The following is a 45,415-nucleotide window of genomic DNA, read 5'->3' as shown; positions in this document are numbered from 1 at the left end:
CTGATGGTACTGCACCTGGGAGGGTGTGGGAGAGTAGGTTACCGCCGGCCTATAACTTCATTTTCTTGTGTGTGGTGAGTGTGTGTTGTTGTGGCACATACTCACCACACTTTTTTGTTTTGGTGGGGGTGTGCACCACGGGCGTGGGGGTGTGCGCACCAGATTCCTTTACGTAGGGGGCGTGAGCTGGGGAAACGCCACCGCACAGTCTCGAAGACCCGGAATGTGGTGCACAGCTGCCTCGGCTACCGTTGGAGACACACTATTGGTACTCCGAGAGGGTTTATGGCCAGGGCACCGATGGGTCGGTCGTGAAGTGGACGGCCTTGCTGGAGAGCGGGTCGGTGAAGGCAACGGAAATACATTCCAACAGCATTGGTTTGGTGAAGTCGTCCTCCCCAAAAGGATGTGGGACGGGGTAGATAGAGTCGCCGATGATGGGCACCCCGGCGTCCAACATCTGGATTCTCAGTTGGTGCGTGCGTCCACTGATCGGTTCGAGGAGATAGCGCCCGAGCGGTCCTTCCACTCCGTAGCGTTCTTGTAGCACTGTTTCCTCTTCTGACGGCAAACGGGACGCGCCAAGGAACAGCGTTTCTGAATTGGGTTCCGCGCCGCGGACAATCTTGGAAGCAACTTCGCCGTGTTCTTTGACGATGTGATGCCGCCAAGGTCCGGCAGGTAGCGAAGGATCATAAGGAGCAACCGCGGAATACAGGCGGCGGACTTCTCGGCGGGCGAACATGTCCTGGTACGCCCCGCGGACGTCACGGCGCTTCGTCAGTAGCAAGAGTCCACTCGTCATGCGGTCGAGGCGATGCGCCGGTGCGAGCTCCTCGTTGCCGGTCTCGCGGCGAAGGCGGACGGTGAGGGTCTCCGTGATGTGGGCGGCGCGTGGCATCGTCGCCAAGAACGGCGGTTTGTTGACGACGAGGACGTTATCGTCTTCGAACACCACGGTGTGAGTAAACGGTACGGGAGTTTCGGGGGCGGGGCGTCGATAAAAGAAGACGTCTGTGCCTGGCTGCAAAATATCGTTGGGGGAGAGCGGGGTGCCGTCGCGCAGGACGACTTCGCCGACGGCGAAGCGCTGGAGGACGGCTGCGGCGTCGTCATCGGGGTGGCGGTGGCGCTGCCCCTTGATGACTTCGGTGAGGAAGTCGCCGGCGGTAATGGGGGCGTCGGGGACGCGGACTCGTGACGCGCCGAGGCCATCGCGCGGAGGCAGTGGCGGGGGCGACTTCCTTCGTTTTCTACTCATATCCTTTGCTAGATTAGTCGCTATGGATATTGGAGCGATGTTGCAACCAGTACTGGCGTTCTTCAATGAAGGTATCGGGAAGGTGATCGCGGACGTGCTGCGAGCACTCTATGAGACGTTCTTCCCTGCGAACTCTGAGGGTGCGAAGCCCGTGGAAATTCCCAAATAAGGGCCACGATATCGATGTGGGTTTTGTCTACAATGGGGGTAGAAACTGCCTACCTTCTTGAGAAAGGGCGAAACACATGTCGAATGAAGAAATGGTCGTCGTAGCTGTGGACGGAAGCCCGGCTTCCCACAACGCGGTCCGCTGGGCGGCGAACACCGCCGCGAAGCGCGGCATCGCGCTGCAGCTGGCTGCAAGCTACACCATGCCGCAGTTCCTGTACGCGGAGGGGATGGTTCCGCCGAAGGAGCTGTTCGACGATCTGCAGAAGGAAACCATCCAGAAGGTCGAGGAGGCGCGTGACATCGCGCTTGAGGTCGCCCCAGATATCAAGATTGGGCACGCAATCGCGGAGGGATCCCCGATTGACATGCTGCTTGAGATGTCGCGTACCGCGACCATGATCGTGATGGGGTCGCGTGGCCTTGGCGGGCTTTCCGGGATGGTCCTCGGCTCTGTGTCTGGTGCGGTTGTCTCCCACGCAAGCTGCCCGGTTGTGGTGGTCCGCGAGGACAACAACGTGACGGAAGAGAATAAGTACGGCCCGGTCGTAGTCGGCGTTGATGGCTCTGAGGTTTCCCGCCATGCGACGGAGGTCGCCTTTGAGGAGGCGCACGCTCGCGGTGCGGAGTTGATTGCGGTGCACACGTGGATCGATACTCAGGTGCAGGGGCCGGGCGCTGGGTTCTCTGTCACGGACGAGCACTGGAAGGCTGTGCAGGAGGAGAAGGACGAGATCCTCAAAGGCTACCTGGAGGACTCTGCCGCGAAGTACCCAGATGTGCAGATCCGCAAGGTGATTACGCGTGACCGTCCAGTCCGCGCGCTTACCGAGGCCGCTGAAGGCGCACAGCTCCTGGTCACCGGTTCCCACGGTCGTGGCGGGTTCAAGGGCATGCTGCTCGGCTCGACGTCGCGTGCGCTGCTGCAGTCCGCGCCGTGCCCGATGATGGTTGTTCGTCCGAACGACTAATCTCGCGGAACGCAACCAAGTCCCAGCGGTGCCGTTTCCAGATCGTTACCCGTTGGTGTCCGAATCGTAGTGGCATTATGCCCGAATGGGAGGCACCATGGTCAGTAGACATTAAACGATCGTTATAGAAGGAGACGTGCACATGCTGGGACTTGGCTTTTTCGGCTGGATTATTATCGGTGGACTTGCGGGCTGGATCGCTTCGAAGATTAAGGGCAAGGACGCCGATATGGGCATCGGCCTGAATATTATTGTCGGCATTATCGGTGGCCTGATTGGCGGCTGGTTGCTGGCGAAGTTCGGAGTGGACGTCGACAATGGCGGGCTCTGGTTTAGCTTCTTCACCTGCATCCTTGGTGCGGTGATCCTGCTGACCATCGTCAACTTTGTGAAAGGCAAACAACGCCAATAGCTAGTAGCGCGAAAAGCGCGTGATGTATGTACCGGCCGGAGGGACACACCCCCGGCCGGTATTTTTCTTTTCAGAAACTACGGTACGCGGTATGGTGAACGTACTGGTTTGTCTACTAGAGATTTTGGAGGAGCAGTCGCGTGAGCAGCGGTACAACCAGCAAGGCAAAGAGTGCTTCCAGGAGGCGGAATCGTCCCAGCCCCCGGCAGCGGCTGCTGGACGCCGCCACGAAACTCTTCCAAGAAGAAGGCATCCGCGTCATCGGTATTGACCGTATTTTGAGGGAGGCGGACGTCGCGAAGGCGTCGTTGTACTCTCTGCTTGGGTCGAAAGACAACCTGGTCATCGCGTACATTGAGCGGCTGGACGAGGAATACCGGCAGCGTTGGGCGGAGCGCACCGAGCACGTCTACGACGCGGATGGGAAGGTGCTGGCGTTCTTCGACATGGCGATTGAGGAGGAGCCGGACCGGGAATTCCGTGGCTCGCCGTTCCTGAACGCGGCGAACGAGTATCCGCGCCCGGACACGGAGTCGGAGGAACGCATCGTTGCGGCGTGTAAGAAGCACCGCCAGTGGATGTACGACACGATTACGCACCTGCTCAGCGTGAAGAACGGCTACAACTCGGCCTCGCAGACGAATGAGCTTTTGATCTTCCTCGACGGCGGCCTGGCTGGAGCCCGCTTTGTGCGCGATACCGCACCGTTGGAAACTGCCCGTACGCTAGCGAAAGCTACGCTTGGGACTCCTCCTGCTGACTATTCGATTTAGCCTCCCGCTGCACTTTCGACCGCTCTTTCTCGATGGCCTTTTTGGCTCGCTTCTCGTCGCGCTTGGCTTCGGCTAGGGCGGATTTTTCTGCGCGGATGTCGCGGCGAACCGCTGGGATGGTCGTCGGTCGCACGAGCGCGCCAGCCTTCTTGCGGCGCCAGGCCCGTTTGCGCTCGTGCTTCTCCCGCTTCTTTTCGACGTACGCTTCGCGCGCCTCGCGCACATGGTTGCGGTGAATCTCCTCGGATGGGAAACGCTTTACAAGCAACGCCCAGAGCAGAACGGTCTGTGAGGCGGTCCAGAAGTTGTTGACCACCCAGTACAGCAGTAGCGCGATCGGCACGAGGCCGAGCAGGCCCGCCGTGGTCAGGGACAGCGCAATGAAGGGGATCATCCAGTACAGGAACCGGTAGCTGCCGCGGGTGAACGCGTTTTCCCACTCGAGGGTGGTGCGGTTACGGATCTGGGAGAGCAGCAGGTTGATGCTGGTGAAGCAGATGGCGGCGATGAGCATCGGGATGGCTAGGCTGCGAACGGCGTCGACCGTAGTGCCGAGGGAGGCAAACTGCTCTGGTGTCATGGAGACGTAGGCGGGGAGGGGGACGTCGAAAAGCGTGGTGTTGCGGAAGCTTTCGATCTCGTCTGGGGTGAGCAGGCCGATCCGGTGGGCGTCGCCGACGTCGGGGACGGCGAGCCAGTACAGCAAGCGGTAGAGGCCGAAGAAGAACGGCAGCTGGATCATGGCGGGAACGCAGCCGGCGAGCGGGTTGTAGCCGTGCTCGCTGCGGAGTTTCTTGATGGCTTCGCGTTCCGCCTCGATGTCCTCGAGTGCGGTGGAGCTGCCGTAGCGGTCCGCGATGGCTTTCATGTGCGGGCGCATCATGTAGCTGGTGCGGCCTACCTTGTACGTCTTCCAGGAAAACGGTGCGATGGCGCCGCGCACTGTGATGACCAGCAGGATGATGGATGCGATCCAGGCGCCAGAGACGGGGGCACCGAGGACGTCGGCGAGGAGCCAGTGCCAGAACTGCAGCACGGCGGATACGGGATAGACGAGGATTTCCATCATTCGCTAATGTTAGGCCATGGTTTACCAACAACCCAGACGCAAGGTGCGCGCCTCCCAGGTGTTCGGCGAGGTGCTGCTGACCATCGGGGCGTTGTTGTTGCTGTTCGCGTTTTACGAGTCCTATTGGACGAATATCGCGTCCGGCAAGATGCAGAACGAAGCGCAGGACACGTTGTCGGAGCAGTGGAAGAACCCGCGCCAGCTGCGCACGCCACAGCTCGGCGACGCATTCGCGCGCATGTACATCCCTGCGTTCGGGTCGGACTACCAGTTCGCCATCATCGAGGGCACCGACGAGAACGAGTTGTTGGTGGGCCCGGGCCGCTACCCGGACACGCAGATGCCGGGCGAGCCGGGCAACTTCGCGGTGGCGGGGCACCGCGTGGGCAAGGGCGCGCCGTTCAACGACCTTGGGGCGCTGAACAGCTGCGACGCCATCGTGGTGGAGACGCAGGATTCCTGGGTGACGTACCGCGTGCTGCCGATGGGCCTGGATCCGCAGGAACGCCGGGACGTGGCGGCGGGCTGCGTGCCAGCCGAGATCAACGAGCCGATCGCGACGGGCGAGTACCGCAACGTGGTGGGCAGACACATCACGCTGCCGGGGGACGTGAACGTGATCAACCCGATCCCGGAGCAGCCCTCCATTGAGGTGCGCCCGGACATGCTGGGCATGATCACGCTGACCACGTGCCACCCGCAGTTTTCGAACGCGGAGCGCATGATCATCCACGCCGTGCAGACTGAGGTGCTGGCGAAAACACCGGGCGAGCAAACGCTGCCGCAGGCGATGTCGGAGGTGAGATAGACAATGTATGGAGCACTTTGGCGGATGCTGCCGGGCCCTACGCCGGTGAAGTGGCTGCTCGCGATCGTGATCGCGGTGGCCGTGTTCTTCCTGCTGATGGAAGTGGTGTTTCCGTGGGTATCGGCACAGATGCCCTACAACGACGTTGCAGTGTAACGCCCTAGAGCTGCAGGTTCTTGATGGTCTCCTCGGCGACGAGCTGCGCCTTGATGGACTCGTCCTGGTTGGTGAACACGGTCACGGCCGTGTTGCTCTTGGCCACGGAGTAGGCGGCGCCGATCCTGTTGGGTACGGCCCCGCCGCCGTGGCGTCCGCCGTTCCACCCGGCTGGCTGGTTGGCGGGTTCGGTGTAGTCGATGGGTGTTGCCCAGTCGACAACGGCCATGGCGTCCTCGGGGCTGTCCATGTGCCGCACGATGACGGTGAGCTGCGGCTCGGGCGGGTAGGACCAGAACTGGCAGGCTGGGGGGTCGAAGCGGGCGTCGATACCTACGCCGGTGACGCGCTGGCCGTTGGCGTCGGCGACCCAGTCGGTGTCGAGGTATGGGCAGGGCTGCCACGCGTTGCGGTCGGTGGCGGGCAGGGCGTCGAGAGGCAGGGCGGCTTGTTGCTTCTCGACGCCCCCTTCGCCCGCGGGCGCCGGATCCGGGTCGGGGGCGGCGCACCCGGCGAGGACGCCGAATGCCATGACTGCTGCGAGGGTGGGTAGTGTCAAACGCATGGGTTCCAGATTAGCTGTGTTGTCGCCGGGCCCCGGCGAAACCACTGAGGTGCCGGTAAACCGCTCCTTGGATATCGGTATCACGGTGTTGTCGGTGTCGCTGGTGTTGGTGTCGCTGGCGGCGCTGGCGCGGATGTCGCTGGATGAGGCGCTGCTGCACATCACTCTGGTGACGACGTTTTCCTTCCTCCTGTTCTACGGGATGACAGAGATGCACTACTGGGCAACCCCGGGCCGCGTGCTGTGGCTCGTGGGGCTGACTGGCGTGTGGATGCTGGACACGACGATCTCAGTGGTTGCGATGTACTGGGTGTTCATCCTGTTCTTCGTGTACATGCGGGCGTTCAACGACTGGCGAGGTATTGCCGGGGTTGCTGCTGGGCTTGTGATCACGGTGCTGGTACAGCTGCCGGATCATCTCACGCTGGGCAGCGTGTTGGGGCCGGCGCTGTCGGCGGTGGTGGTCCTGGCGATCAACTATGCCTTCACCACGATTACGAAGGTGAGCGACGAGCGCGCCGAGCTCAACAACGAGTTACTGGAGACACGCGAACAGCTAGCAACTACGGAGCGCGCAGCCGGTGTGGCGCAGGAGCGGGAACGGCTCGCGCACGAGATTCACGACACGGTGGCGCAGAACCTGTCCTCGATCCAGATGCTGCTGCACGCCGCGGAGCGCGACCTGTTGGCAACGGACCTTTCGGAGGAAGAGCTGGCGGCGCCGTTGAAGAGGATGGAGACGGCACGCAGGGCGGCGTCGAGAAACTTGGCGGAGACCCGTGCGATTATTGCGGCGCTGACACCGGCGCCGCTGAGCACGACGTCGCTGGAGGAGGCACTGCGGCGCATCGCGGCGGACTTCGGTACGACGGGCGACATGGACATCGAGGTGGAGGTCGACGGTGAACCGCAGCAGCTGCCGATGCGGATCGAGGCCGGCCTGCTGCGTATTACGCAGGGCGCGGTGTCGAACGCGGTGAAGCACTCCGAGGCGAGCCGCATGCGCATCACGCTGACGTTTGGGGGTGACGAGGTCCGCCTTGATGTGGTGGACAACGGCAAGGGCTTCGACGTAGCGAGCCAGGCCAAAAAGCCCTCAGGGTTAGGCCATTTGGGCCTCGATGCCATGCGTTCTCGGGCCGCGGAATTGGGCGGTGAGCTGGCAATTGAGTCCCAGCCCGGCGGGCCGACAGCGCTTTCTGTGGCGGTACCGAGTAGTATCAAACAAAAGACTGACCAGGTGGAGAGGAAAACTTCATGATTCGTGTGTTGCTGGCTGATGACCATGAGATCGTCCGGCTGGGGCTTCGGGCCGTGCTCGAGGAGGCCGAAGACATTATGGTCGTCGGCGAAGTTGCCACAGCTGAGGGCGCGATCGCGATGGCGCAGGCCGGTGGCATCGACGTGATTTTGATGGACCTCCGCTTCGGCGCGGGCGTCGAGGGCACCCGCGTGACCACGGGCGCGCAGGCAACGGCGCAGATCATCGCCTCGATGACGAACCCGCCGAAGGTGCTCATGGTGACCAACTACGACACCGACGCCGACATCCTCGGCGCGATCGAGGCCGGAGCTGTCGGCTACCTGCTGAAGGACGCCCCGCCGGAGGAGCTCGTCGCCGCGGTGCGCTCCACCGCGCGTGGCGACGCCACAATGTCCCCGGTGGTGCGCGAGCGCCTCGAGACGCGCGACCGCACTCCGCGCTCCTCGCTCACGCCGCGTGAGCTGGAGGTGCTGCAGTTGGTGGCGGCGGGGTCGTCGAATAGGGAGATTGGCACGGAGCTCATGCTTTCTGAGGCGACTGTGAAGTCCCACCTCGTGCACATTTACGACAAGTTGGGTGTGCGTTCCCGTACTTCCGCCGTGGCATCGGCGCGCGAGCAGGGCGTGCTCTAGTAGTAGGGGTGGGCTTCGTGGAATGCTTCCACGATGCCGAGGGGGATCTTGCCGCGGTTGGCAATGGGCAGGCCTTCGGTCTGCGCCCAACGGCGGATCTCGGCGGGGTCAAGGGCCCGATCGGTCGCGTCGCACGCCTCCCTGGCTGCTTCGACGTACGGCTTGAGCTGCGCCAGGAAGCGCTCCGCGTTCTCCGGCTTGAGGTCCAGCACGTAATTCTTCCCCTGTAACCCGAAGCGGATCACGCGAACATCCGCCTCGTGCAGGGGCGTGTGGTCCAGGTCGTCGAAAAACTGGGTGATATTTTGCCGGGCCATGAAGGCTGTCCTTTCTCCGGTACTCCCAAGAGCGATACTTGGGAGTAGTGTTCGCGTTTGGAGGAAGTCTAGCAAATACTTTGGCCGATAATACTAATTAAGTTTCTTCTGCACTTCCGCGGACAGTTTCTGCAGGTCTTCATCAATAGAGTTGTGTGCCAGGCGCTGCTGTACCGGGTTCATGTGCTCGGCGTTTTCCACCGCGGTCTGCAGCTCCGCGAGGCGGACCTTCGCGTCGGTGGCGAAGCCCTTCGGCAGCTCGGCGGTCTTGACCTGGCCCTCGAGGGCGTCGACGCGCGACTTCAGCTGCCCGCCGCGCTCAGAAAAGCGCGAGACCTCCTGGGAGGACAGGCCGACGCTCTGCGCGCGCTGTTGTACCTGCTTCTGCTGGTAGGACGTCCAGCCTTTGTAGAACAGCGGCAACAGCACCGGCAGGAGCAGACGGGTCGCGCCGAGCCACTGCTTGGCTTTCTTCTTCGTAATGCCGGACTCCTCAATGCGCTGCAGATGTGCCTTCGCCAGCCGCTCCTCGTGCTTGCGCTTCTGCTTCAGGCCCTGCTTCTCTGCCTTCAGCAGGCGCTTCTCGGCCTTGTCCAGCAGCTTTGCGGTGCGGAAGTCCTGCTTCGCCTCCTCCTTGGCAAGCTTGCGGGCGTGCGCCTGCGCGGCCTTAATCTCAGCCTTGGCCTTCGTGCGTGCTTTCCGGATGGATTTGAACAGTCCCATGCGAGTTAACTCCTTTACGCTTCAGCGTTCGTTTGGACACCAACCTTACCTGTTTCTCCACTGCGCCTAGTAGAGTATTGCCCATTGTGAGTACGTCGAAGCAGCAGGATGGCACACGCATGCGGCCGTCGGATCTTGTGGGGTGCCGCTTCCGGTTCCGCCGGAGGTGCCAGTTCCCGGACTACCCGTCGCGCGAGGAGGCCGAGGCGCACATGCCGCAGCGCATCGCGGTGCAGGAGGCGGTACTCGCCCAGCTGCCTACCAAGCCAGCGCTTGGCGACGGCCGGCGCCGCCTCTTCACCCGCGCCGACGCCGCGGACGCCACCACCGAGGGCGTCTTCGACTTGATGCGCCGCGGCACCCACCTGATCACACGCGCCACGCTCCATGGGGACATCGCCGGGGTGGCGGTCGAGGTGGACGTCGACATCCTGGTGCGCACCGCCGACGGGTACGTGCCAGTGATCATCTCGAACCACAGAGTCGCGCGCACGCACCCGACCTCGACGCTGCAGGCCGTGCCGGTTGGGCGCCTTGGGCTGGGGGCACCACTGCGGGTAGCGGGCAAGTACCGCCACCACACCGTCGACGGCTACCGGCTAGCCATGGCGCACCTCCTGCTCGGGGAGCGCTCCGCGGGCCGCGGCGGCGTCATTGGGCAGGATAGGTCGCTGGCGTACGGAGTGGACGTCGAAAAGTATGTCGCGCCGCTGCTGCTCGCGCTCGCCGAGCCCACGCCCGAGCACCCAACCCGCTACAAACAGTGCGCCACCTGCAGGTTCTGGCCACTGTGCCTGCCTGAGCTCGAGGCGCGCGACGACATCTCGCTGGTGCTACCCGGCGGCAAGGGTGACCGCTTCCGCGCCCAGGGCATCACGACGGTCCAACAGCTTATCGACGCCCAGCTCGGCGAACCTTCCCGCATCGCCGAAGCCTGGCGCGCCGGGATCCCCCTGCTCAGGAGACCGGGGCCGATCGGTATTCGCCGTGCGGACGTCGAGATCGACATCGACATGGAGTCCTACATGGACCAAGGCGCCTACCTGTGGGGCACCTTTGACGGCGAGCGCTACCGGCCGTTCGTGACGTGGGAGGAAGTCGGCGGCGACGCGGAGGAAGCCAACTTCGGTGCGTTCTGGCGCTGGCTCCTCGACCAGCGCGCCCAAGCCCACGCGGAAGGCAAGACCTTCGCCGCCTACTGCTACGCCGCCGCCGGCGAAAACCACTGGCTGCGCATGTCCGCGCAGCGCTTCGCCAGCATCGACGCCAAGGAAGTCCAGGAGTTCATCGCTTCCGAAGAGTGGGTCGACGTGTTCGCGTCGGTGCGCAGGCACCTGGTGGGCACCGACGGGCTGGGGCTGAAAGTGCTCGGGCCCATCGTGGGCTTTCACTGGGAGGACGACGACATGGACGGCGAAGCCTCCATCGACCGCCGCTTCGCCGCCGTCCGCGGCGACGAGGACGCAAAGCAGACCCTGCTGCAGTACAACGAAGACGACTGCCGGGCCACCCGTGCCGTCCGCGAATTCCTCGCCGCCGACGCCCCCGGCATCCCTTTGCTCTAGCTTTGGGGTTTAGCGCCTGGTGTTTTAACGCCTGGTGTTGCGGGCCACCGCCGCGGTAATCAGCACCAGCACCACAACGAGGCAGGCCAGCACCATCGTGAACCCGGCCCACGGCAGCAGCTCGTACACCCAGCCCGACGCCGCCCCCACCATCGACGACCCCATGTAGTACCAGAACACGTACATGCTGGACGCCTCCGCCCGGTCGCGCTCCGCGATGATGCCCACCCACGCGGAAGCCGTCGAGTGCATCGCGAAGAAGCTCGCCGTAAACACCAGCAGACCGGCCAGCAGCGCCACCAGGTTCGGTATCGCCGCCAGTATCAGGCCCACCACCATGAGCGACGCGCCCCCAATCACCACGTGCCCGCGACCGTACTTGCTCACCAGCGCACCCGCACGCGACGCCGACCACGTCCCCGACAGGTACAGCAAAAACGCCAGCCCCACCAGCGACGGCGGCAGGCCAAAGTAGTCAATCGCGCGGAACCCCAGGTAGTTGTACAGGGAAACGAACACGCCCATCCCGATGAACGCCGTCGCGCACAGCGCGAGAATCCGCGGGTTCCTCGCGTGCCGAACCATCGCGCGGAACTCATTGCCCGGTCGCAGCTTCGCCTTCGGCGTGAAGTTGCGCTGCGCAGGAAGCAGGATCGCCGTTGCAATCGCCAGTGCAAGCGCCGTCACGCTACTGGCCGCGAGCGCCCACCGCCACGACGTGACCGCCAGCAGCCCCGTCGGGATCAACCTGCCCGTCAGCCCGCCGATCGTGTTGCCGGCGATGTACAAGCCCATCGCGCCGGGCAGGTCCTTGGCGTCGAGCTCCTCGGAGAGCCAGGTCATCGCAACGGCCGGGGTGCCTGCAATCGCGATGCCTTGCAGGGCTCGCAGTAGCACCAGCTGTTCCATCGACTGCGCCAGCGGCAACAACAGTCCAATGCCCGTCGCCACCAGCGCCGACACGATCAGCACGCGCCCGCGCCCATACTTCTCCGAAAGTATCGACGCCGGCACCACACACAGCGCCAACCCGCCCGTCGCCGCCGACACCGTCAGCGCCGTCGTGGACGGGGAAGCGTCGAACGCCTCCGCCAGGGTGGGGAGCAGGGCCTGGGTGGCGTAGAGGGCGTTAAAGATTCCGAGCCCGGCGAGCAGCATCGCAATCGTTGCGCGACGATACTCCGGGCTCCCTTTCTTCATGCTGCATATCCTGGCACTTTGTGGCGGGGACCTCAAGGAGCGTTCTACATTGCCGCACCAAATTCCTGGTTTTTCGACGGGCGGATTTGTAAAAGCCCAGGTCATTTTCGGCGCGTGGTGGAATCTGGTGCGCAGGTCGACCGGAGCGAACACTGCGGCCCAAAATCGGCCCAGCTAACCCCGTCCCCTACCCCCTCTTGCGTGACAGGTTAGCCTACCCTAATATCCCTAGTGGGTCCTGGTTCCTTCAACGGACTCGTCGTGAATACAGATAAAACCCGCCGTGTTTCATACCCCTGTATGAAACACGGCGGGTGGCCATGTAAAGCGCTCCTCGCGAGAGCGCCTTTAATCTAACAGAATTACATGGCGTTGTCTATACCGACTTACTTGGAAGCCGCTGCGAAACGCTCGTTGACGTCGTCCCAGTTGACAACGTTCCACCAAGCCTTGACGTAGTCGCCCTTGACGTTCTTGTACTGCAGGTAGAACGCGTGCTCCCACATGTCGAGCATCAGCAGCGGGGTAAAGTCAACGGAGATGTTGCCCTGCTGGTCGGTGAGCTGCTCGATGATGAGGCGGCCTGCGATGTGGTCGTAACCCAGGACTGCCCAGCCGGAGCCGTGCAGGCTGGTTGCAACGCCGGAGAAGTGTGCCTGGAACTTCTCGAAGGAACCGAAGTCGCGGTCGATTGCCTCAGCGATTGCGCCGGTTGGTGCGCCGCCTGCGTTCGGCGCCATGTTCTTCCAGAAGATGGAGTGGTTGGTGTGGCCACCCAGGTTAAATGCCAGGTTCTTGGACAGTGCGCGCAGCTTGTCTGGGTTGGCGTCGCCGTTGCGCTCTGCTTCGAGGGCCTCGAGGGCGGCGTTTGCGCCAGCGACGTAGTTTGCGTGGTGCTTGTCGTGGTGCAGCTCCATAATCTCGGCCGAGATGTGTGGCTCGAGTGCGTCGTATGCGTATGGGAGCTCTGGAAGTTCGTAAACAGCCATTGTCAGTTCCTTTCGTTTGGGGTTGGTGACGTGCCCCATAATAGACAAGAATCACATTCCCGCAATGGCGTACGCTAATTTTTATGGGTTTCTTATTTGCACCGGAGCCGAAGCTGGTTCCTGAAGATCGCACGTTGCCGGGTCGTGATGAGCCTGTGTTGGCGCATCCGCGTCCGCATGCTGTGCTGGGGACGCCGATTACTGGCCCGTGGCGCGAGGGCCAGCGCCGCTTGCTGGTGGGCATTGGGTGTTTTTGGGGTGCTGAGAAGATGTTTTGGCAGATGGAGGGGGTGGAGTCGACGTCGGTTGGTTATGGCGGGGGTGTGACGCCGAACCCGACGTACCGAGAGGTGTGCAGTGGGCAGACGAACCACGTTGAGCTGGTGGAGGTGGTCTACGACCCGGAGCGTGTCTCGTTGAAGGAGTTGGTGCGTGCGGCGCTTGAGGCGCACGACCCGACGCAGGGTTTCCGCCAGGGCAATGACGTGGGTACGCAGTACCGCTCGGCGTTCTATACGGATGGGGAGGATGAGGCGTCGATAATTGAGGGGTGGGTTGCGCACTACGGTGAGCAGCTTATCGACGCCGGCTATGCCCCGATTACGACTGAGGTGCGATGGGGCGTCGATTATTACTTGGCGGAGGATGAGCACCAGCAGTACCTGCATAAGGTGCCGAACGGGTACTGCCCGCACCACTCGACGGGCGTGGAGTGTGGGATCTAGTGTTGCCGAAGATTGTGGCGCATCGTGGCTTTTCGGCGATGTACCCGGAGTCGACGCGCCTGGCGTTTGAGGCGGGCCTGAAGCTGCCGATCCACGGCGTGGAGTGTGACGTGCGGTTAACGCGCGACGGGCGACTGGTGGTGTTCCATGACGGATTGGTGGACCGCACTACGGACGGGATGGGGCGCGTATCCACGATGGATTTTTGCGACCTGCGCGAGCTGAACTGCGGCACCGATGAGTGCCCGCAGCAGGTGATGCTGCTCGAAGAGCTGCTCGAGCTGCTGCAGGACTACCCGGACAAGCACCTCTATATTGAGACGAAGCATCCGACGCGCTACGGCCCCGAGGTGGACGAGGCGACATTTCGGGCGCTGGCGTACGCGGGCATGCTGGATTCGGAGCAGGTCAAGATCATTTCCTTCTCGCACAAGGCGGTGCGGTATTTCACGCGGATGGCGCCGGACCTGCTCACGTATTACCTGTTCAGGGTGCGTGAGGCGAAGTGGAACCCGAAGAGCGTGATGCTGTCGAGCCCGTACGGGATCGGGCCAGGGTTGGCGCATGTGCAGCAGCGCCCGGAGCTGATCGGTAAGTATGGGTGCCCGACGTACGTGTGGACGGTCAACGACCCGAAGGATATGCGGTGGTGTGCCGAACACGGCATCGCTGCGATTGCGACGGACCACCCGCAGCTGGCGCTGCAGACGTACGCAGGGCTGCTGTAGCGCCTGTACGATGTGTGTCTATGGCTAAAAAGAACCGTAGAAAGCAAGAGAATCTCCCAGAGGGAATGAGCCGCCGCCAGGCGAAACTCGCTGCCCGCGCCGCTGAGCGCGAGGCGCTGCAGAAGGACCCGCGCCCGTACGAGGGCCTGGCCGCCGAGGCCGAATTGGTGGCGCTGCAGGAGTTCGTGCCGTCCGCGACCGCGCAGGTGACCGTGAAGGACACCCCGGTGCAGCTGGTGACCGTGCTGCCAGGCGCCGTTGCGGCGATGGTGCGCGAGGGCGGCGAGCGCCTGGTCGCGCTGCAGGTTGCGGCGCACTCCCAAAACCCGGGCCGCGATCTTGCGTACGCCCTGAACTGGGTGCTGAGTGCCAAGGAGGGCGAGCAGCTCCAGTCCACCGCGGCCGACGGCCAGCAGCCGACCCTGAAGGACATCTTCCCGGTTGACGCCGCCTTGGACGTCACCTCCTACGACGACTTCTCCTGGTGGTTCCCGGAGGATGCCCAGGTTCCGCCGCAGATCCAGCAGGCGATGGCGGCCGCGAACGACGCCGTCATCCCGTCCGTCGAGGTCAAGTCGGACGCGCCGGGCGCAGTGTGGTGGGTCAACCCGGGCGGCGGCAAGGCGCACATCCGTTGGGTGCGCACCGAGGATAACGAGAGCCAGATGCTCTCGGCGCTGGCGCGCATCGCGGCGCGCGGTGAGCTTAACCTGGGTGAGGGCACGAAGTTCGCGGGCGCGTTCCGCACCCACGGCGTCGTGGTCCCGGTGTGGGACCTGGACCCGACGGTTGAGCCTGCGTCCTACGCGGATGCACTGGTAGCGCTGAACAAGGCTATCGAGGCCGAGTACGCGAACGATGCCCAGCTCAGCGCCGACGAGCGCAAGCAGCTGGACAATATCAAGTCCCGCCAGGTCACCATCTAAGCAGAGGGCGACCGGGCTGCACGGGGGCTATTCGGGGGCCTACCTGAGGGACGAGAAGAGCTGCTCGGCAGCGACCTCGTCCCACAGGATCACGTTGCCCACGTCCGCGTCCATAAACCCGCCCACCGGGATGGTTTCCGTGTTCAGCCCCATGCTGAACGCCAACCCAATGCGGGCCAGGTTCCACACGTGGTCCTTGCTGCCCACGGTGAACATGGCCGGGGCGGTCCACAGCAGCGGCAGCGCCCGGAACGGGTTGAGCAGCACGCCGGGGGAGAGGATGCGGCTGGTCAGCGCGCCGAGGAATTCGCGCTGGCGCCCGACGCGGTCCAGGTCGCCCTGGGCGGTGGCGCGGGTGCGCACGTACCCAAGGCCGGTCGCACCGTCCATTGTTTGGCAGCCGGGCTCGACAAACAGGTTGGCCAGCGGGTCCTGGATGGACTCTGAGACGCAGATCTCCACGCCGCCGACGGCATCGACGATGTTGGCCAACCCGCCCATGCCGATTTCCGCGTAGCGGTCCACACGCAGGCCAGTGGCCTGCTCAACGGTCTGGATGAGCAGCTGCGGGCCACCGTAGGCAAACGCCGCGTTGATCTTTTCCTGCCCGTAGCCGGGCACGGCCACATAGGAGTCGCGCGGGATGGACACCAGCGTCGCCTTCCCGAATAGTGGCAGGTGCAGCAGCATGATCGTGTCGGTGCGGGTGGTGCCCAGGTCGCCGCCGGTGCCGAGGCGCGCCGCGTCCTCCTCGCTCAGGCCCGTGCGCGAGTCAGACCCGACGAGCAGCCAGTTCGTGCCCGAGGTGTTCGCGATGCGCTCGGCGGGCAGGGCGTCGACGCGGGAGAGTCGGGCGTCGACAAGGAAGGTGAGGGCGAGCAGCACCACGAGGAGAGCCGCGAGCAGACGGCCGCAGCCACCTTTACGACGCCTTCTTCGCCGCTGCGGACGCTGCTGTTGTGGTCGTTGCGTGACCTGCATCGGAATGTGCTCGCGCTCCGGGCGCTGCTGCGGCGCGCGTTGCTGAACCGGTCGTTGCTGCGCTGGGTATTGGCGTGGCCGGTATTCGCGCGGTTCGTAGTCGCGCGGGCTGTACTGCCGTGTTTCCTGCGGCTCGCGACGCTCCGACCGGATGGCTGGCCGCTCCTGCCAGGCAGCGGGCCGTTGCTGTTCCCGCTGCGGGCGACGCTTCCGGATGGGGCGCCCGTAGCGGTCCACGAGTGGTTGGCCGTCCTTGCCAAGCACGAAGTCCTCGAGGTTATCCCGGGGATCGTTGGAATGCGGCGTATTCATGGCAACAGTGTAGACGGCAGGAGGGGGTAGGCGAGAAAAGCGACGGCGTCGATAAGGAAGTGCGCGAGGATGAGTGGCCAGACTTTGCCGGCGCGGTGGTAGTAGTAGGCGAAGATGGCGCCCATCGCGATGTTTCCGAAGCCCGCGGAAACCCCCTGGTAGAGGTGGTAGGAGCCACGTAAGACCGCGGAGGCGGCGATCGTGGCAGGTACCGACCAGCGCATCTGGCGCAGCCGGGTGCACAGGTACATCACCACCACGACCTCTTCGGCGAACCCGTTGGCGAAAGCCCACAGGAGCGAGGTGGGGATCTGGATGGCCTCGGTGGTGGGGATGACCACCTTGGACCAGCCGAAGTGCACCGCCCCGATATAGAGCGCCAGTCCCGGGATGCCGATGAGGGCCGCGAACCCGGCGCCGCGCAGCCAGTCGCGCCACTTCGGCGCAACCCACGCGGTGCCCAGCAGGTACCACGCCAGGCCGCCCCACCCGATGAGCGACAGGGCTGAGACCGCCTGGAGCGCCACGTCGAGCCAGCCGATGGAGCTCGCCTGGGAGTAGAGCGTCGTCGATTGCTCGTTGAGGGGCGCCTGCAGCAGCGAGTCCACCAGGCGCAGCGCGGCGCGCAGCCCGCTGGCGCCGAAGGTGACGGCCAGCACGAGGAGGACTTCAACGCGGTACCGAGTGTGCATGCAGGCTACAGTAGCCCCATGACAACGATTGCGTACCTCGGCCCGGCGGGAACGTTCACGGAGCAGGCCGTCTGGAACTTTGACTTGCCCGATCCGCAGCTTGTGCCTGTGGATTCCCCGGCGGAGGCCCTCAACGAGGTGCGTGCCGGGCGCGCGGACTACGCGGTGGTTGCGGTGGAGAACTCGGTCGACGGCGCGGTCACCGCGACCACGGACGCGCTGGCGGAGGCTCCCGGGGTGCAGATTTACGGTGAGACCGAGCTCGAGATCGCCTTCGCCATCATGACGCGGCCCGGTGCTTCACTTGTCGACGCCACCCGCTTCGCTACCCACCCCGTGGCCTACCAGCAGGTCAAGCGCTGGATGGCCGAGCACGCCCCGAACGCGACCTTCCACCCGGCGACATCGAACGGCGCGGCGGCGCAGCTCGTCGCTGAGGGGAAGGCGGACGTGGCCGCGGCCCCGGAGCGTGCGGCGGAGCTGCTCGGACTCGAGGTGCACGCGCGCGGCGTGGCCGACTTGTCCACGGCGCGGACGCGCTTCGTGCTAGTGGGCCCGTCGGGGAAGCCGACCCCGCGCACGGGCAACGATAGGACGTCGATCGTGTTTCAGACCCCGAACGAGCCTGGCACGCTGGTGGCGGCGTTGCAGGAGTTCGCGTTCCGCGGCGTGCATCTTTCCCGTATTGAGTCGCGCCCAACACGCAAGGAGCCGAACACGTACTCCTTCCACGTGGACATCGTGGGGCATATCGATGACACCGCCGTCGCGGAAGCGTTGCGGGCGGTCTACCTGCGTGCCTCGCAAATTACATACTTGGGGTCGTGGCCGTGCGCGCAGCAGGCAACCTGGCCGAGTAGTAACCCGCGCCTCGCGGAGGCCCAGTCCTGGGTAGACGGACTGCGCTAAGCAGGGGTAACTTCGGCTAACCCCAGCCGAGTTCGTGCAGCTCGTGCTCCTCGAGCCCGAAGTAGTGGCCGACCTCGTGCAGGACGGTCACCTTTACTTCGTGGCGCAGTTCTTCTTCGTCGCTGCACATCGCCTCGAGTGCGTCCTTGTATACGAATACCGCGTCTGGCAGGAACCCGCTGTGATTTGAGTGCTGCTCAGTAAGGGGGATGCCCTCGAACAGGCCCAGCAGCGTTGGTTCGTCCGGGTTGAAGTCACGGGCCAGCACCACCATGTTCGTCATGTGGTGGGCGAACTCCTCGGGGATGGTGTCCAGGGCGTCGTTGATCATCTCCTCGAAGGCGTCCTGGCTGACCGGCTCCATCATGGTCGGGGCTGCTCCTCCCGAAGCGGGCGGCGCTCGGGCCGCTCCGGTGGCGGGTTGCCGTCGATCTTGAGCACTTCGCGCCCGGCGGTCGCGGACCCGGTCAGGGTAGCGAACTGCCCCTCCGGATTCGAAAAGACCAGCGCGCAGTTCACGCTGTGCGAGCCGCCCTCCCAGGCGGACGGCTTCTGCGTGGTCCAGAACGGCTGTAGCGCGATCTGGTAGAGGTTTTCCTCCGCGCCCATGTACTTCTGGGCGGCGTCGGTGCATACGTCGCGAAGGTGGTTGTCCTGCTCTTCGATGCTCGGGGTGTGGTCGGGGAAAACCGGTGCGAGGTCCACCGTGCTGGTGATCTCCATCTGGTGTGGCTCGTTGCAATCCACGCTGCTCAGGCTGGAGGTGCCGTCGATGGCCACGCACTCCCCGGGATTAAAGGTGCGCGCCTGGTCCTGCTCGGACACGCGGCCCGTGGTCAGGATTGGGGTGCCGTCGCGGTCGGTTTCCTGCAGGCCGCACAGCATGGTGCGGTCACCCTCTTCCCACGCGGCCGCGGGCGGCAGGATCGGCGCGATCGAGTAGCGCCCGTTCGGGTCGAAGGCGCCGTTGAGGTAGCGCAGGGTTGCTCCTCCGCACAGCTCCTCGCGCAGCTGCGCCTGGCGGGTCTGGTTCGGCATCGGCGCAGACGGCCCGAACTCGGAGGTGGGATAGGTGGCCAGGTCCTCGCGCGCGGAGATTTCAAAGCGGTGCTCGAGTGCGCAGTCGGTTTGCTCGAAGGCGGTGATGTGGCCCTCGGCATCGGCTTCCCAGGTCAGGCAGGCGCCTTGGTCCGCCGTGGTGAACGGCGCTGGCTTGTTCTTGCTCTGTCGCTTCGGAGTGGACGTCGATACCCCAGATGCATCAGTGCCGCCTTGCGGCGCGGGTGAGGCGTTGTAGGTGTAGGAGCCGAAGCCGACCGCACCCGCGAGCAGCGCGACGAGAAAGCCGCGCAGCGCTGTTGTCCTGCTAGCCATGTGCATTTCCTATCCCTCGAGGTTGCGCAGTACCTGTGTGTGCAGACTATAACGATCCGTCCGGTACACACTGGCACAGTATTCCACACGTGTGCCATGGCTTTGCGCATAGCGCACGATTCGCAGCAGCGCGCGGTTCGCCGGCACCTCGAGTAACGGGGCGACGGTCGCGCCGGCATTCACGGCGGTCACGGTCTGCTCAGCTTTGGTGATGCCGAGGTTGTAACGCTTATCGAGTACCTCGTACACCGACGCCTGCAGGTCGTGTTCCAGCAGGTCGGGGACCAGCTCGCCGTTGTACCAGCCGTCGTCGACGGCGTAGGGTTGGGCGTCGCCAAGCCGGAGGCGACGCAGGTGGATGTGCTCTGTGTGCGGCGGGGTGCCGAAGTACTCGGCGACTTCTTGAGGCGCTGGCGCGCGCTCCGCCAGTAAAATACTTGACGACGCCACTACGCCCTGCGCCTGCATCTCCTCGGAGAAACTGGCCAGCTGCAGCTTGCTCACCAGCGGGCTCGGCGCCACGAACGTGCCTTTGCCCCGGACCCGGCGGAGCTTGCCCTGGGCGACGAGGTCCCCGATCGCGCGTCGCACCGTGATCCGGGAGACCCGGTAGGTCTCCTCGAGGGCGCGTTCGCCGGGCAGCGGGTCGCCGGGGGACAGTTCGTTGCGGCAGTACTCTTCGAGGATGATGCGTAGCTGCGCGTGTTTCGGGAGGGGGCCTTCCTGGATTTCGGTGGGGGGCTGCTCGGGCGTGGACATACCCCCACCATAGCGCACTGGTTATTACCAGAGCGGGGCGGTGGTGCAGGTGGCGTATCGAGGGGCGGAACCGGGTAGAGTTGTGGGCGTGATTGATCTGAAATTTCTGCGCGAGAATGCAAACGACGTCCGAGAGTCCCAAACCGCCCGTGGCGAGGATCCCTCCCTCGTCGATCAGCTGCTAGCGGCCGACGAGCAGCGCCGCGAGGCAATCCAGGCAGCAGATGAGCTGCGTGCGGAACAGAAGGCCTTCGGCAAGAAGATTGGCCAGGCTTCCCCGGAGGAGCGCCCGGCGCTGCTCGAGGGCTCGAACGAACTCAAGGCGAAGGTGAAGGCCGCCGAGGCCAAGCAGGCTGAGGCCGAGCAGGCCGTGCAGGACCTGCAGTACAAGATCCCGAACCCGATCCAGGGCGCACCGGCTGGCGGCGAGGAGGACTTCGTGGTCCTCGAGCACGTCGGCGAGGTCCCAACCTTTGACTTCGAGGTGAAGGACCACCTCGAGCTGGGCGAGAACCTCGGCATTATCGATATGAAGCGCGGCACCAAGGTTGGCGGCGCTCGCTTCTACTACCTGGTTGGCGACGGCGCCTGGATGCAGCTGGGCATGATGATGCTCGCCGCGCAGAAGGCCCGCGAGGCCGGCTTCAAGGTCATGATCCCGCCGGTTCTGGTCCGCCCCGACGTCATGCAGGGCACCGGCTTCCTCGACGAGCACGATGAGGAGATCTACTACCTCGAGCGCGACGACCTCTACCTGGTTGGCACCTCTGAGGTGGCGCTGGCCGGCTACCACACCGACGAGATTATTGACCTCTCGGACGGCCCGCTGCTCTACGCCGGCTGGTCCAGCTGCTTCCGCCGCGAGGCCGGCTCCTACGGCAAGGACACCCGCGGTATCCTGCGCGTCCACCAGTTCGACAAGCTGGAGATGTTCGCGTACTGCAAGCCTGAGGACGCCGAAGAGATGCACCAGAAGCTGCTCGGACTCGAGCGCGAGATGCTCGCCGCAGTCGAGGTGCCGTACCGCATTATCGACGTCGCCGCTGGTGACCTCGGCTCGTCCGCGGCACGCAAGTTTGACACCGAGGCGTGGGTGCCGTCGCAAGATACGTACCGCGAGCTGACGTCGACCTCGAACTGCACCACCTTCCAGGCACGCCGACTGTCCATCCGCTACCGCGACGAGAACGGCAAGACCCAGACCGCCGCCACCCTGAATGGCACGCTCGCGACGACGCGCTGGCTCGTCGCAATCCTTGAGAACAACCAGCAGGCAGATGGCTCCGTGAAGGTGCCTGAGGCGCTGCGCCCGTGGGTTGGGAAGGACGTACTGGTTCCCTAATGCGCACGATTGATGGACTGTTTGAAGTAGCGGACGGCTACACCGCCCCGCAGCCGCACAGCGGTGATATGCAGAACCGCTTCTACCAGCGGATCGTGCGTGCGGCGAAGCGCTACTTCCGGTTCGCCGGGACGAAGGCGACGGTCCACGGCCTCGAGCACGTCCCGCTGGACGGCGGGGCGATGCTGGCCATCAACCACACCGGCTACCTTGACTTCATGCTGGCGGGCATTGGCCCGTACCTGCGCGGGGAGCGCCTGGTGCGGTTCATGGCGAAGAAGGAAGTCTTCGGCATTCCGGTGCTGCGGTGGCTGCTGCGCAACATGGGACACGTCCCTGTGGACCGCTCGGCGGGCGCCGGGGCTATCGACGCCGCCGTTGCCGCCCTGCGCGAAGGGGCGATCGTCGGCATCTTCCCGGAGGGCACGATTTCGCGCTCCTTCGAGATTGCGGACTTTAAGACGGGCGCCGTGCGCATCGCTCGCCAGGCCGGAGTGCCGCTCGTGCCCTGCGTGATCTGGGGCTCCCAGCGCCTGTGGACCAAAGACCAGCCGAAACGGCTCGGACGCTCGGGCATTCCGGTCATCATCCGCTGCGGGGAACCCGTTGCTGTCGACGGCACCGTTGAAGAAGCCACGGGTAGGCTCAAGGCAGCGATGGAAGCCATGCTGGAGACCACCCGCGCCGAATACGAAACGCGCTTCGGACCCTTCGAGCCCGGCGAGCCATGGATGCCGGCCTCGCTCGGAGGGAGCGCACCGACTCTTGAAGAAGCAGCCGAAATTCGCCGAAAAGAACGCGAGGCAAAGAAAGGGAAATAACATGAACGCCCCCAGCCTGATCATCAGTGACATCGATGGCACATTCCTCAACTCCTACGGACGGGTGACACCTCGTCTGCTGGAGGTCGTCGCGCGGGCTGTGCGCGGCGGAACCAAGTTCGGGCTGGCCACCGGGCGCCCCCACCGCTGGCTGCTGCCGGTGCTCGAGCAGCTGCCGTTCGAGCCGGTCTGTGTGGCCGCCAACGGCGCCGTCATCTACGACCCAGAACACGACGAAGTGGTGAAATCCTTCGCGCTGTCCCCGGAGAGTATGCAGGAGACCGTGGAGGTCGTCGAAAAGGTGATGGGGGAAGCCGACGTGACCGTGGGCTACGGGGTGGAACGGCTGAGCCAGAGCGCGCTCGACCCGGAGGAAGAGTGCTTCCTGATCACGCCGGAGTACAACCCGGACGCCTGGGACGCCCGCTTCGGCGTCGTCCACGTCGAGGAGCTGCTGGCAGAACCTGCGGCGAAGCTGCTCGTGCGCTGCCCGGACCTGATGGCGGCAGAGATGTTCGACATGATCGCCCCCGAGATCGACCAGGACATCGCGCACGTGACCTACTCCATGGAGGAGGGGCTGCTCGAGTTCTCGCGCCCCGGCGTGACCAAGGCGGCAGGTGTTTCCTACCTGGCGGCCCAGTACGGGATCGACCCGTCTCAGGTGGTGGCGTTCGGCGACATGCAAAACGATGTTGAGATGCTGGCGTGGGCCGGCATGGGCGTTGCCATGGGCAACGCGACGGACGCGGTGAAGGACGCCGCTGATATTGTGACCGCATCGAATGATGAAGACGGCGTGGCACAAGTACTGGAGCACTGGTTTTAACTCATGACGTTGCTGGCGGCTATTGATCAAGGCACAACATCAACCCGGTTCGTAGTCGCCACTACGGGCGGCAAGGTGATCGCGCAGGCGCAGTTCGAGCACCGGCAGATCCTGCCGCGCGAAGGCTGGGTCGAGCACGACCCACTCGAGATCTGGCGCAACACGCGCCGCGCCATGAGCGACGCCGTGGCCAGCGCAGATATCGACGAAGCCGCCATCGCCACTTTGGGCCTGACCAACCAGCGTGAAACCGCCGTCATCTGGGAGCGCGCAACAGGTAAACCCATCTACAACGCCATCGTGTGGCAGGACACCCGCACCTCCTACGGCGGCGACGCCACCGAGTTCCAGGCCACCACCGGGCTGCTACGCAACTCGTATCCGGCCGGGCCGAAGTGGGCCTGGATCCTCGACCACGTCGACGGCGCCCGCGAGCGCGCCGCCCGCTGCGAGCTGCTCGCCGGCACCATGGATACCTGGCTGATCTGGAACCTCACCGGCGGCCAGCGCGACCCTGACAACGCACTGCACGTCACCGACGTCACGAACGCCAGCCGCACCCTCCTGATGGACCTGGAAACCCTCCAGTGGGACCCTGACCTGTGCGAAGCCATCGGCGTGCCGCCCGAAATCCTGCCGGAGATCCGCCCGTCCGTCGGCGACTTCGGCCAGGTCCGCAACCGGGGTCCGCTGGCCAACGTGCCCATTTGCGGCGTGCTCGGCGACCAGCAGTCGGCGCTCTTCGGCCAAGGCGGCCTCGAAGAGGGTGCTGCGAAGATGACCTACGGCACCGGCCTGTTCATGCTGCTCAACACCGGCACCACGCCCACCTTCAGCGAGACCGGCATGCTCAGCACCGTTGCTTACCAGCGCGCCGGGCAGCCCGCCGTCTACGCCCTGGAGGGCTCCGTCGCGGTGGGTGGATCGCTCATTCAGTGGCTTCGCGACCAGCTCGGGATCCTGCGCACCGCCGCCGAATCCGAGAAACTCGCCAGCGAGGTCCCGGACAGCGGCGGCGTCGTCATCGTGCCTGCGTTCTCCGGGCTGTTCGCGCCGCGCTGGCGCCCGGACGCCCGCGGCGTCATCACCGGCCTGACCCGCTTCGTGGACCGCCGCCACATCGCGCGCGCCGCCCTCGAAGCAACATGCCTGCAGACCCGCGAGGTCGTCGAAGCAATGGGCGCCGAACTCCGTGAGCTGCGCGTCGACGGCGGCATGACCTCCAACGACCTCCTCATGCAGATGCAGGCCGACATCCTGGGCACCCGCGTCGTGCGCCCCGGCAACATCGAAACCACGGTCATGGGGGCAGCGTCGGCAGCGGGGATGGGCGCCGGGCTTCTCGACGCCCCACTCTCCCTCGGCACGCCCACAACCTGGGAAGATACGGCAAACGCGGCGACTCGCGAAGTGCTTGTCGCCGCGTGGGAAGATGCGGTACGCCGTTCCTATAACCTTGCCTAGCCGCTAGCCGTTGCTAGTGCACGCCAATGTTGATGGTGTTGGTGTGCTGGTTGTACGTGATGTCGCCGCCTTGGAAGTCGACGCGGAAGAGGCCGTCGCCAATCGGGTGCTCGGAGTTGACCGGCAGGCCGAGCGGGCCGGCGTCGAGACCTTGCTGCAGCCAGGCGTTCGCGATCTTCGTGAACATCGTGAACGCTTCGCCCTTCGCGTTGCGCACGGCGATGCCGTTCTGGAAGAAGCCGAAGTCGTTGCCGCCCACGCCGCCGACGCCACCGATGACGGCGCCGAGCGTCGGCTCGAACTGCTTCCACACCGCAGCCAGGTCGTTCTGGCCAGCGAACTTCAGCATCGGCTCGATGTACGGGGCGATTTGCTGCAGCGTCAGCCCCGGAGCGATCTCCACACCTGCGAGGTTCTGGATGCCTCCCGGCAGCAGGTCGTTCGCCTTCGCGTACAGGAAGATCAGGCCAGCCAAGGTGCCGACGGCCGCTGCGATCGCCACCGCGTCACCCGAGGCAATCCCCGACAGGGAAATGTTGTCGGAGGAGCCCGAGTTGGTCACCTGGGTCGTGGTGCCGTCAGGGTTCGTGACGGTGTCCGATTCCTTCTTACCGGAGCCCAGTGCGTCGAGCAGATCGCCGACCGTGGTGTCGGTGGCTGGACCCGTGTAATCACCCGGTGGGGTGAACTCGGAAGAGTTCTTCAGCGCGCGGTACTTCGTGTTCGCGATTGTGCGCACCGTGCCCATCTGGTTGTACAGGTTCTGGCCTGGGCACTCGTTGTAGTGGAAGTCCCGGTGCGCGTTGATGTTCGGGAACATCCCGCCCTGGCCGGCGCGGTACTTGCTGCCCTTGAAATCGAAGTCAGCGTAGTGGTAGCTCGAACCCATCGGGTCGAACCCGGAGACAGCAGCCTTCCAGCCGATGATGTCGCCCAGCGCCTGCAGCGACGCACGCGTCGGCACCGCGGTCTGGTAGTTGCCCAGCACGGACACGCCCCAGGTGTTCTGGTTGAAGCCACCCACGTGCGCGCCCTGGACCGCGCGGTCGAGTCCGCCGTACCGGCCCTCGTAGATGTTGCCGTACTTATCGACCATGGCGTTGTAGCCCACATCGCCCCAGCCCAGGGTGTAGGTGTGGTAGTTCCAGATGCCGCGGACGATGCCCGGCGCCTGCGCCTCGGTGTAGTTGTTGGAACCAGCGGTATGGTGGACCGTCGCGGCCGTGACCGGCGCGGTGTACGTCGGGTTGCTGTTCTTGCCCGCACCCCACTGCGCGCGGGTGATGACCTTCGGCATCCCGTAGGTGTAGGAGTCGACGACTGGCTTGATGTTGCCGTTGACGGTGCCGGTGCCGCCGTCGATAAATACGGCCTGGATGTCGGTGGCCGTATTCGGTGCGGTCGAGCCCTTGCGGCCGTTCTCCAGGAGATCGACGTTGCCCGTGGAGACCTGAACACGCTTCGTCGGCTCCACGAAGATCGGCTCGGTGCCAAACGTGTCGGTGCCGGGTGCTGCATCGAGCGGATCCATCTCGAACCACTCCGTCCAGCTGCCGTCGGCACGCTGGGCACGCACGTAGGCGACGATGTCGCGGTCGCCCTTCCACGTCAGGCCAAACAGCGTGAACTCGCGGTCGCGGGTGAACTCCTTGACCACACGACGCTCCTCGGTCTCCTCACCCTGGGTGCGCACCGCTGCGTCATCCACGGTGATATTCGCACCCTTGGCGAAGGACTCGCTGGCGTTATAGACGTCCATCTGCGCCGGTGCCGCCGACTGGACCTGGACAATGTGGTTGCCGCCGAACGCCCCGGCGACAACGAGGGCCACGGACATCACCGCAGCCATCAGAGGGCGCATCCTGGAGGATTGCCCATTCAGGCGCTTCCGCTGTTGCACGTTTTAACTCCTGTGGCTATAGGGATAAAGGTTACTCCAGTGAAGTGTAGTGCAAGTTAAAGTCTCAAGTGAATCTTGAGGCTTGGCGTGTCGTGCGGAGGGGCGTCGAAAAGAAATGTGACAAAATGGCCGTATGACTTACGACCTCATTGTTGTTGGATCCGGATTCTTCGGCCTCACCGTGGCAGAGCAAGCCGCCAGCGAGCTGGGTAAGCGGGTGCTCGTGGTGGAGAAGCGCAACCACATCGGCGGCAACGCCTACTCCGAAAAGGAGCCGGAAACCGGCATTGAGGTGCACAAGTACGGTGCGCACCTGTTCCACACCTCCAACGAGCGCGTGTGGGAGTACGTCAACCGCTTCACCTCCTTTACCGACTACCAGCACCGCGTCTTCGCGATGCACGACGGCACCGCCTACCAGTTCCCAATGGGTCTGGGCCTGATCAACCAGTTCTTTGGCAAGTACTACTCGCCGGACGAGGCCCGCAAGCTGATCGAGGAGCAGCGCGAGGGTCGCGACCCCGCCGAGGCTACGAACCTCGAAGAGCGTGGCATCGCGCTGATCGGCAAGCCGCTGTACGAGGCATTCGTGAAGCACTACACCGCCAAGCAGTGGCAAACCGATCCCACCGAACTACCGCCGGAAATCATCTCCCGCCTGCCAGTTCGCTACACCTTCAATAACCGCTACTTCAACGACAAGTACGAAGGCTTGCCCGTCGACGGCTACGCCGCCTGGCTCGAGAACATGGCCGACCGCGAACTTATCGACGTCCGCCTCGACACCGACTGGTTCGACATCCGCGACGAGTTCACCGGCATCCCAGTGGTCTACACCGGGCCACTCGACCGCTACTTCGACTACGCCGAAGGCCACCTCGGCTGGCGCACCCTCGACTTCGAACAGGAAGTACTGGACACCGGCGACTTCCAGGGCACCTCGGTGATGAACTACAACGACGCCGATGTCCCCTACACCCGCATCCACGAGTTCCGCCACTTCCATCCGGAGCGCACCGAGTACCCAACGGACAAGACGGTGATCGTGAAGGAGTACTCCCGCTTCGCCACCGACGACGACGAGGTGTACTACCCAATCAACACCCCTGAAGACCGCGCCAAGCTGCTGAAATACCGCGAACTCGCCGCCGAGGAATCCCGCAAGAACGGCGTCCTGTTCGGCGGCCGCCTGGGCACCTACCAGTACCTGGATATGCATATGGCCATCGGCGCTGCCCTGTCCCTGTTCGACAACCACCTGCGCCCCCACTTCGAGGACGGCGAGCCGCTGGACCAGAAGCGCGGGCACTAGGGGCGTTAGGTAGCTAATCAGACCGCTCTAGCGATAAACGTCCAGCGTCCTGTACCCATTGACCGTGGACTAGGTAGCTAACGAAAAACGGATCGAGTAAATCAATCGTCGCTTCTCCGTTTGGTCCGGAACCTGGTCCCAACTTCAGCACTGGGTCCAAGCCGTCACGCAACTCCTCAGCCCTATCATGTGAGTTAGACATGGCGGTGGTAGCTTGTTTCTTAGTGTAAGTAGGTTCTACCTGCCATCGGCGGGTCATCTCTACTACCTCAGTTGGAGTGAAAGAAAGATTCCTGTTTTGATTAGAGCCAGTTGCAACTATTAGCAAATGGCGGAGTGATAGTAGAAGTACTTCGTAGAGATCAAACGTCTTATTCTGAAGCTCTGGCTCGGGTGGTTTAGCAATTGAATAGCGCGTGCGCTCTTTACCGCGCGGATTTTTGCCTGCCAGAATTTCTCCGAATGATGAAGGCTTGTAAGACGAGGAGATTCGTTGCAAATTTGCCTTCAGATTTTCGTCAACTTCCCGGAAGGCTGCTTCGGGGGTGATGCTTCGGCCGACGAGGTCTCTTGCGATTTCAAGTGAATAGGCTTGCATGAGGTGTGGTGACCCAAATGCTTCTTGTGCAATGCGCCGAGAAATATCTTCTATTGAAATGTCATATCCGAGTTGCGGGAATCCTTTTAACCCAATTTCCTGCAATTCTTGGACGCCCCATGGCTTGACCTCGATCGATCTGAACCTGCCAACATTGTCGGGTGCTTTAATCATGGGGGCAAATGCTTGGGATGGGATTGCAATCAAGACAACCAGGTTGTCGCGCACGATTGGCTTGAGGACTTTGCCGATACTTGCTGCTAGGTTACTTTCGCAGTGATGAAAGTCATCGATAACAAGCGGGCGTCCAGATAACTTGATCCCGCCGCTGACCAGCTTAGCTAGGTTCTTCTGTCCGGATTCAGTAAGCGAATTGGCTTCGGACGTTGATAACTCTTTTCTGATATATGCAATCCGGCTATGAAGTTTAGCTTCAGCGGAGTTGCTCCTGTTTTTTCGTTGTTGACGCTCCACTCTTGCGTGAGTTCAAGCTCTGTGACTATCTGAGAGTAAAAATCTTCGATGGTATCGATTGTGGTTCCCTCAATGGTGAGAGCAGATTTGCCTGCACCATCGAGTGCACGTTCTACCATCGACGTCTTGCCCATTTTTGTCATGCCGTGAATAACAAATCCGCCATTGTTGCGTTTGAATTCGCTGGACAGCCAGTCCTCGTAGGTTCCGTACATGCGGGGATCGAATGGTGGGTCTCCCATGGAATCGGACTGCCGAGAAGTATAAGTGGCTTCTGGAACTTTGTCGGGATTGAATACGTCAAATGGCGTCAAACACATAGTGACAGGGTACATGACTGCTTCTCACTGGATTCTCAAAGCGTGTCGTTTTAGTGCCACTGAGCTCTGGATTCTTGATTCTATTAAAGGCTAGGTTGGTGGCGAGCGATTGCAGTTGAACACGATTTGCGCATTGGATAGTTTGCTTAACTCACGTCTTCGCTCTTGGATTACGAAAGCCGGAAGTTAGGTAGACGCGGTCGTGGGGAACACTGTTGTTTTTGTATGGATGCGCTTTGAGCATCGTCTCGAAGTCCCTGTGCTCCCTGGCGATTCTCGCCTGTCGTTGGGCTTCTCGATCTAATTCGCGAATTGCACGCAGGAATTCATGTGCGGAGGAGTTCCGCTTGATTCTGACCTTTGGCGAACTTGTCCGAGTGCGTGGGCGGTGGGATCTACCTCGCCGCTTCTTGGATTTACGAGTCGTCTCCTCAATTTCGCGGAGGATCTCGGCGCCTCTAGCTCCCGATTCGAGGCGCTTCCAGGTTTTCGAGTACCAGGATTCAATGGTGTTGAGGCCTTCAAGAATCTGTGGTTTTTCCTCGACTGGACGTTCGGCGTCCTGGATTTGCTTGAGTTTGTCGAGCAATACCGTGCGGTCGTTTTCGTACTTGGTACGAGCTTCGACGGCCTCCTTGTCAACCAGGAGCTGTGCTCGGTCATACGGGGTAAGGGTGGCTGATGAATCTCCATTCGGCTGCTCAGCAGGTTGATCGCCTGATGTCTGCGCTGTCTCCTGCACTTTGTTGGGAGGGGAAGTTGGCTCGGGTTCTGTTTTCCCCACTTGCCTACGAATCTGGTCGAGGCGGTCTCCGGATCGGAGGCTGGAGAGGCTATCCAGAAACTTCTGGCACGAGGTGTCGAACGCTCGTTGTTGTGGGGTTCCTTTTGCCACTGCTTTCGCACTTGCCTCCAGCTGACGGTCGAAGAGTCGCAGAGCCAGCCGAATGCCTTCGATCTGTCTTAAAAGCACGATGTCTTCGGCTGTGGCACGGGGACCTGGGGCGATTGGAAGTATCTGGTCCACTACGCCACCTCCGCCCAGCGGGGAGCGAAGCGTTCCATCTGCTCCAGGACGAGCACGATTGCCTCGTCGCGTTGCTCTCGGGGATAGCCGCTCTTGCGCAGCAGCGTTTTGATTGAGCGACGGAGTTTGGCGCGGACGTCATCGCGTACGGTCCAGTCAGTTTTGGCGTCACGGCGGAGTGTTTCCACGAGGTCGCGGGCGATCTGGGCGATGACATCGTCGCTGAGTACCTCGTCGGCGGAACCGTTGGAGGCAACGACGTCGTAGAACGCGAGCTCGTCGTTGCTTAGTGGTGGATGGAATTGGTCGCCACGTTGGGATTCTGCAACGATTTCCTTTGACAGCTCGATGAGTTCGGCGATGATCTCGGCGGAGGTGAGCTGCTGGTTGGTGTAGCGGTTCATCAGCTCGCGGATGCGCTCGGAGAACTGTTTCGCTCGTACTTCGTTGTTACCGGTTGCGGCGCGTGATTCTTGAAGGAGGTCGCGGCGGAGGGCGTCGATAAGGAGGGCGGTACGCGAACCTCCCTGCTTCTCGAGGTGCAGTGCTTCGATGTTGAGGTCCTGTAGGTTCGGCAGGTCGCGGTCGATCTCTTCATAGATGTCGATGACTTTTGAAGAAGCGCTTGAGTCGACGACGAGTTGGCTGAGCATTGTGAGCACTTCCTCGCTGAGGAGTTCGCCGTTGGCACGCCGGTCTGCAGCATCCATCTTGATGAGTTGGTTGCGAATGTCGGAGTAGAAGCGGACGTCGCTGCGGTATTCGTCGGCGTTGGGGCTGCCTGATGCCAGGGACCATGCTCGGGCGAGTTTGCCGGCTAGTTCGTTGAATTGCTTCGCGAGTGGGTAACGGCCGTTCTCGTCAGCAGTCTTGGGATCGCGGAGCTTTGCAAGCAGTTGGAGGCGTGCTTTGCGTTGCTCACCGGCTGCTTCGAGCGCTCGCCATTCGTCGCCTGCGAGAACATCAAGCTTCTCGACGAACCCACGTACGATCTTCAGCGCCTCCTCAATGCTTTGGCCGATTACTTTTTCGTCTTCTTCGGTTGAGTTCTTTGTGAACTCGGCGATTGCTGCCTGGAGATTGTCGATGAGTGGCGCGTAGGCAACGAGGAGACCGCTTTCTTTTTGGCGGAACTTCCGATTGACCCGGGCGAGTGTTTGCATCAGCAGCGCGCTTTTCAGCGGGCGGTCCAGGTACAGCGTGTGGAGCGGGGGTGCATCGAACCCGGTCAGCATCATGCCTTGGACGATCGCGATTTCGAGTTCGTCGTCGGGGTCTTTCATACGGTCCTTGATAGCGTCCATTCTGCTCTGGTTGCGGAGGTGTTTCTGCAGGTGAGATGGGTCGGATGCTGAGCCGGAGTAGATGACTTTGTTCTTGCCCTCGAGGTCGTTGTCGCTATGCCATCCTGGGCGGAGCTCGATGATTTTTTCGTACAGATTGGCCGCGATATCCCGGGTCTGTACCACGATCATTGCTTTGCCAGGCGCTCCGATGAACTGCCTCATGTTTTCGCGGCGGTCTTCCCAGTGGCGTATGAAATCTTCGGCAAGTGTGGCGAGGCGCTGTTCCGATCCGTAGATGGTGTTCAGCACGGCGACTGAGCGTTGCGCTTTCTCTCGGTCCTCTTCATCAATATCGGCGAGGATGTCTGCAGCTGCTTCGTCGATGTCTTCATCCGTGATGCCTTGGATCCGCTCGAGGGGGATAAGGCGCGGCTCGAAATAGACGGGAACCACGGCCCCGTCGGCGACAGCGCGATTCATGTCGTAGACATCGATTTCAGCACCGAATACTTCGCGCGTGTTTCGGTCCCACTCGTCGATTGGGGTGCCGGTGAATGCGATCATGGTGGCGTTCGGCAGTGCGGTACGCAGGTGGTGCGCGTAACCATCCGCGTTCGTGTCGCCGAAACCGTAGTGGGAGCGGTGTGCTTCATCTGAGATGACCACGATATTGTGTCGCTCGGAAAGCACGGGGTGTTCCAGCTCGCGGTCGTCATTTGTGCCCTGCAAGCCGAACTTCTGCAGGGTGGCGAAGTAGATGCCCCCAGATTGGCGTTGACTGAGCTGTTCACGTAAGTCTTCACGGCTCGTGATGTGGACTGGTGACTCAGGCAGAAGTGCTGAGACAGAGAATGTGTCGAAAAGCTGTTTGTCCAGCTCGTTGCGGTCGTTCAATACGACGACGGTGGGCGAATCCATCCGTGCATCACGCATGATCTTCGCGGTGTACATTTCCATTTCCATGGACTTGCCGGACCCGGTTGTGTGCCACACAACGCCGGCCTTCTTGTCGCTACGGGTTGCTTGGATAGTCCTGCCGGCGGCTTTCGTCACTGCGAAATATTGGTGGGGTTTTGCCACGCGCATGCGTAGTTCGCCGTTGATTTCGTCGAATGCGGTGAAATCCACAAAGATTTGGCCGAAGCGTTCGACGTTGAACAGGCCCCACATGAGCATGTCGAACTCGGTCATTTGCTCCCCGTCCACGACGACGAGTGGGCCTTGTTCGAAGGGGTTGCCGTCGTCGTCGACGCGCCAGCTGCTCATGTGCTCGCGTGGGGTGAATGGTGTTCCGTAGAGTGCGTCAATACCGTCGGATGCGACGACGACGTTTGAAAAGCGGAAGGCTAGCGGGAACTCGTCGACGTAGGTGCGCAGCTGGTTGTAGGCATCTTCAACGGTCGCGGTAGACCCTGATTGCTTGAGCTCAAAGATCGTCAGTGGAAGACCGTTGACGTAGAGCACAACGTCGAAGCGACGCTCTTTATCTAGGTTTCGTACGGTGATCTGGTTCGCAGCGATGTAATCATTCTTCGATGGGTTGCGGGAGAAGAACGTGATGGTGGGGTTCTGACGCTTCCCGTCAGCGTCGACGTATTCAATCCCGCGGTATCCCTCTACGAGAATTTCGTGCAGGCGGTGGTTTTCGGCGATCGCGCTTTGCGACGTCGGCGTAACCACCTCTGCCATCGCTTGTCTCAGGTACTCGTCTGGTACTTCGGGGTTCAGGTTGCGTAGTGCGTTGAGAAGTCGTCCGCGAAGCACGATGTCGTGCCAATTCTCTCGCTCGCCGCTGCCGGGAGCGAGCGTTTTGCCTTCGGTAGGCTTCCAATCGAGCTCACCGAGCAGTTCAAGTGCATCGACTTCAAACATCGCTTCGCTGTACATCATGGTTCTACGCCTCGTTCTCCTCACCCAGGATTCCCACACCTGCAGCAGTGGCTTCCTGTTCCGCTTCTCTTACTGTGATCTTGCCATCCATCAGGAGCGGAAGCAGCTCATCGCGGGTTTTGGCGAGGGAAATGCTTGCATCTCTCAGTTTTTCAGCGAGCTCAAGGAGAGGGGCGGTCGACGAGCCGAAAGCGGTAAGGCTGCTTTGGCTGGGCCAGCTAGTTTCGTAAGACCCCAAATCGCGATGTTGGACTCTCTGCCGACCAGAAGTTCCGGTCATCGTTTGTTCCGCAAAGGCGCGAAAATCTGTTGACCTAGCAATTGAGTAAGGGACTGCTGGCGGAACTCCTGGTCGCGGTCGCAGCACAATGAATTCCGTTGAGCCAGCACCGATTTCCCCAGTGCGGAGAAAGTCCACGTATCCGCATTTGCCGTTTTCAAAGCAAGGAGTAATTCTTGCAAGAAGCGTGTCGCCATTTTGAAAGCGGGATCCACTTTTAGCTTCACGATTTACCCATTCGTTTACCGAAAACCCGCTCTCAGGTAGGTGCTTCATCTCGATGGTTCTGAGTACCGTGCCCTTAGGAACGGAAGTTCTCGGGTTGAGCTCGACCACATCGTTGAGACGTACAAAGACCGCTTCGGAGCTCACTGCAGCCCGCCACAGTGCTTGAATCGTCTCGTCTATAACTGCCACTGCATGGTTATTTGCAGCGATCTTGGTGTCGAGGGAACCGAGAACTGTCGCGATTTTGTTTTGTTGCGTAAGAGGGAGCAATGGAACTTCGAGATTCGCCAACATAGCTTTAGTGAGTGCTGGTCGTGATCCGCCGGAGGATGCGAGCACCAACAAATGATTTTTCACCGCTGGCTGAACGAGCCAATACTGCAGCCACCGAGCATTAAGCAGACTAGGATCAGCCCGCAGAATGGAAACATGCTGATTAACTCGAGCTGGCATATCCAAATCCCAAAGCGCTACACGGGCAGTTGAGTCTCCAGTGATATTGATCAGAACATCACCCTGTTTGACGGTAACTCCAGCAAGCTTTGAGGCTGCGGCCTCATCGATGAATGCTAAGCCGTCAAGCGTGATTTCAAGATCAAGAACATTTTGGGAACGAATGAAAGCGGTGCCGCTGCCAACATACGCGCTTTTTCCACCACGCGGAGTCGCGCCAGAACCGATTTTGATTGTGGCATCACCGAGCTTTAACGACTTCACCACTTCAGCCTCCTCAGTTGCTCTCTGACCACGGCGTCGAGCCGTGCAGACTCGTCTAGGGCGGCGGTGAGTTCTGCCTTGAGGCGTGCAATCTTCTCACCGATTGGTTCGGTGTCCTCTTCAGCGTCGGCGAACCCTACATAGCGGCCTGGAGTGAGTGCGTAGTTCGCTTCGCGGATCTCTTCCAAAGAAACCGACTTGCAATAGCCAGGCACGTCTTCATACTCACCTTCGGCAGACGGGCGACCACGCCAGGTGCGGAACGTATTCGCGATCTTCTGGATGTCTTCATCCGAAAAAGTGCGCTCGGTGCGGTCAACCATGTGGCCGAGTGAGCGGGCGTCAATAAGGAGGAACTGGCCGCGGCGATCGATGGATCCCTTAGAACCGACGCCCTTGTCCTTGGCGAAGAACCAAACGCACACCGGGATCTGCGTGCCGCGGAACAGCTGAGCTGGAAGCGTGACCACGCAAGAAACGATGTCGTCTTCGATCATGTTCTTACGGATTTCGCCCTCACCAGACGTATTCGATGTCATGGTGCCATTCGCCATGACAACGCCGGCTTCACCCTGGGCACTCAGCTTCGAGATGATGTGCTGCATCCAGCCAAAATTGGCATTGCGCGTTGGCGGTACGCCGTACATCCAACGCTTATCGTCGGTGTTGCGCACCCAATCATGGATGTTGAATGGTGGGTTGGCCAGCACATAGTCCATCTCCACGCCTGGGTGGATGTCGCGGGCGAACGTATCGCCCCAACGCTCGCCGAGGCCGCTCGCGCTCAAAGCGTGAATGGCAAGGTTCATGCGTGCCATCCGCCAAGTCAGTTCGTTGTTCTCCTGGCCGTAAATTGCAATCGCAGACGGGTCCTTGTCGTGTGCGTCGAGGAACTTTTCTGCCTGGACGAACATGCCACCTGAGCCGCAGCACGGGTCGTAGACGCGGCCCTCGGTCGGTTCGAGAATCTCCACAAGCGTACGCACCACGGAACGCGGGGTATAGAACTCGCCGCCACGCTTGCCTTCTGCGGATGCGAAGCGGGCAAGGAAATACTCGTAGACCTCACCAAGCAGGTCACGCGCACGCTCTGGTCCCTCAGCGGTGAAGCGGGTCGTGCTGAAGAGATCGATGAGTTCGCCAAGCCTGTGCTGATCCACGCTGTCGCTGTTGTAATTTCGCTGCAGCGTGCCCTCCAAGGAAGGATTATCGGCCATGAGGGCTTCGGCGGCTTCGTCGATAAGCTTGCCGATGCTCTTAAACTCACCACCAGCGCCTTCAGTCTTGCCCTTTGAATGACGCTTGAGGTAATCCCAGCGGGCTGTCTCTGCTACCCAGAAGACGTTCTTTTCCAAGTACGCGTCACGATCCTCGAGGTCCTCGAGAATATCTTCCGCACTGGCGCCGTCTTCCTCGAGCTCTGCTCGAAGTTCCTCGCGGCGGGCGTCGAAAGCATCGGTGACGTACTTAAGAAATACAAGGCCCAGGACGATGTCTTTGTATTGTGAAGCATCCATGGAGCCGCGCAGCTTATCGGCTGCTTTCCACAGGGTGTCCTGGAATTCTTTGACGGGGGTCGGAGTCATATCTGGGATCCTACTTTCCTGCGAAGACAAGATTGATCAGGGCTTCGCTCGCGTGTTTTGTTTCGCGTTCAAGTTGGCGTGCAGCCGAACGGGCGTTTTCGAGCGAACGCTGCGTTTCTGCAATGACCGCCTGTTGATCACGATTGAGTTCTGGGATGACAAGACGTGCTATCGGATTTCGCCGTGGCAGCCGGTCACGGCTATCGAAATTCGCTGTGGCGTTGAGGCATGCGGCGATGAAGTACGGGTCGTACGCATCGGATGCAGCGCGGAAAACGATGAAATGATTTGAAGGAACCCAATTCTGGCCATCGTCCTCGTGTACCCGCACCGGGACGGTTCCCAACCGCGGCATCAGGATGTCACCAGGTTGCAGAACATCCTCGGGATCGAAGTCATTGACAAAGGCGGGTTCCGCATTGTCGTTCGGAGTTGCGAGACGGGCGCTGCCCGTGGCTTGGCTGTCGTCCGAGCGGTAATTGCCGAAAATGCGAATGAAGTGACCGGCGTTGACGAGCTCTCGCATAGTGGTGGACGTGGCTGAAGACGGGATTGCGTCTGCGGAGACGCGGGGGGCGGAGATTTTCATGAAGTCCTTTGTGGTTGTTTGTAAGTGTTGGAAGGCGGCATCGAACTCGGCGGCTGCGTCGCTGGGGTCGATAGCGATGGCCTGAACTAGATAGGTTGACGGGTGAAGTGATCCATCGTTGGTAACAACGTCTGCCAAGGTAACTGCCTCGTACGGCACGTCCGTGTCTTGCTTGTTGCGTGCGGCGGTGAGCCAATTTGCGATTCGCTGGGGGACAGATTCCGGCTTCTGGTGAGAAGCATCAATGAGCAACGGCTCTTCGATACCCCCTGCACTCAGCACCCACAGTGCAACTGGAATACGCGATGCCGAGAGAATCCCACCAGGGAGTTGCACGACAGCTTCGATCTGCCCTTCTGCTGCGAGGCGCTGCCGGTGTTCCTTGAACTGCCTGATGAACGTTGTGCCCAGCCCCGTGATAACGTACGCGCGACCGTCGGCAGCTAGGTGTTGCACGCAGTAAAGCAGGAAGAGCTCGTCGCTCATAAGTCCCCTCAACGGGTATTTCGGGAAAACACGCTGCAGGTGATCTAGCTCATCTCGCGTAAAGCGCATTCTTATCGTAGGTTCACAGACGATGAGGTCGGCTTGGACATCCGAAAACGGATCGTAGCGAAGAGAATCACTGGTTTTGATGGTGGCTTCCTGACCTGCGAGATACACAAGCAGACGGGCTAGGGCTGCGGAGTCGGACATCATCTCTGTGCCCATGAGCTGTGCACCTGGCGCGTGTTTGCGGACGCCGAGAAGCGTTCCGGCAATGCCACACGCAGGATCTAGTACCGTCTGAACGTTCTTACTGGTAGTCGAAGCGGCCGCCACAATTGTTGCACTGGAAAGCGAATGAGAGGTCCCATACTGGCTACGAGAACCACGCGAGCCTAGACCAAGGAATCGATCGACTACTAACTGGGCAGCTTTGCCGTAATCGATGACACCAAGTTTGGAAATGCCATGCTCGACGTCATTGATTGTTTCTTCGCTGATGTGAGCCCGCAATGTCTCGAATTCTGCTGGGGGCGTAAAGGAGGGATCTTTATCGAGAGCGAGCAGAGTCAGTATTACTAGCGGAATATCTTCAATCGGGATCTCATTACGCAACAGATTTGCGGCCGCCCACAGTGCCGTGAGTTGCAGATCTTGCTCAGCATCTTTGGGGAAGAAGTCGTTGCGTTTGAGCCAACTTACAACAGCTGCTGCCTCGAATAAAGGTTTACGCGGGGTTGATTCCTCTACGGGCGCAGGGAAGTCATCGTAGCGCTTACGCCAGTTACTCACCGCAGGGCGGCTGACCTGGGCAAGCTCTGCGATGTCTTTGAGCGTGAGGTGTCCGGTGGTTGCAACCATTTATGCTGTCTCCTCAGTGTGCGGGTGAAGCTGAATTACGTTGTTGTTCATTGTCGGGGTGGTTTCGAGGTTGGTGCTGGTTGGAATGTACCCATCCTCCGCTAGGAAAACTTCGGATGCCGCGAAGCGGAGTTGGTGAGAAAGCTGCACTCCGTGTGAATACACCTTGGTAGGTACTCCGAACTCTGCGGCGAAAGCGACAGGGTTGGCGAAGATGCCGTCTCCGGAGACTAATGCGATTTCGTCAAACTGTCCGAAATTCATACGTTCAATCTCTTCGATCAGTCGATGATCTGCGCCGTTGGGACCCATCCCCATGAGCAAACGCGGACCTTTCCAACCTGCGTTCACATTCAGGACGCCGCTCTTGTCTGATGCGATGATTACGATTTCGCCTTCCTGGATATCTAGCCAAAGAGTGAGCATCTTCTTACACCATTTGGCCTGGGCAACGCTTTGAATTGGCTGGCCATTGAAATTTTCAATGTCAATCAGAATGAGGCGGCGAGGTCGGGTGTCGGACTGGGGGTTGGGGGCGCTTTGGGGTGTGTTCATTGCCCGGATTCCTTTCGTGGTGTTCGCGTTTGCTGTAAAAAGATTAACCTACGTTCACATTAGTGTCAAGCGTATGTATGTTCACACTACAAAAGGACTGGATAGCGTCTCATTTGCGCTGTTGCCGATTCCGATTGTGGCAAGATTATCTATGTTCACAAATACTGTGAATGTGGGTCCGCTTGTGCCCTGTTTTAGGGTTGGAGGTTCGGGTAGGAGACTATGGGGTGGTGTGACTCAAATGTATGGCGAACACTTTGTTTCAATTGAGGTCTCCTGCGTGGTGTGTATGTCTGTATTGGCACTACAGTTGGTGTGGGCGTGAGTGGTGAGGGTGGTCTTTTTGGGGGATATCCCGATTTGGCGCAAAAATGGGAGTAATAAACAACTCGAAACAACTCTCGGGGCGACGAAGGGAGTGTTTTGGGAGTGCAATGCGCCGAATGGAGCCGCTTCAAAGTGGCGAACGCGCTGGTAGAAGACTATGGGCGGATACTGCTGAACGATCTGATCGGTGCAGGTCTGGCGGAAGGCGCAAGCCACACTTACACGTTATTTTCCAGCGGCTGCGGGAGTTTCGCTGTGCGTCGTTTGCTTCAGCAGATGTTCGCGGGTACCTGTGCGGACAATCTCGAGAATGCAAGCCGCCTTGACGGCAAGCTGCACCTCGTGGAGCATGTATGCCTCGAACGGGAATGCGGAATAAAACATTTGCGCAGCTTGAATAATGACCACAGCGCCAACCGGGTACTTCCAATTCATCTCATAAAACGCGAGCGTGGCCAGGGTACAGACGGGGCCTACCAAGATTGCCTCCGGGGACGGCCACGCATGGGCAGTGAGTAGCCGCCCCGCAGTAAGAATGAGAAAAGCGGCCGTGATCGCGCCGGGCATCGATAGCCTGCTCGTGTCTTGACGAAGTACTAACACGGGATTGGCCTGCTCTATGTGGGAAATGATGAGGACGTAGATTCCTGCGAGCAGTAACCCTGCCGGAAGCGGAATCCAAACGTGTATAAACGATTCTGGGCTGGGGGCCAGGACCATGGGCACAATGATTGCGATGAGGCCCAGCAGGCCGGCTGCGCTGGCGATAATCGAAAACTTCCGGGGTAGCGGTCGCAAAAGCAGCGCGGCTATTCCAAACACCAACGCCGAATACGGTCCAAAGACGCTGATGATGCTCGCTAACGGTGACTCTGGCTCCGATGCTGCATCCGGAACTTCGAGGAAGTAATCGAGAAGGATGGCTAGTAACGGAAGGAAATGAAACATGTGGAAACACCTAGCGGCATGTAGCTACTAATAGGTATGCCATAAATGTACGGGACTGCACCTGTACGTGTAGGACGTTGCCGATAGATTCGGTGGGGCGCGGTACCTGGCACGCCACCTCGTCTCTTGGCTGGTCAGCTTGCAGGTTGCTCAGTTTCCGGCGGCTCAGGGTTATCGTCGAGCGGATACAACAACCACTGGAGGATATAGGTGGCAATGGCGGGCAAGCTAAATAGTTGCGCTACTGCATACCACCAACGGATTGTGTCTGGGCTGCGACCGTAGCGTTCTGCGAGCCCCGCACAGACTCCTGCAATGACGCGTCCGCGTGATGTCCTGTAGTAAGGCCTGCGCATGTTATTCCCTTCAGACGAAATGGCGGGTCGAAATCACTGTGTCAGAGCTTAATGGATGGATGCCGACGACGATATGAACAACGAGCGCGCTCACTCCTGGTGACAGGGAAGCTCAGGGCCGCTTGCGTCGGACAAGCACCAAACCGGTTCCGATCAGTGCGTCCTACCCATCGCTAAAGAGAATGTATCCGCCTTTTACTTCGCCGGGTCGACGAACGTCGATACGAGGTAGCGGTTGATGATGCCCCTGCTGTCACCTGCTTTGAAGGTGGCTAGCCGACTCCAGCTACGCGGGCGCTAGGGGACTGCGCGCTTCACACTTTCTATAGGTTAGGCAAGCCTATATAATTTACGGGGTGAGTTTTAGGTCTTTTCTTGCAACCGTCGTCCGGAGTGAACGTATTGCGCCGAGTTTCCAGCGGGTGACGTTCACCGGGATCGACGCCATGGGGCCCGCCGTTCCGATCAGAGATTTGCGTATCAAGCTGCTGATCCCGCCTGCCAGCGGTCTGTTCGAGCTTCCCGAAGAGGGGTGGTGGGACACATGGCGTGCGATGCCGGAGCACACGCGCGGACACCTGCGTACCTATTCCATTCGGGAGTTCCGGCGAAGTGCTGACAGCCCTGACGAAGTGGATGTGGATTTTGTTTTGCACAGCGATAGTCCCGGTCCCGCCTCGGCGTGGGCACAAGACGCTCACCCTGGACAGCAGCTGCTGATTATTGGACCAACCCGTGACGATGATTCCGGTGTTGGTATTGAATTTAACCCCGGATCTGCTGGGATTGCCCGTCTTTACGGCGATGAAACCGCGTTGCCTGCAATGGCTCGTATCCTGGAGGATTGGCCCGAGGGGCTCGCTGGTTCGGTTGATATCGAGGTGCCCGCCGGCAATCACCTGCCCATCGACTCCCCTTCACAGGTTGATGTCCGGTGGCATTTTCGTGCAGAGGGGGACTTCGACTATGGAGGCTTGCTTCTTGCGCAGCTGAAACAGGAAGTTGGATCCCGTTGTGCCTCCGCTTCGTTGGAAAATGGAGAACCTGGTCTTGTGGATGAAGCCCAGCTCGATGAAGTCTGGGAGACACCCACGTATTCCAGCAGTGGAGAATTGATAGGTCCCACGTCGGATACTGCAGGGCACACCTATTACTGGATCGCAGGGAAGAACACGGCTGTGACGGCGATGCGGCGGCTCCTGGTGAAAGAGGCGGGTGTGCCTCGCCACCACGTGTCGTTTATGGGGTATTGGCGATAACGGGGTTACAAAGTGGATAAACGTGTAGGGCTTGTCGCTTTCCTTGCGGCTTCCACCGTGTGCGCGGCATTAGTGTCTCTTCTGTTCGGGGCGCGTGAAATGGGTTTCGGGGCAACGTTGGGCGCGGTTCGCGACGGAATTGTGTTGGCATTCTCGGGAGGAGCCGAAAGGCTTGAGGCCTCCAGCGACGAGGCGAAGATCATTGCACAGCTTCGGGTTCCGCGCACCCTGCTCGGCCTGTTGGTGGGGGCAGCCTTGGGCACAGCGGGGGCGTTGCTGCAGGGACACACCCGAAACCCGCTCGCAGACACAAACTTGCTGGGTGTAGGCCCTGGTGCGGCGCTTGCGGTGGCTGCAGCCATTTCCTTTCATGGCTCAATGACGGTGTTGGGCACTGTTGGGGTGGGATTCCTCGGCGCAATACTTGCGGTGGCGCTCGTGTTCACACTCAGTATGAGGAGCCTGGGATCGAGCCCGATCATGGTTGTGCTCGGTGGTTCTGCGCTGGGCGCGGTTTGTAGTGCGCTCACCAGCGGCATCGTGCTGACGAATACACAAAGCCTCAACGAGATGCGGTTTTGGACGGCGGGCGCTATCGCTGGGCGTGACATGCAGGTGGTCGCGGTGCTTGCCCCGGTGATTCTCCTCGGACTAGTGGGGGCCTTCGCCATGGCAAACAGGGTGAACCTCCTGAACTTGGGAGACGATGTGGCAAGCGCACTTGGCGTGAGCGTCCCCCTCTCGCGGGCCGTGGGCATCGTCCTGGTTGCATTGCTCACGGGTGCCGCGGTGGCTGGGGCGGGCCCAATCGGGTTCGTCGGTCTGGTTGTTCCACACCTTGTGCGCGCCTTCACGGGGCCCGATTACCGCTGGGTACTACCGTGTTCCGCGTTGGCTGGGGCCACGTTGCTTTTGCTTGCCGACGTTATCGGCCGCGTCATCGCCAGGCCCGGCGAATTGCAGGTGGGCATCACGCTCGCCTTCGTTGGTGCCCCATTTGCCCTGTACCTCTTGCGCAAAGGGGCGAAACTGTGATGCGGGTTTTCGTGACGAATGGTGTCCTTGCGGTGTTGGCTTTCGCCGCGGCCCTTGGCGGCGTTATGGTCGGGGACTTCGGGCTTACGGTGCGGGATGTCGCTTCTGCGCTCATGGGCCAATCCACAGAATTGGCTCGTACGGTGATTGTTCAGTGGCGTCTGCCGCGGGTGGTAACTGCTTTGGGAGTAGGAGCTGCGCTTGGTTTTGCGGGGGCGATCTTCCAGACCATCACGAGGAATCCATTGGCGAGCCCAGACATCTTGGGCGTCACTTCGGGTGCCTCCGCTTTCGCATTGACTGCGTTACTTGCTGGTGGAAGCTCCGGAATGCTGCTGCATCTTCTGGGGGTCCCGCTCAGTGCGTTCCTCGGTGGATTAGCAGTGTCTGCGGCAATCTGGTGGCTGAGCCGTGGCGCGGGTCTCGGGTCTTTCCAGCTTGTCTTCGCCGGGATCATTATCAATGCACTGGCGATGGCATATACCTCGTTCCTGCTCGTTCGCGCCGACTATCGTGACGTGGGCAAGGCGCAGGCGTGGGTGACCGGCTCGGTGGGTTCTGCTAGCTGGCGCGATGCACTCGCCGTACTTATTGCGCTGGCAGTCGTCGTTCCGTTCTTGCGGTGGGCAGCCTTCAATCTGCAGGCGCTCTCGCTCGGGGAGGATACGGCTGCTGGCCTCGGGGTGGAGCCCCGGCATATGCAACTCATCCTCATGCTCATGGCTGTAGTGCTGGCATCGGTGGCCGTCGCGGCGTCTGGTCCGATAGCTTTTGTGGCGTTTGTTGCGCCACAGATTGGACGCAAGATCACACAAGCAGCAACGCCACCTTTAGGAACAGCGATGCTCGCTGGCGCGGCGATTGTGTCTGGCGCAGACTTAGCAGTGCGCACCCTGGTGCCGGGGAACTTGCCGGTGGGCATAGCTACAACTGCGATTGGTGGCGCAGCACTGCTCTACACACTGCTACGCGCAACACGAAAGGTGTCCGTATGATGCTTCAGGTTCGAAATCTCAAGGTGAGTTATGGGGCTTCCGTCATCGTTGACGGCATTGATCTCGACGTGCCCCAAGGCGGTGTCACCACAATCATCGGCCCCAACGGTTGCGGCAAGTCAACGCTGTTGCGAGCTACAGCAGGGCTTATTGCGCGCGATGGCGGCACGGTAATGCTGAACGGCGTAGACACGTCGAAAATGAAGCGCCGAGAGATTGCGCGTCAGCTAGCAGTATTGCCACAGACGCCTGTCGCCCCCGAGGGACTGACGGTTCGTGACTTGGTCAGCCGCGGACGCCACCCGCATCAGTCTTGGCTACGACAGGCTTCTGCTGAGGATGCGCGTGCGGTTGATGCGGTGATGGAACTGACCAATATTGCAGAGTTTGCAGATCGTCCACTCGAACGGCTTTCTGGCGGACAGCGCCAGCGTGCCTGGATCGCGATGGTCTTGGCGCAGGACACTCCGCTCGTGTTTTTGGACGAGCCGACGACATACCTCGACCTGTCTCACTCCGTCGAGGTCTTGTCGCTCGTACGTCGACTCGCTGATCAAGAGGGGCGAACCGTGCTCATGGTGTTGCATGATTTGAACCTCGCAGCACGCTACTCGGATCAACTTATCGTGATGCAGCGTGGCGAGGTTCGTGCGGTCGGTGCGCCTGCCGAGGTGGTCACGGAGACTTTGCTGAACAGCGTTTTTGATCTGCCTGCTGTCGTGGCAACCGACCCGGTAAATGGGGGCCCACTGGTTGTCCCCCGGTAAGCACCACTTCTAGAGCGACTTTTTGATTTGCTCGATTGCGTACGGGATGGTGAGGGGGTTCGGCATGCTCATTGCATTGGCGGTATCGGTGTCTAGCCAGTAGACCCCGCCACGCTTGTTGACATCAAGGTCCATGAAATTCTCGTCGTTCTTCAGCGCATCGATTGCGCCGTAATAGTCCAGCACGAAGAGGTAGTCCACGTCGTTGAAGTCGACGTAGTTTTCAGGCGACCAGTCGAGGAAGAAGCTGGAGCCATCGCCGTTGAACTTCTCTGGGATCTTGAAACCAAGCTTTTCAATGAAGGAGCCGCGGCCGTCGCCCGAGGTGTATACGCCAAACTTTCCGTCGTAAGGCATGCCGATTACCGCTGTTTTGCCTTGCAACTCAGGGTGAGCTTCGCGGAAATCTTGGAAAGCCTGCTCGGAATCGGCGATGAGTTTTTCGCCTTCGGCTTCCTTATTCAACGCCTTGGAGATTTCCTTAATCTGCTCATCCCACGGCACTTGCCAATCTTGGTATGCATCCGAGTGGAAGGTGGTTGGCGCAATTTGCTCGAGCAGCGCCTTCTTGTCAGCTTCGAGACCACTGTTCACCGCAATGATCTTTGTCGGGTTGAGCGAGGCAACTCTTTCGGCAGTGTCGGTGCTGAACTCGGTGGTCGTATCCCGGATCGGGTTTGGGTCGACTGTGAGTTTGTCCTTGGCCCATGGTCCAAGTCCGGAAGGGTCTCCCGAACCTTCCTGTTGCCAGGTGGCGTAACCGACCGGTTGTTCACCGAGCGCAAGGACCGTATCGACGTCGCCGAGACCCATTGTCACAATGCGCTCCTCTGACCCGTTGGCATTGGAGGTTTCGGGAGCGGTTGTCGAATCGCTTGATCCGG

At 61.1% G+C, this 45,415-nt stretch carries 46 protein-coding genes (1 of these 46 only partly in view); 22 read left to right on the top strand and 24 right to left on the bottom strand.

The features are described 5' to 3' along the window. Window positions 1-283: 283 nt before the first annotated feature. The gene (locus tag KBX13_RS07010) at window positions 284-1,261 is read right to left on the bottom strand and encodes a pseudouridine synthase (RefSeq protein WP_256021414.1); all 978 of its coding nucleotides are present in this window, start codon (window positions 1,259-1,261) and stop codon (window positions 284-286) included. Window positions 1,262-1,283: 22 nt separating this feature from the next. On the opposite strand from KBX13_RS07010, the gene KBX13_RS07005 reads away from it, so the two are divergent. The 4 genes from KBX13_RS07005 (at window position 1,284) to KBX13_RS06990 (ending at window position 3,585) form a co-directional block, all read left to right on the top strand. Beyond that, window positions 1,284-1,430 carry a hypothetical protein gene (locus tag KBX13_RS07005; protein ID WP_176754811.1) on the top strand — a complete coding sequence of 49 codons (147 nt, stop codon included), beginning with the start codon at window positions 1,284-1,286 and terminating at the stop codon, window positions 1,428-1,430. A gap of 76 nt (window positions 1,431-1,506) precedes the next feature. Beyond that, the gene (locus KBX13_RS07000) at window positions 1,507-2,400 is read left to right on the top strand and encodes a universal stress protein (protein WP_256021412.1); all 894 of its coding nucleotides are present in this window, start codon (window positions 1,507-1,509) and stop codon (window positions 2,398-2,400) included. Window positions 2,401-2,542: 142 nt separating this feature from the next. Further along, on the top strand, window positions 2,543-2,812 hold the full coding sequence (locus KBX13_RS06995) for a GlsB/YeaQ/YmgE family stress response membrane protein (RefSeq protein WP_070361740.1): 270 nt from the start codon (window positions 2,543-2,545) through the stop codon (window positions 2,810-2,812). A 140-nt stretch (window positions 2,813-2,952) separates the two neighbouring features. After that, on the top strand, window positions 2,953-3,585 hold the full coding sequence (locus KBX13_RS06990; protein ID WP_070975662.1) for a TetR/AcrR family transcriptional regulator: 633 nt from the start codon (window positions 2,953-2,955) through the stop codon (window positions 3,583-3,585). On the opposite strand, the gene yidC is transcribed toward KBX13_RS06990, so the two are convergent. Next, the gene (gene yidC / locus KBX13_RS06985) at window positions 3,548-4,654 is read right to left on the bottom strand and encodes a membrane protein insertase YidC (protein ID WP_256021410.1); all 1,107 of its coding nucleotides are present in this window, start codon (window positions 4,652-4,654) and stop codon (window positions 3,548-3,550) included. The two genes, KBX13_RS06990 and yidC, sit on opposite strands and share 38 nt — an antisense overlap. Before the next feature lie 16 nt (window positions 4,655-4,670). Here yidC and KBX13_RS06980 point away from each other — a divergent pair, with 16 nt between their 5' ends. Continuing rightward, window positions 4,671-5,462 (top strand): class E sortase, encoded by a 792-nt coding sequence (locus KBX13_RS06980; protein WP_070975660.1) that lies wholly within the window; start codon window positions 4,671-4,673, stop codon window positions 5,460-5,462. A 3-nt stretch (window positions 5,463-5,465) separates the two neighbouring features. After that, window positions 5,466-5,618, top strand: coding sequence for a hypothetical protein (locus KBX13_RS06975; RefSeq protein ID WP_168156155.1), 153 nt, complete (start codon window positions 5,466-5,468; stop codon window positions 5,616-5,618). Window positions 5,619-5,622: 4 nt separating this feature from the next. Here the strand turns inward: KBX13_RS06975 and KBX13_RS06970 are convergent, their stop codons facing one another. Then, on the bottom strand, window positions 5,623-6,183 hold the full coding sequence (locus KBX13_RS06970) for a DUF2020 domain-containing protein (RefSeq protein ID WP_083329434.1): 561 nt from the start codon (window positions 6,181-6,183) through the stop codon (window positions 5,623-5,625). Between KBX13_RS06970 and KBX13_RS06965 the strand changes: the two genes are divergently transcribed. Together KBX13_RS06965 and KBX13_RS06960 are read left to right on the top strand one after the other, a co-directional pair. Then, the gene (locus KBX13_RS06965; RefSeq protein ID WP_256021408.1) at window positions 6,182-7,444 is read left to right on the top strand and encodes a sensor histidine kinase; all 1,263 of its coding nucleotides are present in this window, start codon (window positions 6,182-6,184) and stop codon (window positions 7,442-7,444) included. The genes KBX13_RS06970 and KBX13_RS06965 overlap by 2 nt on opposite strands. Further along, complete coding sequence (locus KBX13_RS06960) at window positions 7,441-8,079, top strand: response regulator transcription factor (RefSeq protein ID WP_070361745.1); 639 nt, start codon at window positions 7,441-7,443, stop codon at window positions 8,077-8,079. The genes KBX13_RS06965 and KBX13_RS06960 overlap by 4 nt, the downstream gene beginning before the upstream one ends. Here KBX13_RS06960 and KBX13_RS06955 read toward each other — a convergent pair. Further along, on the bottom strand, window positions 8,076-8,396 hold the full coding sequence (locus KBX13_RS06955) for an Lsr2 family protein (RefSeq protein WP_070361746.1): 321 nt from the start codon (window positions 8,394-8,396) through the stop codon (window positions 8,076-8,078). The genes KBX13_RS06960 and KBX13_RS06955 overlap by 4 nt on opposite strands. A gap of 93 nt (window positions 8,397-8,489) precedes the next feature. Further along, window positions 8,490-9,119 (bottom strand): DUF6474 family protein, encoded by a 630-nt coding sequence (locus KBX13_RS06950; RefSeq protein ID WP_070361747.1) that lies wholly within the window; start codon window positions 9,117-9,119, stop codon window positions 8,490-8,492. 86 nt (window positions 9,120-9,205) lie between these two features. On the opposite strand from KBX13_RS06950, the gene KBX13_RS06945 reads away from it, so the two are divergent. Beyond that, a complete protein-coding gene (locus KBX13_RS06945) occupies window positions 9,206-10,684 on the top strand; it encodes a TM0106 family RecB-like putative nuclease (protein ID WP_256021406.1) in 1,479 nt (492 codons plus the stop codon). A 24-nt stretch (window positions 10,685-10,708) separates the two neighbouring features. Here KBX13_RS06945 and KBX13_RS06940 read toward each other — a convergent pair whose 3' ends face one another. Continuing rightward, window positions 10,709-11,884, bottom strand: coding sequence for an MFS transporter (locus KBX13_RS06940; RefSeq protein ID WP_070975656.1), 1,176 nt, complete (start codon window positions 11,882-11,884; stop codon window positions 10,709-10,711). 386 nt (window positions 11,885-12,270) lie between these two features. Further along, complete coding sequence (locus KBX13_RS06935) at window positions 12,271-12,873, bottom strand: superoxide dismutase (RefSeq protein ID WP_070361750.1); 603 nt, start codon at window positions 12,871-12,873, stop codon at window positions 12,271-12,273. Window positions 12,874-12,956: 83 nt separating this feature from the next. Here KBX13_RS06935 and msrA point away from each other — a divergent pair, with 83 nt between their 5' ends. Genes msrA through KBX13_RS06920 form a run of 3 tightly spaced genes read left to right on the top strand, consistent with a single transcriptional unit; the run spans window position 12,957 to window position 15,252 of the window. Continuing rightward, window positions 12,957-13,598, top strand: coding sequence for a peptide-methionine (S)-S-oxide reductase MsrA (gene msrA / locus KBX13_RS06930; RefSeq protein WP_256021404.1), 642 nt, complete (start codon window positions 12,957-12,959; stop codon window positions 13,596-13,598). Next, complete coding sequence (locus tag KBX13_RS06925; RefSeq protein WP_256008287.1) at window positions 13,598-14,326, top strand: glycerophosphodiester phosphodiesterase family protein; 729 nt, start codon at window positions 13,598-13,600, stop codon at window positions 14,324-14,326. The genes msrA and KBX13_RS06925 overlap by 1 nt, the downstream gene beginning before the upstream one ends. 20 nt (window positions 14,327-14,346) lie before the next feature. Then, complete coding sequence (locus KBX13_RS06920; protein WP_256021402.1) at window positions 14,347-15,252, top strand: DUF5926 family protein; 906 nt, start codon at window positions 14,347-14,349, stop codon at window positions 15,250-15,252. A gap of 39 nt (window positions 15,253-15,291) precedes the next feature. Here KBX13_RS06920 and KBX13_RS06915 read toward each other — a convergent pair whose 3' ends face one another. Together KBX13_RS06915 and KBX13_RS06910 are read right to left on the bottom strand one after the other, a co-directional pair. Next, complete coding sequence (locus KBX13_RS06915; protein WP_256021401.1) at window positions 15,292-16,545, bottom strand: LCP family protein; 1,254 nt, start codon at window positions 16,543-16,545, stop codon at window positions 15,292-15,294. Further along, window positions 16,542-17,237: a CPBP family intramembrane glutamic endopeptidase gene (locus tag KBX13_RS06910; RefSeq protein WP_256021399.1), complete on the bottom strand. Its 696-nt coding sequence runs from the start codon at window positions 17,235-17,237 to the stop codon at window positions 16,542-16,544. Before KBX13_RS06910 ends, KBX13_RS06915 begins: the two co-directional genes overlap by 4 nt. 18 nt (window positions 17,238-17,255) lie before the next feature. Between KBX13_RS06910 and pheA the strand changes: the two genes are divergently transcribed. Continuing rightward, window positions 17,256-18,146, top strand: coding sequence for a prephenate dehydratase (gene pheA, locus KBX13_RS06905; protein ID WP_256021397.1), 891 nt, complete (start codon window positions 17,256-17,258; stop codon window positions 18,144-18,146). Between the two features lie 16 nt (window positions 18,147-18,162). On the opposite strand, the gene KBX13_RS06900 is transcribed toward pheA, so the two are convergent. The 3 genes from KBX13_RS06900 to KBX13_RS06890 are packed head-to-tail and all read right to left on the bottom strand — an operon-like array spanning window position 18,163 to window position 20,279. Then, window positions 18,163-18,510, bottom strand: coding sequence for a metallopeptidase family protein (locus KBX13_RS06900; protein ID WP_256021422.1), 348 nt, complete (start codon window positions 18,508-18,510; stop codon window positions 18,163-18,165). Continuing rightward, complete coding sequence (locus tag KBX13_RS06895) at window positions 18,510-19,526, bottom strand: septum formation family protein (protein ID WP_070361756.1); 1,017 nt, start codon at window positions 19,524-19,526, stop codon at window positions 18,510-18,512. Before KBX13_RS06895 ends, KBX13_RS06900 begins: the two co-directional genes overlap by 1 nt. A 3-nt stretch (window positions 19,527-19,529) precedes the next feature. Continuing rightward, the gene (locus tag KBX13_RS06890; protein WP_252931694.1) at window positions 19,530-20,279 is read right to left on the bottom strand and encodes a GntR family transcriptional regulator; all 750 of its coding nucleotides are present in this window, start codon (window positions 20,277-20,279) and stop codon (window positions 19,530-19,532) included. Between the two features lie 88 nt (window positions 20,280-20,367). On the opposite strand from KBX13_RS06890, the gene serS reads away from it, so the two are divergent. Genes serS through glpK form a run of 4 tightly spaced genes read left to right on the top strand, consistent with a single transcriptional unit; the run spans window position 20,368 to window position 24,735 of the window. Then, window positions 20,368-21,621 (top strand): serine--tRNA ligase, encoded by a 1,254-nt coding sequence (gene serS, locus KBX13_RS06885; protein WP_070361757.1) that lies wholly within the window; start codon window positions 20,368-20,370, stop codon window positions 21,619-21,621. Next, window positions 21,621-22,442, top strand: a complete 822-nt coding sequence (locus KBX13_RS06880) for a 1-acyl-sn-glycerol-3-phosphate acyltransferase (protein WP_256021395.1) — start codon at window positions 21,621-21,623, stop codon at window positions 22,440-22,442. Before serS ends, KBX13_RS06880 begins: the two co-directional genes overlap by 1 nt. 1 nt (window position 22,443) lies before the next feature. Beyond that, window positions 22,444-23,271: an HAD family hydrolase gene (locus tag KBX13_RS06875; RefSeq protein WP_070361759.1), complete on the top strand. Its 828-nt coding sequence runs from the start codon at window positions 22,444-22,446 to the stop codon at window positions 23,269-23,271. A 3-nt stretch (window positions 23,272-23,274) separates the two neighbouring features. Next, on the top strand, window positions 23,275-24,735 hold the full coding sequence (gene glpK / locus KBX13_RS06870; RefSeq protein WP_256021394.1) for a glycerol kinase GlpK: 1,461 nt from the start codon (window positions 23,275-23,277) through the stop codon (window positions 24,733-24,735). A gap of 13 nt (window positions 24,736-24,748) precedes the next feature. On the opposite strand, the gene KBX13_RS06865 is transcribed toward glpK, so the two are convergent. After that, the gene (locus tag KBX13_RS06865) at window positions 24,749-26,635 is read right to left on the bottom strand and encodes an N-acetylmuramoyl-L-alanine amidase (protein ID WP_256021392.1); all 1,887 of its coding nucleotides are present in this window, start codon (window positions 26,633-26,635) and stop codon (window positions 24,749-24,751) included. 133 nt (window positions 26,636-26,768) lie between these two features. Here KBX13_RS06865 and glf point away from each other — a divergent pair, with 133 nt between their 5' ends. After that, window positions 26,769-27,947: a UDP-galactopyranose mutase gene (gene glf / locus KBX13_RS06860; RefSeq protein WP_256021390.1), complete on the top strand. Its 1,179-nt coding sequence runs from the start codon at window positions 26,769-26,771 to the stop codon at window positions 27,945-27,947. Window positions 27,948-27,960: 13 nt separating this feature from the next. Here glf and KBX13_RS06855 read toward each other — a convergent pair whose 3' ends face one another. The 10 genes from KBX13_RS06855 to KBX13_RS06810 all read right to left on the bottom strand — a co-directional run bounded on the left by KBX13_RS06855 (window position 27,961) and on the right by KBX13_RS06810 (window position 40,475). Next, on the bottom strand, window positions 27,961-28,719 hold the full coding sequence (locus tag KBX13_RS06855; protein WP_256021388.1) for a hypothetical protein: 759 nt from the start codon (window positions 28,717-28,719) through the stop codon (window positions 27,961-27,963). Window positions 28,720-28,886: 167 nt separating this feature from the next. Continuing rightward, window positions 28,887-29,339 (bottom strand): hypothetical protein, encoded by a 453-nt coding sequence (locus tag KBX13_RS06850; RefSeq protein WP_256021386.1) that lies wholly within the window; start codon window positions 29,337-29,339, stop codon window positions 28,887-28,889. A gap of 151 nt (window positions 29,340-29,490) precedes the next feature. After that, entirely contained in the window at window positions 29,491-30,366 is an 876-nt protein-coding gene (locus KBX13_RS06845; protein ID WP_256021385.1) for a hypothetical protein, read from the bottom strand. Next, on the bottom strand, window positions 30,366-33,539 hold the full coding sequence (locus tag KBX13_RS06840) for a type I restriction endonuclease subunit R (protein WP_256021421.1): 3,174 nt from the start codon (window positions 33,537-33,539) through the stop codon (window positions 30,366-30,368). The genes KBX13_RS06845 and KBX13_RS06840 overlap by 1 nt, the downstream gene beginning before the upstream one ends. A gap of 7 nt (window positions 33,540-33,546) precedes the next feature. Further along, window positions 33,547-34,770 carry a restriction endonuclease subunit S gene (locus KBX13_RS06835; protein WP_256021383.1) on the bottom strand — a complete coding sequence of 408 codons (1,224 nt, stop codon included), beginning with the start codon at window positions 34,768-34,770 and terminating at the stop codon, window positions 33,547-33,549. Further along, window positions 34,764-36,353 (bottom strand): class I SAM-dependent DNA methyltransferase, encoded by a 1,590-nt coding sequence (locus KBX13_RS06830; protein WP_256021381.1) that lies wholly within the window; start codon window positions 36,351-36,353, stop codon window positions 34,764-34,766. Before KBX13_RS06830 ends, KBX13_RS06835 begins: the two co-directional genes overlap by 7 nt. A gap of 10 nt (window positions 36,354-36,363) precedes the next feature. Further along, window positions 36,364-38,289 (bottom strand): N-6 DNA methylase, encoded by a 1,926-nt coding sequence (locus KBX13_RS06825; RefSeq protein WP_256021379.1) that lies wholly within the window; start codon window positions 38,287-38,289, stop codon window positions 36,364-36,366. Then, on the bottom strand, window positions 38,290-38,844 hold the full coding sequence (locus KBX13_RS06820) for an NYN domain-containing protein (protein WP_256021378.1): 555 nt from the start codon (window positions 38,842-38,844) through the stop codon (window positions 38,290-38,292). 552 nt (window positions 38,845-39,396) lie between these two features. After that, complete coding sequence (locus KBX13_RS06815) at window positions 39,397-40,119, bottom strand: hypothetical protein (protein ID WP_256021376.1); 723 nt, start codon at window positions 40,117-40,119, stop codon at window positions 39,397-39,399. Window positions 40,120-40,253: 134 nt separating this feature from the next. Continuing rightward, entirely contained in the window at window positions 40,254-40,475 is a 222-nt protein-coding gene (locus KBX13_RS06810) for a PspC domain-containing protein (protein WP_083329431.1), read from the bottom strand. Window positions 40,476-40,831: 356 nt separating this feature from the next. Here KBX13_RS06810 and KBX13_RS11535 point away from each other — a divergent pair, with 356 nt between their 5' ends. From KBX13_RS11535 to KBX13_RS06790, 4 genes are read left to right on the top strand one after another with little or no spacing between them, the layout of a single operon-like run. After that, a complete protein-coding gene (locus KBX13_RS11535; protein ID WP_070361765.1) occupies window positions 40,832-41,734 on the top strand; it encodes a siderophore-interacting protein in 903 nt (300 codons plus the stop codon). Window positions 41,735-41,746: 12 nt separating this feature from the next. Further along, on the top strand, window positions 41,747-42,769 hold the full coding sequence (locus tag KBX13_RS06800; RefSeq protein WP_070975646.1) for an iron ABC transporter permease: 1,023 nt from the start codon (window positions 41,747-41,749) through the stop codon (window positions 42,767-42,769). Further along, complete coding sequence (locus KBX13_RS06795) at window positions 42,769-43,764, top strand: iron chelate uptake ABC transporter family permease subunit (protein WP_252931665.1); 996 nt, start codon at window positions 42,769-42,771, stop codon at window positions 43,762-43,764. The genes KBX13_RS06800 and KBX13_RS06795 overlap by 1 nt, the downstream gene beginning before the upstream one ends. Beyond that, window positions 43,761-44,531 carry an ABC transporter ATP-binding protein gene (locus KBX13_RS06790; RefSeq protein ID WP_070361767.1) on the top strand — a complete coding sequence of 257 codons (771 nt, stop codon included), beginning with the start codon at window positions 43,761-43,763 and terminating at the stop codon, window positions 44,529-44,531. Before KBX13_RS06795 ends, KBX13_RS06790 begins: the two co-directional genes overlap by 4 nt. Before the next feature lie 9 nt (window positions 44,532-44,540). Here the strand turns inward: KBX13_RS06790 and KBX13_RS06785 are convergent, their stop codons facing one another. Beyond that, window positions 44,541-45,415 carry the 3' portion of an iron-siderophore ABC transporter substrate-binding protein gene (locus KBX13_RS06785; protein WP_256021374.1) on the bottom strand. 79 nt of this gene lie beyond the right edge of the window, so the window shows 875 of its 954 coding nt (coding positions 80-954); its start codon lies off the right edge, out of view — the gene reads right to left on this strand; it ends in the stop codon at window positions 44,541-44,543.

The sequence above is a fragment of the Corynebacterium sp. CCUG 51687 genome, assembly GCF_024453995.1.
Taxonomy (GTDB): Bacteria; Actinomycetota; Actinomycetes; order Mycobacteriales; family Mycobacteriaceae; genus Corynebacterium; species Corynebacterium pseudogenitalium.
This window is presented reverse-complemented; position numbering and strand designations above follow the sequence as displayed.

Coding starts and splice junctions, on each gene's coding strand:
- KBX13_RS07010 (WP_256021414.1), bottom strand. CDS start 1,261: ATGAGTAGAAAACGAAGGAAGTCGCCCCCGCCACTGCCTCCGCGCGAT.
- KBX13_RS07005 (WP_176754811.1), top strand. CDS start 1,284: ATGGATATTGGAGCGATGTTGCAACCAGTACTGGCGTTCTTCAATGAA.
- KBX13_RS07000 (WP_256021412.1), top strand. CDS start 1,507: ATGTCGAATGAAGAAATGGTCGTCGTAGCTGTGGACGGAAGCCCGGCT.
- KBX13_RS06995 (WP_070361740.1), top strand. CDS start 2,543: ATGCTGGGACTTGGCTTTTTCGGCTGGATTATTATCGGTGGACTTGCG.
- yidC (WP_256021410.1), bottom strand. CDS start 4,654: ATGATGGAAATCCTCGTCTATCCCGTATCCGCCGTGCTGCAGTTCTGG.
- KBX13_RS06980 (WP_070975660.1), top strand. CDS start 4,671: ATGGTTTACCAACAACCCAGACGCAAGGTGCGCGCCTCCCAGGTGTTC.
- KBX13_RS06975 (WP_168156155.1), top strand. CDS start 5,466: ATGTATGGAGCACTTTGGCGGATGCTGCCGGGCCCTACGCCGGTGAAG.
- KBX13_RS06965 (WP_256021408.1), top strand. CDS start 6,182: ATGGGTTCCAGATTAGCTGTGTTGTCGCCGGGCCCCGGCGAAACCACT.
- KBX13_RS06970 (WP_083329434.1), bottom strand. CDS start 6,183: ATGCGTTTGACACTACCCACCCTCGCAGCAGTCATGGCATTCGGCGTC.
- KBX13_RS06960 (WP_070361745.1), top strand. CDS start 7,441: ATGATTCGTGTGTTGCTGGCTGATGACCATGAGATCGTCCGGCTGGGG.
- KBX13_RS06955 (WP_070361746.1), bottom strand. CDS start 8,396: ATGGCCCGGCAAAATATCACCCAGTTTTTCGACGACCTGGACCACACG.
- KBX13_RS06950 (WP_070361747.1), bottom strand. CDS start 9,119: ATGGGACTGTTCAAATCCATCCGGAAAGCACGCACGAAGGCCAAGGCT.
- KBX13_RS06940 (WP_070975656.1), bottom strand. CDS start 11,884: ATGAAGAAAGGGAGCCCGGAGTATCGTCGCGCAACGATTGCGATGCTG.
- KBX13_RS06935 (WP_070361750.1), bottom strand. CDS start 12,873: ATGGCTGTTTACGAACTTCCAGAGCTCCCATACGCATACGACGCACTC.
- msrA (WP_256021404.1), top strand. CDS start 12,957: ATGGGTTTCTTATTTGCACCGGAGCCGAAGCTGGTTCCTGAAGATCGC.
- KBX13_RS06920 (WP_256021402.1), top strand. CDS start 14,347: ATGGCTAAAAAGAACCGTAGAAAGCAAGAGAATCTCCCAGAGGGAATG.
- KBX13_RS06915 (WP_256021401.1), bottom strand. CDS start 16,545: ATGAATACGCCGCATTCCAACGATCCCCGGGATAACCTCGAGGACTTC.
- KBX13_RS06910 (WP_256021399.1), bottom strand. CDS start 17,237: ATGCACACTCGGTACCGCGTTGAAGTCCTCCTCGTGCTGGCCGTCACC.
- pheA (WP_256021397.1), top strand. CDS start 17,256: ATGACAACGATTGCGTACCTCGGCCCGGCGGGAACGTTCACGGAGCAG.
- KBX13_RS06900 (WP_256021422.1), bottom strand. CDS start 18,510: ATGGAGCCGGTCAGCCAGGACGCCTTCGAGGAGATGATCAACGACGCC.
- KBX13_RS06895 (WP_070361756.1), bottom strand. CDS start 19,526: ATGCACATGGCTAGCAGGACAACAGCGCTGCGCGGCTTTCTCGTCGCG.
- KBX13_RS06890 (WP_252931694.1), bottom strand. CDS start 20,279: ATGTCCACGCCCGAGCAGCCCCCCACCGAAATCCAGGAAGGCCCCCTC.
- KBX13_RS06880 (WP_256021395.1), top strand. CDS start 21,621: ATGCGCACGATTGATGGACTGTTTGAAGTAGCGGACGGCTACACCGCC.
- KBX13_RS06875 (WP_070361759.1), top strand. CDS start 22,444: ATGAACGCCCCCAGCCTGATCATCAGTGACATCGATGGCACATTCCTC.
- glpK (WP_256021394.1), top strand. CDS start 23,275: ATGACGTTGCTGGCGGCTATTGATCAAGGCACAACATCAACCCGGTTC.
- glf (WP_256021390.1), top strand. CDS start 26,769: ATGACTTACGACCTCATTGTTGTTGGATCCGGATTCTTCGGCCTCACC.
- KBX13_RS06855 (WP_256021388.1), bottom strand. CDS start 28,719: ATGATTAAAGCACCCGACAATGTTGGCAGGTTCAGATCGATCGAGGTC.
- KBX13_RS06850 (WP_256021386.1), bottom strand. CDS start 29,339: ATGTGTTTGACGCCATTTGACGTATTCAATCCCGACAAAGTTCCAGAA.
- KBX13_RS06840 (WP_256021421.1), bottom strand. CDS start 33,539: ATGTACAGCGAAGCGATGTTTGAAGTCGATGCACTTGAACTGCTCGGT.
- KBX13_RS06830 (WP_256021381.1), bottom strand. CDS start 36,353: ATGACTCCGACCCCCGTCAAAGAATTCCAGGACACCCTGTGGAAAGCA.
- KBX13_RS06825 (WP_256021379.1), bottom strand. CDS start 38,289: ATGGTTGCAACCACCGGACACCTCACGCTCAAAGACATCGCAGAGCTT.
- KBX13_RS06820 (WP_256021378.1), bottom strand. CDS start 38,844: ATGAACACACCCCAAAGCGCCCCCAACCCCCAGTCCGACACCCGACCT.
- KBX13_RS06815 (WP_256021376.1), bottom strand. CDS start 40,119: ATGTTTCATTTCCTTCCGTTACTAGCCATCCTTCTCGATTACTTCCTC.
- KBX13_RS06810 (WP_083329431.1), bottom strand. CDS start 40,475: ATGCGCAGGCCTTACTACAGGACATCACGCGGACGCGTCATTGCAGGA.
- KBX13_RS06795 (WP_252931665.1), top strand. CDS start 42,769: ATGCGGGTTTTCGTGACGAATGGTGTCCTTGCGGTGTTGGCTTTCGCC.
- KBX13_RS06790 (WP_070361767.1), top strand. CDS start 43,761: ATGATGCTTCAGGTTCGAAATCTCAAGGTGAGTTATGGGGCTTCCGTC.